The sequence below is a fragment of the Streptomyces sp. NPDC003379 genome, assembly GCF_053589195.1.
Window position 1 is genome coordinate 114,112 of the sequence record NZ_JBSFRK010000010.1, and the last position, 57,671, is coordinate 171,782.

Sequence of the window (57,671 nt, forward strand, 5' to 3'; positions counted from 1 at the left end):
GTCTCCGGGCAGGACGGCGCGGCGCTCGCCCAGCACGTGTGGGTCGGCGCGAAGGACGGGCCGGGCTGGATGGCGGGCGGCTCCTACCTGGTGGCGCGCCGCATCCGTATGAACGTCGAGACGTGGGACCGCACTTCGCTCGGCGAGCAGGAGGACGTGTTCGGGCGCGACAAGGGCGAGGGCGCCCCGGTCGGGAAGGCCAAGGAGCACGACGAGCCGTTCCTGAAGGCGATGAAGCCCGACGCGCACGTGCGGCTCGCGCACCCCGACGCCAACGGCGGGGCGACGATCCTGCGCCGCGGCTACTCCTTCACGGACGGCACCGACGGTCTCGGCCGCCTAGACGCCGGTCTCTTCTTCCTCGCCTACCAGCGGGACGTGCGCACCGGTTTCATCCCGGTCCAGCGAAGTCTGGCGCGCTCCGACGCGCTCAACGAATACATCCAGCATGTGGGTTCCGCGGTCTTCGCGGTCCCGCCGGGCGTCCGCGACAAGGACGACTGGTGGGGCAGGGGCCTGTTCACCGGGGAGGCGTAGCCGATGTTCGGCAACTATCTGATCGGCCTGCGCGAGGGCCTGGAGGCCAGCCTGGTCGTCTGCATCCTCATCGCGTACCTGGTGAAGACGGAGCGGCGGGACGCGCTGGCGCCCCTGTGGATCGGCATCGGCGTCGCGGTGGCGCTGGCGCTCGGCTTCGGCTGCGCGCTGACGTTCGGCTCGCAGGAGCTGACGTTCCAGGCACAGGAGGCGCTCGGCGGCTCGCTGTCGATCGTCGCCGTGGGCCTGGTGACGTGGATGGTCTTCTGGATGCGGCGCACCGCGCGGCACTTGAAGGCGGAGCTGCACGGCAAGCTGGACGCGGCCCTCCAGATGGGCACGGCCGCGCTCGTCGCCACCGCGTTCCTCGCGGTGGGGCGCGAGGGCCTGGAGACCGCGCTGTTCGTCTGGGCCTCGGTACGGGCGTCGAACGACGGCTCGCACGGTCCGCTGGCCGGCGTGGTCCTGGGACTGCTCACCGCGGTCGCCCTGGGCTGGCTGTTCTACAAGGGCGCGGTCCGCATCAACCTAGCGAGGTTCTTCACCTGGACCGGCGCGATGCTGGTCGTCGTGGCGGCGGGCGTCCTCGCGTACGGCGTGCACGACCTCCAGGAGGCGGAGTTCGTCGGCGGTCTGCGGGACAAGGCGTTCGACATCAGCGCGACGATCCCGCCGGACAGCTGGTACGGCACGCTCCTGAAGGGCGTCTTCAACTTCCAGCCGGACCCGACGGTCGTCCAGGTCGTCGTCTGGCTGCTGTACCTGGTCCCGACGCTGGTGTTCTTCTTCGCCCCGGCGAGGTCCGCGAAGGCCGCCGACGACGCCGTGAGAGGCCCCGGTAGGGTTCGGGCCCGGTAAGGGCGTAGGTGAAGGGACCCCATGAGTAAGGTGCGCAGGCTTCCCGGTCTCAGCCGTCCGGTCGCGGCGGCGGCAGCGGTGGCCGCCTTGTCGATGACGACGGCCGGTTGCGTGACGGTGCACGGCGAGCGGGAGGTCGTCCCCGCGGCGACGGAGGCCGAGGCGGCCAAGGCACTGAAGGACTTCCTGGCCGCGTACAACAAGGCGGAGAAGACGTACGACCCGGCCGCGGACGCCGCCCGGGTCACCGGCCCGCTCGGCGCCATCAACCAGGCGGGCCTGAGGTCACGGCAGATCCAGCACCCGGGCGGCAACCCGAGGGCGACGCCGCTGGAGCTCACGGACGTGACGTACGCGATACCCAGGAAGGCCGGCTGGCCGCGCTGGTTCGTCGCCGACACCAAGGCGAACCGGAAGGTCGGCGTCGACACGCGCTGGCTCTGGGTCTTCACCAAGGGCGGCCCCGACCAGTCGTGGGAGGCCTCCTATCTGAACCTGGTGGCGCCCGGCAAGGTGCCCGAGCTGAAGAAGGACAAGGACGGCTGGGCGGTGCCCGTCGAGGCCGGCGCGGCGGATCTGGCCGTGGCGCCCAAGGATCTGGGCAGGACGTACACGGCGTTCCTGAAGTCGGGCGGCGACGCGTTCGCGCCGGGTGACCACACCACGAAGTGGAAGGCGCTGCGCGACCGGAACACCAAGCGGCTCGGTGTGGGCGTGCAGTACCTGGACTATCCGCAGAACTCCGGCACGTTCGCGCCCGTGGGGCTGCGGACGCGGGACGGCGGGGCGATGGTCTTCTTCGCCACGCACCACTACGAGAAGCAGACGGCCGCCAAGGGGATCGACCTCAACCTCGACCCGGACGTGAAGGCACTCCTGAAGGGCGACACGAAGCAGTCGGTGACGCTGGAACGCGTCTCGAACCAGGTGGTCCTCGACCCGGCGAAGTCCGGCGGCGACAAGGTCGCCTTCCTGGGCCGCATCCAGGGGCTCACGGGAGCCAAGGGCGACGACTAGGGGTGCGCTAGCCCCGCGACGGCCAGGCGGCGATGTCGTGGTGGGGCTCCCCCGCGACCCGGGCGCATTCGTCGGTGAGGGTCTCCAGGAGTGTCAGCGGGTCCGGCAGCGGATGCTCGGGGCCGCGCACCCAGCGCACGTCCAGGTCACCGGGGAGCTTGGCGGGCGGCACCAGGACGTAGGAGCCGCGGCAGTGCCAGCGCAGGCCCGGGTGCTCGTCCATCGTCTCGGGGTGGCAGTCCAGCTCGCAGGGCCACCACTCGTCCTCGTCCTCGGGGGTGCCCCGGGTGGCGGTGTAGAAGAGCATCCGGTCGTCGCCGGACTCGGCGACGGGGCCGACGTCGATGCCGGCCGCGAGCAGCCGCCGCAGGGCCTCGCGCCCGGCGTCCATGGGCACGTCCAGGACGTCGTGGACCATGCCGGTCGCGGTGATGAAGTTCGCCTGCGGCTGGTGGCGGGCCCAGCGCTCGATCTGGCCACGGTCGGTCGTGGACTGCGTCTGCCAGGCGAAGGAGACGGGGTGGCGGGCGGGGGTGGGGCAGCCGATGCGGTCGCAGGAACATCGGTACCCCGAGGGATACGCGGCCGGGGCGAGCGGCAGCCCGGCGCCCGCGGCGGCGGTCAGCAGGTCCTCGCGGGCCCGGTCATCGGCCGCGGTGTCCTTGGGACGACGTCGAAGCCACTGGGAAATCCTGCCCTGCCCGCCGGACCGGCTGCCGAACTCCGCGCCCATCTAGCCCCTCACCTCGCCGTTGTGCCGAAACGCTTGACCCATGGTCCCACCATCCTGCGCCTCGGGGGGCCGGAGCCCACATCCGGGGTGGCCGGGGTGATGCCGACCACTGGGGGACATTGCTCCTCATTTCCCCCTAAGTGGTGGTCTGTCCCTTACCCCCCTACGGTGTCGCCATGGCCATTAGGACTGCGCTGACAGGCCTCACGGCGCTGACCCTCACGGCGCCGTACGGCTTTCTCGGCCCGATCGAGTGGGGCCGCGACCCCCTGACCCTGGACGCGCTGCCGCGCGTCGTCTACACCGCGCACCGCGGCGGCGCCCTGGAGGTGCCGGAGAACAGCATGGCGGGGCTCCTGGCGGCGTACGAGCGCGGCACCGCCCAGGTCATCGACTTCGATACGCGGATACTGCGCGACGGCACGCTGGTGGTCATGCACGACCGGACGCTGGACCGCACCACGTACGCGGCGGGCCCGGTGCGGCTGCTCGACCGGCACGAGTGGCACCGCGTCCTGCTGCGGCCCGACACCTCCGTGCCCGGCCGGTGGCGCCCGGAGCGGCCGCCGACGGTCGAGGAGGTCCTTGACCGGTTCGGCGGACGGATCATGCTGATACTGGAGGCCAAGGACCCATCGAGCGTCACGAAGCTCGCCGAGATGATCCGCGTCCGCCGTCTGACCCGCTCGGTCTTCGTGAACTCCAACCGGCCCGACATCGCGCGCCGCGCCCACGAGCTGGGCATGCTCACGCAGCTGTGGCGCTCCAAGGCGCAGATGCGCACCGACCGGCCCGAGCGCTGGGCCGCGTACGTGGACGTCCTGGACGTGGACTACAAGGCGCGCGACAGCGATCTGCTGCGCGCGGTGAACTCGGGCGTCCCGCGGGTGTGGGCGCACACGGTGACCACGCCGCGGCAGCGCGACCGGGTGCTGCGGCTCGGCTGCAACGGCGTCATCACGGACGCTCCGGGACTGCTGTCGCGTACGCCTAGGGGCGCGGGGTGATGCCGTGGAGCGCGTACTCGACGAGCTTGTCCACGTAGTCGTGGGTGAGGGGGCCCGAGCGCATCAGCCAGCGCTGGGCGAGCGGGCCGGCCCACAGCTCCAGGGCGACGCGGGGGTCGACGTCGGGGCGGACGTGCCCCGCGTCCTGGGCCTGGCGGACCCGCTTCACGAAGAGCTGGAGCTGCGGTTCGAGGAGCTTCTCCACGAACTCCGCGCCCAGGTCGGGGTTGAGCAGACCCTCGGCGGCGAGGGCGCGGTAGGGGGCGTCGTACTTGGGGTCGTTGAACTCGTCGACGGTGGCCCGCATCACGAACTTGAGGTCGGCCTCCAGGTCCCCCGAATTCGTGATCTCGGTCTGGGTAACACCCTCGCCCGCCTGTTCGTTCGCGGCCTCGGCCGCCTGCTCGCCGAGGTCGAGGAAGGCGTCGAGCAGCACGGCGCCCTTGGACGGCCACCAGCGGTAGATCGTCTGCTTGCCGACGCCGGCGCGGGCCGCGATGGCCTCGATCGTCAGCTTGGCGTAGCCGACCTCGCCGACGAGGGCGAGGGCGGCGTCGTAGATCGCGCGGCGCGAGCGTTCGCTGCGGCGCGTGGAGTCAGGGGCGGTCTTCTGGGCCATGCCGTCGAATGTAGCAGCGACCGAACCGAGACGTACCGTCTTGACGGCACGTGGCGTCTCGCTCAAAGTCGCCGAGTGCAGGCGGCTCCCGCGGCAACCTGCCCCACGGGGGACGGCGACTGCTCCACCATGGGCAGCAGCTGACCCACCCGGGGCAGCATCTGACCCTGCGGTACGTGAGGAGCCTTCGTTGTCCCGTTTTCCTCGCTCTCCTCGGCGCGCCACACCCCGGCGCTATCTGATGTGCCCACCGGCACACTTCAAGGTCACGTACTCCATCAACCCCTGGATGGATCCCGCCAAGCCCGTCGACGTCCCGCTCGCCGTCGCCCAGTGGGAAGACCTGCGTGACCGCTACCGCTCGCTCGGCCACACCGTCGAGGAGCTGACCCCCCGCCGCGAACTGCCCGACATGGTCTACGCGGCGAACGGCGCGACCGTCGTCGAGGGGCGGGTGCTCGGCGCGCGCTTCGCCTACCGCGAGCGCGAGGGCGAGGCGGCGGCCCACCTGGAGTGGTTCCGCGCGCACGGCTTCACCGAGATCCATGAACCCGCCCACATCAACGAGGGCGAGGGCGACTTCGCCGTCACCTCCTCCTACGTCCTGGCCGGGCGCGGCTTCCGGGCCAGCCCGCTCTCGCACGGCGAGGCGCAGGAGTTCTTCGGCCGCCCGGTGATCGGGCTCGACCTCATCGACCCCCGCTACTACCACCTGGACACCGCGCTCGCCGTCCTGGACGACGCGGCGGACGACGTCATGTACTACCCGCCCGCCTTCTCACCCGGCAGCCGGGCGGTCCTGCGCGGCCTGTTCCCCGACGCGGTGATCGCCGAGGAGCCCGACGCCGAGGCGCTCGGGCTCAACGCCGTCTCCGACGGGCTCCATGTGCTGCTCCCCCAGGCCGCGTTGGGCCTCTTCGAGCCGCTGAGGGCGCGCGGCTACGAGCCCATCGGGATGGACCTGAGCGAGCTGCTCAAGGGCGGCGGCAGCGTGAAGTGCTGCACGCAGGAGCTGCGGGGCTAGCCAGTTGGGCCGGCTAGTCCTTGTGGAGGTCCGCCGGGCAGAGCCGGCGCGGCGCGTCGTCGCCCTTGAGGCGGGCGTCGACGCAGCCGCCCGGCAGTCCCTCGTACGCCTTGTCCCCGAAGTTGGCCGTCACCTTCAGCGTGCCCTTGCCGAAGACCGTGCGCTGGACGGTGCGGTCCTTCGTCAACTGCCGGAAGGACGCGAGCTGTTCGGTGCCGGCCGCCTTGTGCAGGGGCGAGAAGTACTTCTGGAGCGCGGCGAGTTCGGCGCCGTGCTTCTTCAGCGAGGGGCCGTCGAGGACGTAGTTGAGGGGGGTGTTGTAGAGCATCGCGAGCAGGGCGCGGGTGGTCTTCTGCGCGGGCAGCTTCTCGTACGAGAGTTCCCAGCGTTCGGTGTTGACGAGGGAGCCGTGCAGCGCGGTCTCGTAGAGCGGGACGCGGTAGCGGGGGTCGTACATCGCCTTCGCCAGATCGGCGGGGAGGTCGACCGGCTTGAAGAAGACACCCGGGGCGTTCTCCGGGTAGTAGCCGCCCCACTTCTCGCGGTCCTTCTGGAGCTTCCACATGCCGTCGGCGACCGGTGTCGCCCCGCCGTGGTCGAAGGCGAGCACCTTGTTCGCCCACGCCTGCGCGGTCTCCGAGCCGAGGACGAGGCCCCGGTCCGCGATGCGCCGCATCCGCGCGAGGCGGTTCGCGCGGTCCTCGGCCTTGGTCATCCGGTGGCCCTTGCCGTGGTCGTGGAAGAGTTCGCCGGTGGCGTCGACGTCGAGGAAGTAGCTGTCGGCGCCGTTGGCGACCATCGCGCGGGTGCGGTCGGCGAGGTAGTGGTGCTTCTTCTCCGCCTGTTCGAAGGCCTGCGAGCTGAGGTAGCAGCCGCGCCCGCCGAAACCGGTCTCGGGGCCGCCCTTGGCGTCCCGTACGCAGAAGTCCGGGTAGACGGTGCCCGGCCAGACGGCGTTCGGGGCGTCGGCGGTCTTCGGGTCCTGGCCGTTGGCGAAGGAGTCGTAGGGGCCGACGAGGTACCCGGCCTTCTTCGCGGCGCCCACCGCCGCCTTGTCCGGGTACGGCTCCCCGTCGTAGCCGAGCCACATCCGGTCGACGCCGAGCTTGCGGAGCTGTTCGACGGCAGGGGCCTTGCGGGCGTCGCCCCAGGTGTAGGCGTGGAAGGCGCCGAGGAGGCGGCCGGTGGCGGGGTTCTTCGCGATCTTCCGCTTCAGGCTGCCGAGCCGGCCGCGCTCGGCGAGGTAGGAGCGGTAGTCGGCGGCGGGCGCGACCGGGTCGCCGTCGGTCAGGGCGAAGGTGACGGAGTAGTCGCGGGTGCCTTCGCCGCCGTCGAAGGCGTGCTCGGCGGTGGCGCGCAGCCGGCCTCCGGGCGCGGTGAAGCCGAGGGTGGTGCCGATGTCGGTGGGGGTGAGATAGCTGACGCCGGTGCGCCTGCCGAGGGAGTAGCCCCACAGCGGCAGGGTCAGATCGGCGCCGACGTCGACGGTGCTGCCCGCGAGCGCGCCCTTGCCGGTGGTCCAGAAGGCGTCCTTGACGGGGATGTCCACCCCTTCCCCACGCGGGAGTTGGAGGGACGAGGCGGTGGTGTCGGTGCCGGTGACGGGCCAGCTGACGGAGGTGTCGCGGTGCGCCTTCAGGCTCAGTGAGAGGCGGCCGTGGTCGGTGCGGGCGGTGACGTCGATGCCGCGCTCGGGGTAGCTCCAGCGGGCCCGCCCCTTGCCGGTGCGCGTGACCGGGCCCGGTCGGCCGAGGTCGGTGCCGGAGGCGTCGGAGAGGGTGACGTCGCGGCCGTCGCGGGTGTGGGCGCGTACGGCGAGCGAGGCGGTGTCTACGACGGCCGTGCCGCCGGTGACGGCCAGTTCGACCTGCTTGCCGTGCGGGGGCTCGGCCCCGGCGGTGAAGGCGTAGGTGGTGGCTCCGGCCGCGGCGAGGGCCAGGGCGACGGAGAGGGCGAGGAAACGGCTCTCCGACCGCCTGCGGGCGTGGCCGGGGGAGCTGATCTTGGTTGTCATAGGGATGTGAATAGTCACCTCACTTAAGAAGCTTGTAAGAAGCGCGTCAACTCTACTTACCGATGGTCCTCGTGGTACCAATACGGGCGCACGGGAACCACAGACGGCTCCCTTGCGTCGCACCACGACAACCGAACAGTGGGCCCACCCGGGCCCAGGGGGAAGAAGAGGTATCAGCGCAGTGAACCGCATGCGCACGTCCGTCGCAGTCCTGGCCACCGCAGGGGCACTCACCGCCGCTCAGCTCGGCACGGCGGGGGCCGCGTCCGCGTCGCCGAAGCCGACGCCGCGAGCCGCGTCGGCCGCTCCGAGCGCCGCTCCGCGGAGCTCCGGCTGCCCGATCGACATCGTCTACACCTCCCGTTTCCAGATCGACCGGAACGGCTGGGTGACCAACGGGGGCCTGTACTTCGGGCTGAAGAACAAGAGCACCAAGAGTTTCAAGAAGGTCAGCTTCACGGTGACCAACGTCAAGAACATCCGCTTCGGCAAGGCCACGCCGAAGGGCGGCAAGGTCACCCGCAAGACGTCGAAGACCGTCACCGTCTACGACAAGAGCCTCGCGGGCAAGGCCAAGCTCGGCGTCAAGGTGCGCACGCACCTGCTGAACACCAGGTCGTACAAGGTGAAGTTCAGCGTGCGCGGCAACGGCTGGAACTGCTCCGTCGACCAGGGCACCTGGGGCGCCTGAGTCACTCCCCGGACGCGGACCGGGGCGGCCACGCGTCGCCCCAGTCCGCGTCGCGCGCCGCGCGGTAGAGCGCGCCGTGGCGCTTGGTCACGGTCTGCCCGCGCAGCTGCTCCTCGGCCCCGCACAGGTCGAGGAGCACCTGGCCCTTGCGGATCTGGGGCCGGCGCACCACCCGGTCCCGCGGCAGGGCCGGCTCGAAGCGGGTCGCCGCGACATAGCTGAACTTCTCGTCCTCGTACGCCAGTGAGCCGCCCTTGACCTGGCGGTGCAGGGACGACCGGCTGACGCGCGCCGAGAAGTGGCACCAGTCCTTGCCGGGCTCGATGGGGCAGGCCGCGCTGTGCGGGCAGGGCGCGGCGATCCGGAAGCCCGCCGCGATCAGCTGGTCGCGTGCCTGAAGGACGCGGGTGTAGCCGTCGGGGGTGCCCGGCTCGACGATGACGACGGCCTGCGTGGCCGCGTCGGCCGCCGCGTCGACGACCGAGCGCCGGTCGGCCTCCGTCAGCTCCTTGAGGACGTACGAGACGGTGACGAGGTCGGCGGCGTCGACGGCGAGCGAGGCGCCGATACGTTCCCGCTGCCACCGCGTGGAGTTCAACTGCGGCGCGGCGGCCGCCAGTTCACGTCCCAGCGTGAGGGCGGGCTCCGCCCAGTCGAGGACCGTGACCGGGCGCTCGCCCTCCCAGGTCGCCGCGGCCGCCCAGACCGCCGCGCCGGTTCCGCCGCCCACGTCGACCTGGCTGCCCGGCGCCCACCCCTCGGGCGCCGCGTCCGCGAGCGCGCCCAGCGCGGAGCGGACCGCCTCGAAGGTCGCGGGCATGCGGTAGGCCGCGTATGCGGCGACGTCCGCGCGGTCCCGCAGGATCGGGGCGTCGGTCGGGGTCCGCCCCCGGTAGTTCTCGATCAGCCGCGCCACGGCCTGCGAGGCCTGCGTGGGCGGCATCCCGTCGAGCAGCCCGGCGAGGGCGCCGCGCAGGGTATCGGCCGGGGAGTTCAGGTCGTTCACCCAGCGATTCTACGGGGGCCGGGCCCCGTCAGGGGCGCGGGGAACTGCGCGAGCAACCACGACGCACCCGCGGTCGCCCCAGACCCGCGCCGCTACGGCGCGATCGCGTCTGCCTGCTGGCGGCCGTCCGGCGAGTGCGGGCCGCATTGGGCCGGTCGCGCAGTTCCCCGCGCCCCTGGAGGGGCGCATCACACCAGGCGCCTTACATCCGCGCCCCGCGAGCCAAGCGGGTGGCCGCCGCCGCACGAGGGGAGCTGTCCCCGGCCCGCCGCCGGGGATGCACCGTATTGGCGAGCAGCACCAGGAACGTATCCGTGGCGGGGTCGAGGACGAGGGACGTCCCCGTGAAGCCCGTGTGGCCCGCCGCGCCGCGCCCCGCCAGTTCGCCCATGAACCACGGCTGGTCGATGCCGAAGCCGAGGCCGTCGCCCATCAGCATCAGCTCGACGAAGTCGGGGCCGAGGATGCGGGCCCTGCCGTACGAGCCGCCGCACAGCAGCGTCCGGCAGAACACCGCGAGGTCACGCGCGGTGGAGAAGAGGCCCGCGTGCCCGGCCACGCCGCCCAGCGCCCAGGCGTTCTCGTCGTGCACGACACCCCGCAGCATCCCGCGGTCGGCCTTCGCCCACGGCTTGCGCTGGTCCTCCGTGGCGGCGGCGTCCGGGCGGGGCCCGAAGCCGGTGTCGGCCATGCCGAGGGGGCGGGTGATGCCCTCGCGTACGAGGACGTCGAGGGGCAGGCGGGTGACGCGCTCCAGGACGTGCTGGAGCAGCAGCATGTTCAGGTCGGAGTAGACGTACTCGCCGGGCTCGGTGGCCGGCGCCTCCGCGCGCAGGGCCGCGAGGCGCGAGGCGTCGTCCGGGCAGTCGTACAGCGGCAGCTCGGGCCGTAGCCCGGAGGTGTGCGTGAGCAGCCGGCGGACCGTGATGCCGTGCTCGGCGGCGGCCCGGAACTCGGGGGCGTACGCCCCGACGAGCGCGTCGATGCCGAGTGTGCCCCGCTCCAGCTGCTGCATGGCGGCGACGGTCGTGAAGAGCTTGGTGAGCGAGGCCAGGTCGAAGGGCGTGTCCGTGCGCGTCGGGACGCGCCATTCGCGGGGCAGCTCGACACCGGCGTCGCTCTCGGCGTCGTAGGAGGCGTACCGCACCGCCCAGCCCACGGCCTCCTCGGCGGCGATGACCGGCCCGCGGCCCGCGATCACCACGGCGCCCGCGCACCACGGGCGCGGCCCGCCCGTCAGGCCGCGCACCTCGGCGACCAGGCCGTCGATCTCGTCCGGGTCGAGGCCCGCGCGCTCGGGGGTGCCGGGGCGCAGAAGTCTGGGTGCGCTCAGTGGTCCGCCTCCTCCGTGGGCGTGTGCTGCCAGGGGCGGCACAGTCCCACGAAGCAGGCGATGGCCGCCAGCGCGCAGACCAGCTGGACGACGGCCATCGGGACGGCCGTGTCCTCGCCCGCGATGCCGACGAGCGGCGAGGCGATGGCGCCGATGAGGAAGGAGGACGTACCGAGGAGCGCGGAAGCGGAACCGGCGGCGTGCGGGGTGCGGGTGAGGGCGAGCGACTGGGTGTTGGGCATCGCCAGGCCCATCGCCGACATCAGGACGAAGAGCCCGGCGGCGACGGGGAACAGACCGGCGTCGCCGAAGACGCCGGCCGTCATGAGCAGCAGTGCCGTCGCGGCGACGGCGATGGTCGTCAGGCCGAACGCGAGCACCTTGTTCAGGCTGACGCGGCCGACGAGGATCTTGCCGTTGATCTGGCCGACGGCGATCAGGCCGATGGAGTTGACGCCGAAGAGGAGGCTGAAGGTCTGCGGGGACGCGCCGTAGATCTCCTGGATCACGAAGGGCGAGGCGGAGATGTACGCGAAGAGCGCGGCGAACGCGAAACCGCCCGCGATCATGTAGCCGGTGAAGACGCGGTCGGCGAGGAGCGTCCTCATGGTGTGCAGCGCCTCGACCGTGCCGCCGCTGTGCCGCTTCTCGGGGGCGAGGGTCTCGGGCAGGCACCGCCACACCAGGAGGGTCAGCGCGATGCCGACGCCGGTGAGGACGACGAAGATGCCGCGCCAGTCGGTGAAGCGCAGGACCTGGCCGCCGATGAGGGGCGCGACGACCGGGGCGACGCCGGAGATCAGCATCAGGGTGGAGAAGAAGCGGGCCATCTCCACGCCGTCGTACAGGTCGCGGACGACGGCGCGGGCGATGACGATGCCGGCCGCGCCCGCGAGGCCCTGGAGGAGGCGGAAGCCGATGAGGAGTTCGGCGGTGGGCGCGAAGGCGCAGATCGCGGTGGCGACGATGTAGACGAGCAGGCCGGTGAGGAGCGGGCGGCGCCGTCCCCACTTGTCGCTCATGGGGCCGACGACGAGCTGGCCGAGGGCCATGCCCATCAGGCAGGCGGTCAGGGTCAGCTGCACGGTCGCGGCGGGGGCGTGCAGGGCGTCGGTGACCTCCGGCAGGGCCGGGAGGTACATGTCCATGGAGAGCGGGGGGACGGCGGTGAGGCCGCCGAGCACGAGGGTGACCAGGGCCCCGGTGCGGCGGAGGGCGACGGAACGCTCGGGCTCCGCCGCCTTCGGTATCAGGTGCTGCTCTTCCGTGGTCTGCCCGCGCTCAGGCATAGCGCCCCTCCCGGTTGATCGGCTACGCCGTCCATGGTCGCAGCTCCGGGTGGGTGGCGAGCACCGACGTGTGTCCGGCCGCCGAGGCGCTCAGCGGCCGGACCGGCGGCTACGCGGGCCGCAGCCCCGGGTCGCCCGCCTCCGTCACGAAGGACGCCGCCGTCTTGAGGGGGGCGCCCGGCGTCGTGACCGCCGAGACCGTCTTGAAGTCCGCCCGTGCCGCGTCGGCGCCGAGCGCGACCGTCACGTATCCGCGTCGCCCGTTGTAGAACTTCAGGTGCGGGTTGGCCTTGGTGTACGTGTCCCAGTTGGCCGGCTTGTCCGCGCCGTCCTTGCCGCTCGCGATGGACGTCGCGACGATCTCCGTGCCGACGGTCCTGGACGACGGGTCGTCGAAGTCGGCCTTGATGTCGAAGGCGTAGCCGACGTGCACGTCACCGGTGAGGACCATGAGGTTCTCCAGGCCCGCGGCCTTCGCGCCCGCGAGGACCCGCCGCCGTGAGGCGCGGTAGCCGTCCCAGGCGTCCATGGAGAGCTTCGCGTTCGCGGTGAGGTCCAGCTTGCGCTGGGAGAAGGTGACCTGCTGCGGGACCACGTTCCACAGGGCGCGCGAGCGCCGCCAGCCGTCGATGAGCCAGCGCTCCTGCGTGGCGCCGGTGATGGTGCGCTTCGGGTCGTCCGTCTCGGGGCCCGGGGCGTGCGCCTTGTCGCCGTACGCCTGGTCGGAGCGGTACTGGCGGGTGTCGAGGATGTCGAACTGGGCGAGGCGGCCCCACGTCAGGCGCCGGTAGAGCTGCGCGTCGGGGCCCTTCGGCAGCTGCGGGCGGCGCAGCGGCAGGTTCTCCCAGTAGGCGCGGTAGGCGGCGGCGCGGCGCAGCAGGAACTCGGCGGGCGGGTTGCCGTTCTCGTCGATGTCGTCGGCGTAGTTGTTCTCGGCCTCGTGGTCGTCCCAGGTGACGACGAAGGGGTGCGCGGCGTGCGCGGCGCGCAGGTCGGGGTCGGACTTGTAGAGCGCGTACCGCAGGCGGTAGTCCTCCAGGGTCTGCGTCTCCTTGTTGTAGTGGGCGGGCAGCGTCCGGTCGGTGTAGCCGCGGGCGCCGCCGGCCGCGTTGACCGCGTACTCGTAGAGGTAGTCGCCGAGGTGGAAGACGACGTCGACGTCGTCCTGCGCCAGGTGCTTGTACGCGGTGAAGTAGCCGTCGTGGTACGCCTGGCAGGAGACGGCGGCGAGGGTGAGGGCGCCGGTGCGGCTGCCCGGCGCGGGCGCGGTGCGGGTGCGGCCCGTCCCGCTGACCCAGCGGCCCGTACGGAAGCGGAAGTAGTAGCCGCGGCCCGCCTCCAGGTGGTCGACCTCGACGTGCGCGGTGTGGTTGAACTCGGGGTGCGCGGTGGTCACGCCTCGTCTGGCGATCCGCCGGAAGCGGGCGTCGTGGGCGAGCTCCCAGTGGACGGGCACGCGCTTCTTGGGCAGGCCGCCGCCCGGCTCGTAGGGGGCGGGGGCGAGCCGGGTCCAGAGCAGGACCGAGGAGGGCAGCGGGTCGCCGGAGGCGACGCCGAGGGTGAAGGGGTCGTCCTTGATGCGGCGGGTGTCCAGCTCGGCGGCGCCTGCGACGCCCGCGGTGGGCAGTTCGGTGGCGAAGGCGAGCGCGGCGGCGGCGCCCGTGACGGTGAGGAAACGGCGGCGCCCCAAGTGGCGGGCGGCGGCCCTGAGCTCGGGCGAGTGCTGCTGGGCTGCGAGTGTCATGTGGCCCTCCCCTGACGATTGCTGTCAGGGGCATGTAAGTGGCGGGGGACGACGTCCGCCTGTCACGTACACAACAGCCGCATGGCGGTCGGATGATGTCCGCGTGGACGGCCCTCCCGTACGCTGCGGGGCCATGAACGCTGAGCGAACTGCCTCATCCGACGCGTCGGGAACCGTCGCGAAGACCGCCGTGATCACCGGAGCCGGCTCCGGGATCGGCCGCTCCGTCGCCGTCGAACTGCTGGCCGCGGGCTGGTCGGTGGCGCTCGCGGGCCGCCGCGTGGAGACCCTGGAGGAGACGGCCTCCCTCGCCTCCGCGAAGGACGGCGCCGTCCTGTGCGTACGGACCGACGTGTCGTGGCCGGACGACGTGGCCGCGCTCTTCACGGCCGTACGCGAGCGCTTCGGGCGCCTGGACCTGCTCTTCAACAACGCCGGTACGTTCGGTCCCGGCGGCGTCCCGGTCGAGGAGCTGCCCTACGACGCGTGGCGCCACGTCGTCGACACCAACCTCAACGGCGCGTTCCTGTGCGCGCAGGCGGCCTTCCGGCAGATGAAGGAGCAGGACCCGCAGGGCGGCCGGATCATCAACAACGGGTCGATCTCGGCCCACACCCCGCGCCCGAACTCGGTGGCGTACACGGCGACGAAGCACGCGCTGACCGGCCTGACGAAGTCCCTCTCCCTGGACGGACGCCCGTACCGGATCGCCGTCGGGCAGATCGACATCGGCAACGCCGCGACGGACATGACCGAGCGCATGCAGTCCGGGATCCTCCAGGCCGACGGCCGGCTGGCGAGCGAGCCGGTGATGGACGTCGCGGACGTGGCGCGCACGGTGCGGCACATGGCGGAGCTGCCGTTGGAGGCGAACGTCCAGTTCGCGACGGTGATGGCGACGAACATGCCGTATGTCGGGCGGGGCTGACGTCGGAGGGCGGGCGCGGTCGAGGGAGAGGTCGAGGGTGAGGGTGAAGTCAAGGGCGAGATCTCCCCAAGTGGAATAGGAAGTACCGCCTCAATCCAGGGCGGTGCGCGCCGTATGCTCAGCTCCTCTCCACGAGAATTTCACACTTGGAGCACTCCTTGCGCATACGCACCATGGCCCCCGCGATCCTCGCCGCCACCGCCCTGTCCGTGTCCCTGCTCGCCGCGTCGCCCGCCTCGGCGGCGACGGCGCGCCACCAGGGCGGGCTGCACCTCGGCTACATCCAGTACGACAGCCCCGGCCGGGACACCCGTTCCAACTCCTCGCTGAACGCGGAGTGGGTGAACATCCACAACAGCGGCCGGTCCGCGGTCCAGCTCAAGGGCTACAAGCTCAAGGACAACACCGGCTACACCTACACCTTCGGCAGCTACCGGATCGGCGCCGGCAAGACCGTCAAGGTCCGCACGGGCAAGGGCACCGACGCCTCCGGCGTGCGCTACTGGCGCCGCGGCAGCTACGTCTGGAACAACACCTCCGACAAGGCCCGCCTGGTCAGGCCGAGCGGCTCGCTCCAGGACTCCTGCTCCTGGACGCGGAGCGACCGCGGGACCAAGAACTGCCACTGACCACCGCCGAGGGGGGCAGGGTGACCGCTCCGCGGTGGACGGGCCCGCGGTTGGGGCCGCGGGAATGACCCGGGCCGCGGAACGGTTGCCCTGCGACATGACGACGAAGAGCCCAGCCGACGCCTCCCCCGACGGCCTCCCCGCCCCCACCCCCTCTCCCGAGGTGCTGCGCTACACGGCGTTCGCGACCGATCCCGCGGGCGGCAATCCGGCGGGGGTCGTCCTCGACGCGGCCGGGCTCGACGACGGGGCGATGCTGGCGATCGCGGCGGAGCTCGGGTACAGCGAGACGGCGTTCCTCACCAGGCCCGCCGACGCCCGCGCCGGACTCCCTTACACGGTCCGCTACTTCAGCCCCAGAGCCGAGGTCCCCTTCTGCGGGCACGCCACCGTCGCCGCCGCGGTGGCCCTCGCCGAGCGGGACGGGGCGGGTGACTTCGTCTTCGGGACGCGGGCGGGCGCGGTGCCCGTGACCGTCTCCGCCGAGGGCGGGACGGTGCGCGCGACGCTCACCAGTGTCGCGCCGTACGTCGAGGAGGCCGCGCCGGACGACGTGACCGAGGCGCTCGCCGCGCTCGGCTGGGGCGCCGGCGAACTGGACGCCGGGCTGCCGCCGCGCGTCGCGTTCGCGGGCGCCCGCCATCTGGTCCTCGCGGCGGCGACCCGCGCGCGGCTCGCCGACCTCGACTACGACTTCACCCGCCTGGAGACGCTGATGCGGTGCCTCGACCTCACGACCGTACAACTGGTGTGGCGGGCCTCGGAGCTGGTCTTCCACACACGGGACCCGTTCCCGGTGGGCGGCGTCGTGGAGGACCCGGCCACGGGCGCGGCAGCGGCGGCCTTCGGCGCGTACGCCCGTGAACTCGCCCTGGTCCCCACCGAATCGGTCCTCACCCTCCACCAGGGCGAGGACATGGGCCGCCCCGGCGTACTGACGGTGACGCTGCGGGACGGGGACGAGCGGATACGGGTGAGCGGGACGGCGACGCGGCTCCCACGGTAGGCGTCGCCTTCAGGGACCGCGGCCTGCTTGCTCAGTGGCCGGCGACAGCCACCCGGACTCCCCGACGGCCCGTAGCCGACGACCGGCTCCCTTCGCGGCCCTCGGCCGGACGCCGCCACGACTCACACCCGGCTCCCGCCACGGCCCGTGGCCGTCGCCCGGCTGCATCCCGGTCCACGGCGGGACACCGTCCCGCTCCGTCAGGCCTGGCCCGTTTCGAAGCGGGAGATTTTGCCTGCGTCGTCGACCGTGAAGTACCACTTCGTCCGCATCTCGCCCCATGTGTCGTTGCGGTAGCTGACAAGGAGGGTGCGGCCGGCGTCGGACTCCGATTCGACGTCCATGTGGCCGTTGGAGGAGAAGACCTCGCGGTCGGTCCACTCGGCGATGTTCCGGTCGGAACCGTCGTCGGACATGGTCGCGCCGGGGGCGAGCAGCGCCTCGAAGGCGTCCTTGTCGTGGGCGTTGACCGCGGCGACGAAGGCCCGGACCGTGGGGTCTCCGAGCCGGTTTACCTGAATGCTCATGGGCCCACGGTCACACCGGGCCGAACGCCCCGCCACCGGGAAAGCCAAGGGCACAGGGGCCCTCACCCGGACGGCCGCGCGGGCCGGGTGCCCGGCGCCGGTCCGGCGGACGGTGGGAGAGGACCGTACGGCGCGAGCCGACCCACCGACCCGGGAGCCCTGATGACCTGCTCATGCCTGGACCGACGCGACCTCGGGCTGCTGCTGCTGCGCGTGGGGACCGGAGGGGTGCTCGCCGCGCACGGCGCCCAGAAGCTGTTCGGCTGGTTCGGCGGCGGCGGCCTCCAGGGCACGGGCGCCTGGATGGAGTCCATCGGATACGTGCCCGGCAAGGTGAACGCCATGGTCGCGGGGGTCGCCGAAGCGGGCGGCGGCACGCTGCTCGCCCTCGGCCTCGCCACCCCCGCGGCCGGCTCCGCGGCGGCGGGCGCGATGGCGGGCGCCTCGGCCGTGCACACGCCGAACGGCTTCTTCAGCCAGGGCGGCGGCTACGAGTACCCGGCGTTCCTCGGCATGGTCTCCGCGGCCCTCGCCGTCACGGGCCCCGGCCGCTACTCCGCCGACCACGCCCTCGGCCACTCCCTCAACCGCGGCTGGATGGTCCCGGCCGCGCTCGCCGGTACGGCGGTGGGGGTGCTGGTGACGCTGGGCGCCAGGAACAAGAAGGTCCGCGAGCAGGGCGAGGGCGCCTCGTCCGGGGCCTAGAGCGGACACGGCCCGGTCGCCGTGGCAGGCTGCGGGCCATGAACGACTCCCCCCGAGCTGTGGGACACCATCGGCCGTCTGCACGGCTGGCTGGAGTCCCACAATGAACGCACGCCTCAAGAGGCGCTCCTGCTCCGCATGTTGAAGCTCTCCGAGGAGGTCGGCGAGGTCGCGCAGGCGGTCATCGGCGCGACCGGCCAGAACCCGCGCAAGGGCACCACCCACACCTGGGACGACGTCCAGGCCGAGCTCTGCGACGTCGTCGTGACGGCCATGGTCGCGCTGCGCACCCTCACCCCGGACGCGGAGGCCGTGTTCGCCGCGCATCTGCGCCGCGTCGCCGAGCGGTCGGAAATCGTTGTGCGGGAGGGCGGTTGAAGGGTTAGCGTCGCCCGCCATGACCACTGACTCCGGACTTCCGCCGCGGCTCACCCGTCTCTCCTTCCACGGCCCCCTCTCCGAAGCCCGCGCGCGGCGCATCGTGGAGCGGCTCGCGGCGACAGGGCCCCGTACGGTCCTCGACCTCGGCTGCGGCTGGGGCGAGCTGCTGCTCCGTGTCCTCGAAGCCGCGCCGGACGCCACCGGCGTCGGCGTGGACATCAAGGCCGACGACCTGGCACGCGGCCGCGCCGCCGCCAAGGAACGCGGCCTGGACCACAGGGCCGTCTTCGCCGAGGAGTCGGCGACGGACACCACGCGCGGCCCGGCCGACATCGTGCTCTGCCTCGGCGCGACCCAGGCGCTCAGCGCCGCCGCGCTGCCCCGCGTGGCGACGGTCGAGGCCCTGCGCGCGCTGCGCGGCCTGGTGAACCCCGGCGGCCGGGTGCTCCTCGGCGAGGGCTTCTGGCAGCGCACGCCCACCGAGGGCGAGCTCGCCGCGATGTGGCCGGACGCCCGCGCCGACGAGCATCTGCTCCTCGGCGATCTGGTGGACGCGGCGATCGAGGCGGGGTTCCGCCCGCTGTGGGTGGAGACGGCGAGCGAGGAGGAGTGGGAGGAGTTCGAGTCCGGCTACCGCTGCGACGCCGAGGAGTGGCTCGCCGCACACCCGGACCACCCGTCGGCGGCCGCGACGCGGACGAGCGTCGACGCACAGCGCTCCAGCTGGCTGCGCGGCTACCGCACCGTGCTCGGGATCACGTATCTGACCTTGGCCCCGGTCGGCTGAGGCGGGTTAGGGTCGCGCGGTAACGGCGGCACGGAACGTCACGGCAGTCATGGAGAGAAGAGGGCCACGCACGATGGGCGCGAGGGTCACGGCGGTCAGCAGCAACGCGACGTACTCGTTCAGCAAGCCGAACCGCGAGAGCGTCACACTGCTCGCCGGGCTCGGCGTCGAGGGAGACGTGCACGCCGGGGAGAAGGTCAAGCACCGCTTCCGTGTACGGCAGGACCCGGACCAGCCCAACCTGCGCCAGGTCCACCTCATCCACGAGGAGCTCTTCGACGAGCTGGCGGCGGACGGCTTCACCGTGGCGCCGGGCGAACTCGGCGAGAACATCACCACGCGCGGCGTCGACCTCCTCGCCCTGCCCACCGGCGCGCTGCTGCACATCGGCGGGTCCGCCGTCGTGGAGGTCACGGGGCTGCGCAACCCCTGCCGCCAGATCGACGACTTCCGGGCCGGACTGATGAAGAAGGTCGTCGGACGCGGCAAGGACGGCGCCGTCGCCCACAAGTCGGGCGTCATGAGCGTGGTCCGGCAGGGCGGTGAGATCCGCCCCGGCGACGCGGTCGAGGTCGTCCTCCCGGAGGGCCCGCACCGCCCCCTGAAGACTGTCTGAGGACTCCACCCGCTCACTGGAGCCCCGGCTCAGAGCCCCTGCCCGAACCACGTCTCGGCGAGCGCCTCCAGCGTCGGCTCGGGCGGATCGGGCAGTTCCCGCATGTACCAGGGCAGGTGGCTGTACACGTGGAGCAGCGTGTACGCGAGGAGTTGGCGTGGATCGTACGTCGTTCCGTACTCCTTCATGAAGCGCGGCAGGAGTCCCGGCTCGGCCCGGGTGACGAAGACTCCGACGCCCACGAAGTCGTACGCCGGGTCGCCGATCATCGCGGGCTCGAAGTCGAAGAGGCCGGTGAGCCGCCAGTGGTCGGCCCGGTCGACGACCAGGTGCTGGCGCATGAACTCGGTGTGCAGCAGGGAGCGCCCACCGCGGCCCCCACCGCGCCCGTCGGCGGGCAGCGGCACGGAGTCCAGGAAGTCGGGGATCTGCTCCAGCCAGCTCTCCGGCAGTGAGCGCTCGCGCTGGCGGTCCACCGCGCCGACACGCTGTCCGGCGAGGAAGGCGTCCCAGTCGCCGGGCCCGAGGACGTCGGTGAGCGGCTCGGGATCCAGCGCGTGCAGCGCCGCGAGGGCCTCCGCCGCCTCGGCGATGATCCGCTCCCGGTCGGCGCGCGGGATGTCCGGCCAGGCGGTGGCGAGGCCCTCGCCGGGCAGGCGGGACATCAGGACGTAGCGCCAGCCGTTCTCGTACGCGCCCACGTCGTGCATCTGCGGGGTGAGGACCGGCAGCCTGCCCTGGACGTGGGTCAGCACGCGGGCCTCAGTGGTGGCGTCCTCGGCGTCCACCGCGGGGAAGAGCTTCAGGACATGCCGGCCACCGACCGCGTAGACAGGAACGGAGCCCTCCGGGTAGCGCGTCAGGGGCTCGCCCGCCAGCCCCAGCCTCGCGCACAGGTCCTCGGCCCCGGGGCGCATGACCGCTTCATCAGGGATGACGCGGTCACATTCTTCGTCGGTGTTCACCTCGGGCAGCATGACCGGCACCGTAGTGTCCGGCGAAGCCCGCGGCGACCGGTTTTCGGCGGCGGTGGCGCGGGCGGCAACCTCAGGACCGCAGGACATCAAGGTCTTAAGAGACCTCAGAAGACGAACGGTCCCGGCGTCTGCGCCGACGTGGCGTTGCAGGTCACGGTGATGCCGAAGACGACGATCTTCAGGGTCTTCCCTTCGAGGCTGTCGCCCGCGGCGACGGTCCCGGTGAGCGGTCCGGTGGAGACGGGGCCGCCCGAGGGGATGGCGGGGTTGGAGTTGCCGGTGAAATCGGTGGTCCCGGCGCCGTTCTTGGTGAGGGTGAGGGTGGAGTTGACGGAGCCCGCGCCGAGGTCGATGGGGGCCGTGATCGCCGAGGTGGACACCTCGATGGTCGCGTCGGTGCCGTCCTGGGCGGCGGTGAGCGTCGCCGTTCCCGCGCCGTACGATCCGCAGTCGAACGAGACGGTGGCGGTCTGCGGCTCCACCGCCCCGGCCGCGGGTGCCATCGCGAGCGCGCCGACGGCGAGTGCGCCGGCGCACAGGACCGAGCCGATCCCTCTGCTGAATATGGACAGGGACAGGGATGGGAATAGGGACGGGGACGTGCCGTGTCGCATGGGGGGCCTGCCTTCGTTGGCCAGAGGGTGGGGGGACGATACCGGCCGCCCGGCGCCCGACTGACGGACAGTCAGGCAACCGGATCGTCGCCCATTGAGACACAGCCCACCAGAGGTCACAAGGCAGACCCCCATGATTCTTGACATGCCACGACCAAATTCGGCCGCTCAGCCCTCGCTCTCGCCCTCCCCCGCTTCCGCTTCCGCTTCCGCTTCCGCTTCCGCTTCCGCGACACCCTCGGCCAAGAGCTCGACGTACGCCGTGGTCCACCCCTCGGCCGTGGCCCGGTCCCACAGGTCGGTCGAGTACTCCAGGTAGCCGGAGAGGACGTCGCCCGTCGGGATCAGACCGAAGTTGAACTCGGAGCGCGCGCCGGGGACCGCGAGGTCCTCCACCGCCGTGGTCAGGCCCGGCAGTTCGATGTCCGTCTCCAGCGAGCTCTGGTACTGGAAGCCGAGCGGCAGCCGGTCGGGGACCTCGGTGCCCAGCGCTTCCCGCAGCTCCTCCGCCACCACCCGGATCGGCGTGGCGTGGTCGATGGCCTCGACCGCACTGCGCGCCACCTGGTCCACCAGCGCGCCGAACGAGTCGGCCTCGCCGCCGCGAATGCGCAGCGTGAAGGACGACACCGTGCAGGCCGCGAGCGCCTCGAACTCCCGCCGCTCGCGGTTGGCGAAGGAGATGGCGAGAACGACGTCCGGCTCGTCCGCCACCTTCGCGACCATGCGTGCCAGGGCCGCCGCCGTCACCACGAAGGGCGTCGTACGGTGCCGTCGCGCCACCGCCTCCACGCCCGCCCGCACGGACCGCTCCACCGTGAACAGCACCACGTCACCCGCCCCGCTCAGCTCCTTCGGGCGGGGCCGGTCCAGTGGCAGCGGCAGGGCGAAGGGGGCGCCCGCCAGCTGCCGGGCCCAGTAGTCGACCAGGCGGCTCTTGTCCTGGGTCCGGCCGCGCTCGCGCTGCCAGCGCGCGTACTCGCCGGGCTGCGGTACGCCGTCCGCCAGGCCGTGCGGCTCCCCGGTGGCCGCCGCCCGGTACAGCGCGGCCAGTTCGCGCAGCAGGATGCTGACCGACCAGCCGTCGCAGGCGGCGTGGTGCAGGACGAAGAGCAGCGCCCAGCGGTCGTGGTCGGTGCGCAACAGGCGGAACGCGGGGGCCAGTTCCGCCCGTATGTCGAACGGGGCCGCCGCCGTCTCCGCCGCCAGGCGCTCCGCCTCCGCCTCCGCCTCGCCCACCGAGCCGTGGCGCGCGAGCAGGTCCTCCTCCGGCAGCTCGACCGGCCGGGGGCGCAACGCCTCCTGCCGCCACTCCCCCGCGTCCTCGTCCTCCACGAGACGGGTGCGCAGACCTTCGTGGCGCGCGACCAGTTGGGTCAGCGCGGTGCGCAGGGCCGGTACGTCCAGCGCTCCCGTGAGGGTCAGGCGCATCGCCACGTTGTAGATCTGCGGGCGGGGGTGGGTCAGGTGCCGGGTGATGAAGGCGCTCTGCTGAGCGGTGACGGGAGCGGTGCCGATCACGTCGTCGCTCGGGCCTTCGCCCGCCGCCCCGCCCGAAAGGTACGCCGCCATCGCGCGCAGCGTGGGCTCCTCGTAGAAGCGGGCGACGGGGTACTCGACGCCGAACTCCTCCCGCACGCTGTTGGCGAGGCGGATGGCCGTGATGGAGTGGCCGCCCAGTTCGAAGAACGAGGCGTCGGGGCCGACCGCGCCCGCCTCGGTCTCGAACTCCTCGGCCCACAGCTGCCGCAGCCGCGCTTCGACGTCCTGCCGCCGGGCGGAACGCATGGGGGCGGCGGGTGAGGTCGTCGGGGGCGAGGTGGTCAGGGAGGGCGCGGGCAGCGCGGCGCGGTCCAGCTTGCCGTTCGCGGACAGCGGGAGCGCGGGCAGTACGGCCCAGGCGCGCGGCACCAGGTGGTCGGGCAGCCGTGCGGCCAGTTCCGCCGTGAGGCGGTCGGCCAGCTCCTGGGACCGTGCCGTCATCGCCACCGTCGCCCCCACCGGGACGACGTAGGCGACGAGCCGGGCGTCGCCCCGCCGGTCGCGGCGGGACAGGACGGCCGCTTCGGCGACCCCCGGCAGACCGTTGAGGGCCCGCGCGACCTCCTCGGGCTCGACGCGGAAGCCCCGTATCTTCACCTGGTCGTCGGAGCGGCCCCGGAACTCCAGGACACCCGCCTCGTCCCAGCGCACCAGGTCACCGGTGCGGTACATCGGCTCGGCGCCGCCAAGGGGATCGCGGACGAAGCGCTCGGCCGTCAGGTCGGGCCGGCCCAGATAGCCGGTGGCCACGCCGGGCCCGCCGACGTACAGCTCCCCCACCTCCCCGGCGGGCACCTCGCGGCCGCCTGCGTCGAGCACCCGCAGCGTGACGTTGTCCACGGGCCGGCCGATCGGGATCGGGGCCGGGGCCTCGGAGGTGCCGTGAGTACGGGAGGTGCCGCAGGGCTCCACCGTGTGGGCCGTGCAGAGCACCGTCGCCTCGGTGGGTCCGTACACGTTCACCGTCTCGTACGGAGCGCCGGGGCGCGGCCGGGTGCGCAGCACGTCGCCGCCGAGCAGCAGGTACCGCAGCGGCGGCTGCCGGTCGTCCGGCAGCGCGAGGACCGCCTCGCCGAGCGCGGTCGGCACGATGGAGAAGGTGATCCGGTGGTCCGCGTACCAGCGGGCCAGCGCGGCCGGGTCCTTGCGGACCGTCTCGTCGGCGACGACGACCGTGGCGCCCGCGGTCAGCGCGGGCCAGATCTCCAGCACGGCGGCGTCGAAGCCCTGGCCGCAGACGGCCGCGGCGCGGTCGTCCGCGGTGAACCCGAAGCGCTCGTGGTGCCACTGGCACAGGTCCACGACGGCCCGGTGCGGGATGGCCACGCCCTTGGGGGCGCCGGTGCTGCCGGAGGTGTAGATGGCGAGGCAGAGGGAGTCGGGGTCGGGGTCGGGGTCGTCCGCCGGGACCTCGGCGGAGGCGGGTGCCACGGCGTCGACGTCCACCACCGCGGTGCCCTCCGGCGGCGTCGGCCGCTCGTCCGCCCGCCCGTCACCGTTCACCACCAGGACCCGGGCGCCGCTCTCCGCGAGGATCGCCTCGGCGCGGGCCCGGCCCTGGCCGGGGTCCAACGGCACATAGCCACGGCCCGACTTGAGGGCGGCGAGCATGGCGACGATCAGGTCGATGCCGCGCGGCAGCCAGAGGGCGACCGGTGCTCCGCTCCCGGCCGACCCGCGCAGGACGGCCGCGAGCCGCTCGGCGCGCTCGTCCAACTCGCGGTACGTCAGCGTCTGTTCGCCGCCGACCACGGCGGTGCGGTCGGGCGCCACCTCGGCCCACCGCGACGCCAGGGAGTGCACGGTGGCGCGGGTCCGCTGCCGTACGGGCCCGCGCCGCCACGCGTCGGGCACCGCGCTTCCGCCGCCCACCGCCTCCGCGAGGACGTCACGGAACGTACCGAAGAGCGCGTCGACCGTCGCCTCGTCGAACAGGTCCGCGTTGTACTCCAGGTGGCAGCGGACGCCGTCCGGCTGGTCGGTGAAGTACACGCTGAGGTCGGTCAGCGCCTTGTCGGGGCCGGAGTCGAGCGGGGTCGCCCGCACCCCGGGCAGGTCGAAGCGGAAGGGGTCGCCGGTCTCGAACTCGGCGAGCGTCTGGAAGACGGGGGTCCGGTCGAGTGCCCGCGCGGGTGCCAGCTCCCGGACGACCGCCTCGAAGGGCACGTCGGCATGGTCGTACGCGTCCAGGGCGACCGCGCGCACCCGGTCGAGGAGCGTGCCGAAGTCCGGGTCCCCGGAGAGGTCGATCCGCAGCGCCAGGGTGTTCACGAAGAACCCGACGACGTCCTCGTACGGGGGCCTGCGGTCGGACATGGGGGTGCCGATGACGAGGTCGTCCTGGCCGGTGACGCGGCGCAGCGCGGCCGCGTATCCGGCGAGCAGTGTCATGAAGAGGGTGCTGCGCCGCTCACGGCTGTACTTCTTCACCCCTGCCGACAGTTCGGGGGTGAGCGTGCGGAACAGGGCTCGGCCGTTCGACGTCATCACGGCGGGCCTCGGCCGGTCGGTGGGCAGGTCGAGGACGGGCAGGTCGCCGTCGAGCGCCTTCTTCCAGTACGCGAGGTCCTCCGCCGCCTTCGTGTCGGCGAGGTCGGCGAGGGAGCCGAGCTGGCGGCGGGCGTGATCGGCGTACGTATGGGTGAGGTCGGGGAGGTCGGCGGCCGGGGCGCCCGTGAGCCGCGCGCGGTAGAGGGCGGAGACGTCGCGGGCGAGTACGGCGGCCGACGCCGCGTCCATCACGATGTGGTGCAGGGACAGGACCAGGACGTGCCGCTCGGCGCCCAGCCTGACGAGGCGGGTGACGAACAGGGGCCCCTCCGCCAGGTCGAAGCGGCGCTCGCTCTCCGCCTTGAGGGTGTCGGCGACCGCTCCGCCCCCGCCTGCCGTGCCGTCGACGACCGCGAAGTCCACCTCGCCCGGCGCCCGCGCGAACTGCCGCGCCTGGCCCGCCACTTCGCGGAAGACCGTACGCAGCTGCTCGTGCCGCGCGGTCAGCGCGCACAGGGAGGACCGCAGCGCGTCGACGTCGACCGGGCCTTCCAGCTCGATGGCCTTGACCTCGTTGTACGCGGTGCGGCCGGGGAGCATCCGCTCCAGGAACCAGATCCGCTGCTGGCCGGGCGACAGGGGCGCGCCGGGGTCGGGCGCCGGGGCCGGTGCGGGCGCGGCCTCCGTGCAGGAGCGGCGCAGCGCGTCGAGGTGGACGAGGCCCGCGTGCATCGCGGCCGGCTCCACACCGAAGTCGACCAGCGCGACGACCTCGTCGGCGCCCGCGCCACGCACCTCCTCCACGACCGGCCGCACGCTCTCGGGGCTGCCGATGAGGGCGCGCTGGTCGCAGTAGCGGTCGTAGGCGCGGCGGAATACGACGTCCAGGTCGTCCTCCGTCATCGCCGACAGGTCGACCTGCTGGCCCAGGCTGTTGGCGACGCCGCCGAACAGGGACAGGGACGCCCGCATGTACCGCGACAGCGGCTCGCGGGCCTCGGCGCGCGCCGCCGCGTGGTCCTCGGCGAGGTAGGTGTGCAGGAGCACGGCCACGTGCCCCGCGTCCGGGTCCAGGCCGTGCTCGGCGCGCGTACGGCGGTAGAGCGCGATGTTCTCCCGGAGCTGGTCGACGCCCTGCGTCATGAGGTTGGTGACGATGCCGAGGTCGTGGCGTGCGGCCAGCTCGTACGAGGCCGGGTTGCCGACGACGGCCGTGTACATGGGCGGGGCGTCCTGGACGGGGCGCGGGAACAGGCGCAGGTCGCTCTCCCCGTCGCCGGTGGTGCGGCGCACGGCGTCGCCGCGCCACAGCTTCCGCACCTCCGCGACCTGTTCGTACATCGTCTCCTTGTGGGAGCCGAAGCGTTCGGGGAAGAAGACGAAGTCGTTGGAGTGCCAGCCGCTGGCGCAGCCGATGCCGATCCGGCCTCCGGAGAGGTTGTCGACCATCGACCACTCCTCGGCCACGCGGATCGGGTCGTGCAGGGGGAGCACGACGGAGCCCGCGTTGATGCGGATGCGGTCGGTCTCGCGGGCGAGCGCGGCGGCGAGTACGACCGGGTTGGGGAAGAGGCCGCCGAAGGAGTGGAAGTGCCGCTCGGGGATCCACAGGGAGTGGAAGCCGTTGCGGTCGGCGAAACGGGCGGTCTCCAGGAGGTGGTCGTACTTGCCGTGCCCGGGGGCCGTCTTCTCGTCCTGCGGGTAGTCGCCGAAGAAGTAGACGCCGAAGTCGAGGGGGCGGGTGGGGGGTGGCGGGGCCTTCACCTCGGCTCGCGGGGCGGCGGCGGCCGCGGCGCCGTTCCAGGCCATGGCTTGAGGCTTGGGCTTCGCTGCTGTGGTGACTGGGGTCGCCTTCGCCTTCACCTTCGCCTTCGTCTTCGTACGGAAGAAGCCCGCGTCGCGCAGCTCCCGCAGCGAGCCCTTCACCGCGTCCACGATGAACTCGACGTCACCGTCGGAGTGTTCGGTGGAGAGGAAGAAGTTGCGCCACTCCCACACGTGGACGCCGCGCAGCATCAGATGGTGGTAGAGCAGCTCCATGTCCGCGCGGTGCTCGAACCGGAACATCGAGCCGAAGTGGCTCATGCTCAGGGCGAACTCCTCCGCCTCGAAGAAGGCGTTGAGCGTGCCCGCCAGCTCGTCGGTGCGGGCGTTCAGCCGCTCCTGGAGCCTCGGGCTGTGCTCCTTGAGGTGGGCGAGCACGGCGCGCGTGGCGACCATCGACACGGGGTGCTGGATGTACGTACCGCCGAAGAACGTCGTGTCGGCCGCCGGATAGCTGTCGTCCCCGTAGCTCCAGTGGCCGCCGTCGATGCCGTCCATGATGTCGGCCCGACCGGCGATGGCCCCGATGGGGAAGCCGCCGCCGAGCAGTTTGCCGTAGGTGGCGAGGTCGGGGGTGACGCCGTAGAGCTCCTGGGCGCCGCGCGGCGCGGGGCGGAAGCCGGTCAGCATCTCGTCGAAGAGCAGCACGATGCCGTGCCGCCGGGTGATCTCCCGCAGCCGCCGTACGAACGCGGCGGGCCGCAGCGAGGGGTGGCGGCTCTGCACCGGCTCGACGACGACCGCCGCGATGTCGCCCGCCTGCCGCTCGATGACGGCGAGGCTCTCCTCGCTGCCGTACGGCAGGACGAGCAGGTCGGCGACGGCGTTGTGCGGGACGCCCGCGGACATCGGGACGGTGGTGAGGCCCTCGCCGCCGGTGCGCGGGGAGCGGCCGAGGACGTTGTCGTTGTGGCCGTGGTAGGAGCCCTCGAAGGTGATGATGCGGGAGCGGCCGGTGGCGGCGCGGGCGAGGCGGATGGCGGCGGAGTTCGCCTCCGTACCGGAGTTGGCGAAGGCGACGCGCTCCATGCCGGTCAGCTCGGCGAGCAGTTCGGCGGCCTCCCCGGTCTCGACGTTGCGGGGGCCGAGCTGGATGCCGCGCGAGAGGTGCTCGCGTACCGCTTCGGAGACGAAGGCGGGCTCGTGGCCGAAGAGCAGCACGCCGAAGCCCATGGTGATGTCGACGTAGCGGTTGCCGTCGATGTCCTCCAGCCACGAGCCGTGCGCACGCCGGCCCGCGATGGGGTACAGCATCTCCTTCGTGCTGCTGCGGAACCCGACCGCCGCCCGGCTGTCGGCGAGCACCCGCCGGTAGCGCTGGGCGATCCGCTTCGACGTCGGCGTCTTGGTGGTGTAGCGGCGCACGAGGTCGTCGAGGTGGGCCCGCTGGGTGTCGGGCGAGCCGCCGCGGACCATGCCGGAGGCGCGGGGCACCTCCAGGCGGGGCCCGTGCTGGGCGGGCCGGGCCGCGGGCCGCTCCTCCTCGGGTGCCGCCGGGGCCCCCATCTGGCGGGCGATGCGCTGCGAGAGCTCGGCCATCGCGGCGAGGTCCTGGTCGACCGCCGCGGAGACGGAACTCCGGGCGCCGCCGCTCATCGGTCGGTCCGGGTGGTCTCGGTGGCCTGAGCCGTCTGGGCCGCCAGCAGTTGAGAGAGCTGGCCCATCAGTTGGAGCTGCATCTGGGAGAGCTGGTGGACCTGGCGTACGAGGTCCTCGACTTCGCGGCGAGTGGCGTACTCGACGGGGGCGGGGCCAGTGACCGGGGCGGGGGCGGCCACAGCGGGCGCAAGCGGCTCACGCACGGAGGGCGTCGGGACGACCGGCACCGGCATGGACGGCGCAGGCACCGGCGGCACAGGCGCGGCCGGGGCCGGGGCCGGGGCCGATGGCGCGCTCTGCGCGGCCACCGCCACCGTCGCACTCGACCCCGCACCCACACCCACACCCACACCCACACCCCCCATCTTCCGTACGATGATCAGTGCGAGCCCCTTCGCCGAGCCCGCCTCCTCGAAGAGCTCCCGCATCGACACCTTGACCCGGTGCTCCTCCTCCAACTCGCGCAGCACGCCGATCATTTGCAGCGAGTCCGCGCCGAGGTCGAAGAAGGACGCGTCCTCGGCTATCTCGCTCGTGTCGTAGCTGAGGTGCTTCGCGGTGACCTTGATGATGTGCTGGAGCACGCGCTCGACCGCTGCCCCTGCCTCGTCCTGTGCCACTTCGGCCCCATCCCTTGCCGGTTGTGCGGACCGGAGAAGATGGTTCTCCGTCCCTGTCCAGTAGTCCTTGTGCTGGAATCGGTAGCCGGGCAGGGGAATTCTGCGGCCCGCCCCGCCCATGAAAGTCCGCCAGTCGACCGGCGCCCCGCCCCGGTAGAGGCCGGCGGCCGCGTCCCAGAGCGGTCCGAGTCCGGCGCCGCGCCGCAGCGTCGGATACGCGGCCCGATCCGGCAGCTCGCGCCGCGCGAGCCCGCTGAGCGTGGTGTGCGGGCCCAGCTCAAGCAGCGTGCCCACGCCCGCGTGCGACGCGCCGATCTCTCGCAGGGCGTCGGCGAACCGCACCGGCTCACGTGCCTGTCGTACGAGGTAGTCGGCGTCCGGGAGCCAGCCGGGTGGCCGGGTGCGCCCGTCGAGGCCGCTCACGAACGGCACCTCGCACGGCCTGAACCCCACCTCGGCGCACAGCTCGCGCAGCCCGTCGAGCACGGGGTCCATCAGGGCGGTGTGGAACGCGTGCCGCACCGGCAGCTCCCGCGCCGGGATCCCGCGCCCGTCCAGCAGGGCCATGAGGGTCTCCACGGCCGCGACCGGGCCCGCGAGCACCTGGCTGCGGACGCCGTTGGTGACGGCGATCTCGATGCCGGGCACCTCGGCGGCCAGTTCCCCCGCCACGCGCTCTTCGACCGGCACCGCGACCATCGCGCCGGGCGCGCAGTGGCGGCGCATCAGCGTGCCGCGCCCGGCGGTCAGGCGGAGCCCGTCCTCCATGGAGAGCGCTCCGGCCGCGTACAGCGCCGCGTACTCCCCCACGCTGTGCCCCGCCACCACGTGCGGCGCGATCCCGGCCGCTTCCCACAGGCGCACGAGCGCGCACTGCAGGGCGAAGAGCGCGGGCTGCGCCACCTCGGTGGGCCAGACGGGCTCGGCCCCGGGTCCGGTTCCAGGACCGGGCCCCGCCCCGAGCAGCGGGGCCAGCAGGCTGTCGCCACCGGTGAGTGCGGCGTACTGGCGTTCACAGGCGTCCAGGACCTCTCGTACGACGGTGAAACGCCCGTGGAGGAGGCGTGCCGTGCCGCGGTGGAGGCTGCCCTGCCCCGTGAAGAGGAACCCGGTGTCGACCGCGTCCGTGCCGCTCGCACCCGGCCGCGGGTCCGCGAGCCAGGCGTCGAGGGCGCCGGTGAGCGCGGCGACGGTGTCGCCCCGTACCGCGAGGCGGTGCCTGCGGTGGGCGCGGCCGAGCGCCAGCGTCGTCACGAGGTCGGCGGGGTGCGTGCCGGGGTGCGCGCGCAGGTGGTCGCGGACGGCGAGGGCGTTGTCGGCGAGCGCGGCCTCGGTGTGGCCCGCGACGACCAGGATGCCCGGGGGCGGTGGGGTGTCGCCGACGGGGCGGGGCGCGGGCTCGGGGGCCTCTTCCAGGACGACGTGGACGTTGGTGCCGCCGACGCCGAACGAGCTGACGCAGGCCCGGCGCGGACCGTCGCCGCGCGGCCAGGGCCGTGCGGAGTCGGGGATGTAGAAGGGGCTGGCCGCGAGGTCGAGGGCGGGGTTGGGGCGGCGGAAGTTGGCCATCGGCGGGATGACGCCGTGCCGCAGCACGAGCAGCGCCTTGATCAGGCTCGCCAGCCCCGAGCACACGTCCAGGTGCCCGATGTTGGCCTTGACCGAGCCGAGCGCGCAGTAGCCGGTGCGGTCGGTGTCGGCGCGGAACGCGGCGGTGGCGCCCTCGAACTCGATCGGGTCGCCCTTGAACGTGCCGGTCCCGTGCGTCTCCAGGTAGCCGACGGTGCCCGCGTCGACGCCCGCCCGCTCCAGGGCGCGCCGGATGGCGCCCCGCTGGCCGTCGGCGCTGGGGGCGGTGAACGCCCGCTTGTCCGCGCCGTCGTTGTTGACGCCCCAGCCCCGGATGACGCCGTGGATGTGGTCGCCGTCGGCGACGGCCCGGTCGAGGCGCTTGAGTACGACGGCCGCCACGCCGGTGCCGCCGACGGTGCCGTCCGCGTCGGCGTCGAAGGGCCGCAGGGAACCGCTCTTGGAGAGAATGGAACCCTTGACGTACTGGTAGCCGAGGACCTGCGGCACATGGATGGCGGTGGCGCCCGCCACCGCGATGTCGCACTCGCCATAGGCCACGGACTGCGCGGCGAGGTACACGGCCGCCAGCGAACTGGAGCACGCCGTCTGGACGTTGACGGCCGGGCCGGTCAGACCCAGGCGGTAGGCGACGCGGTTGGCGGTGAAGTCGGTGAAGTTGCCGACGGTGATCTGGAGCCCGGCGACCCAGTCCGCGACGCCCTCCGGCAGGACGTTGTTCTGGAGGTAGGTCTGGAGGGAGTAGAGGTGGTAGCCGGTGCTGGCATAGACGCCTACCTCGCGGCCACCGCTACCGGCCCCATTGCCGCCCTGTCCGCCCGCGTACCCGGCGTTCTCCAGGGCGTGGTGCACGCACTCCAGGAACAGCCGGTGCTGGGGGTCGGTGATGCGGGCCTCGTGCGCGCTCATCCCGAAGAAGCCCGCGTCGAAACCGGCGATGCCCTCCAGTACGCCGCTCGCCCCGACGAAGTCGTCGGCGCGGTACTGCTCCTCGGGCACGCCCGCGGCGGCGAGTTCGGCCTCGGTGAAACGGCGGACGCGGTCGGCGCCGTCGTGGATGGTGCGCCAGTACTCCTCGGGGGTGTCCGCGCCGGGCAGCCGGAAGGACATCCCGACGACGGCGACGGCATCACGGGCGGCGGTGCTCATCGGGCCTCACTCTCGACGGACGGCACATCACGGTCCGCCGGGTCGGGTGCGGTGGGCGCGGTGGACGTGTCGGGCGCGGTGGGCGCGGGCGAGCCCCTGTCCCTTCGGCGGCCGTACCGCACCAGGACGACGAACATCCCGAGGCACAGCGCGATCGCAAGACCGTGCAGCAGACCCACCACCTGAAGCGGGCTGAACCGGTCGAGAAGCGCGCCGCTGACCAGCATCCCGAGGCCGAAGCCGGTGTTCTCGACGGAGGCCGACAGGCCGAAGAGCCGGCCGCGCTGCTCGTCCGGGGCCGCCTGGAGCCGGCTGACGTAGGCGATCTCGGTGAGCCCGTCCGCCATGCCCGCCACCAGGGCGGCCACGACGGCCACGCCCGTCGGCAGCCCGGCGAAGACCACGATGAACGCGGCCGACATCACACAGGCCCCGATCGCGAAGGCCCGCTCCCCCGGCCCCTGCCGCCCGCCACGCCCCGCCCAGCGCCCGCACACCTGCTGCATGACGATGTTGCCTATGGCCCACGTGGCCCAGAACTGGCTGACGAACGTGGCGGGATGGGACGGATCGAGGGCGCTGGAGTAGACGGGCAGGGCCACGTTGTGCGACGACGACCCGAGGCCGTCGGCGGCCCGGACCGCGATCATGACGGCGAGGACGGGAGCGGCACGCAACAACACCAACGCCCCGACACCACGCGTCCCACGCCCGGCCTTCTCGCCCGCGCCCGCTGCCCCTCCGGAGACCTCGCCGGATGCCTCCCCGGACGTCTGCTTCTTCGTACGGATCGGCAGCGCGAGCAGCACGCTCGCCGACACCGCGAAGGAGGCGGCGTCGAGGGAGATGGCGGCGACGTACCCGAGCTCCGCGACGATGACACCCGCCGAGGCGAACCCGGCGATCATCGCCAGCGAACGCCCGGTCGCGAGCAGCGAGTTGGCACGGACCCGCAGCTCACCGCCGACGATCTCCGGGATGCTGCTGCGCAGGGCGACGCCCGAGAGGGTCGAGCAGAACCCGGTGACGACGGCGAGGACGTACAGAAGCCCGGCCCGTCCGCCCGCAGGAGCGATCAGCAGCGCTACCATGGCGAGGCACTGTGTGAGATCGGCGCCGACCATCAACCTCTTGCGGTCGTACGCCGAGACCAGCCGTCCGCTCACAAAGCCGGATATGACGCTGGTCAGCAACCGCACGGCCATGAAGAGCCCGGCGGCCAGGGCGCTGTCGGTCACCTCGTAGATGAAGACGTTCAGGGCGACCATGTTCAGGTAGCTGCCGTACGCCGAGACGCCGTTACCCACGACGAGCAGGCGAAAGTGCCTCACGTTCCCCCCGGTCCGCCTCTGTGCTGATCTGTGCTGATCTGTGTTGATCTGTGCTGTCACTCACCGGCCATGCACGGCTGTGCTCAGCCGAGACGGCTTCACACTCACGCGCTCCGAAGCGCGCCTAAAGTCACCCGAGTTGGTGACTTGACAACGCCATGCGCTTTCTGTTTCCGCATGGCCATGGTTAGATCAAGTCGGCTCACAGCCTCGTAAAGTCGCCAGTCCCTCCCGGAGGGAACATGCCAGCAACCAGCCGCCCGCAGACCCCACCGGCGTTGTCCCACAGAGAACGTCAAGTGCTGGCGCACATCGCGGAGGGCCTCTCCCACAAGCAGGTGGCGAGGCGGTTGGGCATCAGCGTGCACACGGTGAGCACGTACCTGCGCCGTATCCGCACCAAGCGCACGGCGCCGACGGTGGCCCATCTGATCCACCTGAGCCTCGCGGAGAACGCGGCCCCCACGCCGGGCCCCCGGCCGGTGGCCTGAGACAGCTCGGGACCTTCAGGCCAGGCGGTCCAGGAAAAGACTTCTTGCTTGACTAAATGTCAGTACCACCTTCATAGTTTCTTCACTTTGAACACGAAGATGTCACGCACCAAGAGACTCACCGAACGTCTGCTGCCCGCCCGTGTCCGCGAAGAACGGGCCCGACAGAGCGAGGAACTGGCCCGAGAGAACAAGGCGGCACAGGCCGCGGCAGCGGAACAGAAGCGGCAGGAGAAGATCGCGGCCCGACGGCTCGCCCTTCTTCAGTCGGACCCGGACGTCCGAGAAGTCCGCTTCGAGGGACGTACGTACTACGGGCGCACCGTCGACCACTTCACGGCCGCCGGCGCCTCCGCCCGCAACCTCGGCCTGGTGGCCGACGCCCTGGAGCGCGCGGGCGTCGACTACTTCCTGGCCCCGGGCCGCTCGCACACCCGCCATGTCGTCGCCATCCGCTTCGCCGACCGCAAGAGGCTGCTGGACGAGCTGCGCGCGATGTACGGGGCCACCGCGCTGTACGCCATGAAACCAGGCACCGTCCCGCTGCCTTCCGACGCGGTGCTGTACGCGGACGGCTCCCTCCCCACCGCGCTGAAGCGCCAGGACGTCATCCGCTTCGGGGAGATCCTGCTCGGCCCGTCCGGCCGGATACTCGCCGACCTGTCCTACGGGTGCGACGTCGAGTTCTGGCGCGACGGAGGCCGCCTGCTCGACGACGAGCGGGAGACCGAGCGCGTCGACGCCCTGCGTACGCAGGCACCGCCCGCCGTGCTCACCGACGCTCTCGTCGCCCCCCGCCCCAACGCCGTGACGGACACACTCCCGCTCCAGGCCCGTGTCCCCTCCCGCCGCACCGTCGGGAGCCGCGACTACCCGACCTACGAGGCGTTCTCCCTCCCCCGCATCGACGCCGTCGACTTCCCCATCGACCTCGTCTACACATGGGTGGACGGCGCGGACCCCGAACTGCGGGCCCGCCGCGAGTCCTGCCGCGACGACTCGCACACGGCCCGCATCCACGCACGCGAGACCGGAGCCTCCCGCTACACCAGCCGCGACGAGCTGAAGTACTCCTTGCGTTCGGTCGAGATGTACGCGCCGTTCGTACGGAACGTCTACCTCGTGACCGACGGGCAGACCCCCGCCTGGCTGAACACGAGCGCCCCGGGCATCCAGGTCGTGGACCACAAGGACATCTTCACCGACCCCTCGGCGCTTCCCGTCTTCAACTCCCACGCCATCGAGACCCAGCTGCACCACATACCCGGGCTTTCGGAGCACTACCTCTACCTCAACGACGACTTCTTCTTCGCCGGACCGGTCACCGCCGGGCACTTCTTCCACGGCAACGGCATCGCCAAGCTGCCCTTCTCCTCCTTCCAGCTCGGCCTGGGCGAACCGCACCCCGACGAGCCGGCGCCCAACTCGGCAGGCAAGAACGCGCGGAGGCTCTTCCTGGACACCCGCGGCCGTCTCGCGGTGAGCAAGTTCAAGCACGCCCCGCAGCCCCAGCTCCGTTCCGTGCTGGCCGAGTTGGAGCGGTTGTTCGCGGAGGACGTGACGCGCACGAGCCGCTCCCGTTTCCGCTCCGTCGCGGACATCGCGATGACGACCGCCCTGCACCACCACCACGCGTACCTCACCGGCCGGGCCGTGCCCGGCAAGTACAGGCAGCGTTACGTGGACATCGGGAAGGCGGGCACGCGGGAAGCTCTCGCGGAGTTCGGTCCCGGGCACAAGTACGACTTCCTCTGCCTGAACGACGTCGACACCCCGGCGGCCGACCAGGAACGGGTCGCGGCCGAACTCCAGACGTTCTTCGACTCCTTCTTTCCCTTCGCCAGCCGGTGGGAACGTGCCGGGCCGGAGAGTTGAGTCTCCCGCGGGTGGAGAGCCGATAGTGAACGGCATGGATGAATCCGAAGCCGTCACCGCCCTTCCCCTCACCCTGCGCCCCTGGTGCGAGGACGACGTCAGCGCGCTCGTCGAGGCGCACCGCGGCGCCCCGGCAGAGGTCCCGTCGGCGGCCACCGCCGTGGAGAACGAGAGCGACGGCCTGCGGTGGATCCACGAGCAGCAGCAGGCATGGGCCATCGGCACCCGCTACGCCTTCGCCGTGCTCGGAACGCGGCCCGGCGGCGGCGAGGGCCCCCTGTTGGGCCATGTGGTCCTCAAGGACGCCGTGCCCGGCAGGACGTCGGCCGAGGTGGGCTACTGGACGGCGGTCCACGCCCGCGGCCGAGGCATCGCGTCCCGCGCCCTGGAGTCCTTGACCACCTGGTCCTTCGCCACCTTCGGCCCGGCGGGCCTGACCCGCCTGGAACTCCTCCACCAGGTGACCAACCCCGCCTCGTGCCGCGTCGCCGAGAAGACGCGCTACGCGTTCACGGAAACCCTCCCGCCGTGGCCGCCCCTGTACCCGGCCGACGGCCACCGGCACGTGCGCCGCGCCGGCGACTGAGCAGCCCGGATCGGCCTCCCGCCCGGCTTCCCGCAGGCCCTCAGAAGACCGGTCCGGATCCCTGCCGGGCCGCGACCGGCGCGCCCTCCAGGCGGCGCGTGCGGTAGCTGTCGGCGTCGAGGGTGATGACCTCCGCGTGGTGGGCCAGGCGGTCCACCGTCGCGGAGGCCGTGGCGCTGTCGCCGAACACCTCGTCCCAGCGGCTCAGCGGCCGGTTGCCGGTGACGATCAGCGAGGCCCGCTCGTAGCGGTGCGAGACGAGCTGGAAGAGGAGGTGGGCGACCTCTGAGTCGAAGGGCACGTAGCCGACCTCGTCCACGACGAGCACCGGGTACGCGTCGAGGCGGGCCAGCTCCTTGCGCAGCCGCCCCGCGGCCTTGGCGTCCGCGAGCCGGGTTCCCCACTCGGCGGCGGTCGCGAACAGCACCTGGTGGCCGGCCTGACAGGCCCGTACGCCGAGAGCGACCGCCAGATGCGTCTTGCCGGTGCCGGGGCCGCCGAGCAACACCACGTTCGCCTTGCGGGTGACGAAGTCGACCTTCCCCAGCCGGGTGATCACATGCGGCTCGGGCGCCCGCAGATGCCCCTCGTCGAACATCTCAAGGACCTTCCTGGCCGGGAACCCGGCGGCCTCGATACGCTCCTCGGCCTCGCCTCCCGGCTCCACCGCGTCGATGCGCTCCTCGGCCGCCCTGCCGTCCCGCTGGGCGGGAATGACCATGGCGGGCTGCGGGTCCTCCTTCACGGTGCGCGCTCGGACCTCGTGCGCCGCCATGGGCCCGGACATGTAGGCGAGGATGGCCGCGGAGGCGATGAACGCCATGTGGATGACCGTCCCCCACAGCAGGTCGTGCCGGGGCGTGTGGTGGACGTCGACGAACATCTGGAGCAGATGCACCGACGAGATCCCCACGATGGCGGTGGCCAGCTTGACCTTCAGCACGTTGGAATTGACGTGCGACAGCCACTCGGGCTGGTCCCGGTGGCCCTGCAGACCGATCCGCGAGACGAACGTCTCGTACCCCCCGACGATCACCATGATCAGCAGATTGGCGATCATCACCACGTCGACGAGCTTCAGGACGGCGAGCATGACGTGCGTCTCGTCCGCGTGCCCGCTGATGACGTGGTGGACGAGGTGCCACAACTCGTTGAAGAACTTGTAGACGTACACGCCCTGCGCGGCCACCAGCCCGAAATACAGGGGTGCTTGGAGCCAACGGGTCGCGAAGAGGGCACACCCCAGGGTTGTCATGTTCGGCGGGGACGAGGCGGAGCGGGACACGAGACCTCCAATGGCCGTGAGGTTCGTCATTCTTGTGGGCCGCCGCCGACAATCTGAATTCGAGCCACTCGTTGGGGTTAATAGAAATCCAGTCGGACAGGTCTTCCCACTCGATCGCCACACCCCACGCCCCAACGTTGACCGGCAAGGTTGACCGGCAAGGGGGCCGCCGGTGATCGGACGGCACTCCATGAAAAGGAGCGCCCCGCTCACCACTGGCCGATGGCCGGGGCGTCGGGTCCGTGCTGCCGCCACTCCCCGGTGAGGCGGGAGAGCCGTTCCGCGGCGGCGAAGCCGTGCAGCGCCGCCACCTTGCCGTCGCTGATCTCGAACGCCACGGCGCCCATGATCCGGTCCTCCAGCACGGCGAGCACGGCGGGCCAGCCGTTGACCTGCCCGATGTGGAAGGCGGGCGAGCCGCCGGCCAGGCGCCGCTTCGCGGGAGTGGGTTTGAAGGCGGTCCGCATCATGGCGGCGACGCGCTCGGGCGTCTCGTAGCGCCACAGCGTCCTGGCGAGCCCCGCGCCGTCGGAGACCGCGGTCGCGTCGTCGGTGAGGAGCGCCACCAGACGTTCCGTACGACCCGAGGACGCGGCGGCGAGGAACTCCTCCAGGACCTTGCGCGCGGACGCCGGGTCGACCTCACCGCCGCCGCGGCGCGCGGCCGCGACCCGGTGCCGGGCCCGGTGCACGTGCTGCTGGCTCGCGGACTCCGAGATGTCGAGGATCCCGGCGATCTCGGAGTGGGGATAGGAGAACACCTCGCGCAGGACGTAGACGGCCCGTTCGACCGGTGAGAGCCGCTCCATCAGGGTCAGGACGGCGAGCGACACCGATTCGCGCTGCTCGAAGGTGTCGGCCGGGCCGAGCATCGGGTCGCCGTCGAGAAGCGGCTCGGGCATCCAGACGCCGGACGCGCGTTCGCGGCGTACCGGTGCCGAGCGGAGCCGGTCCAGGCACAGGTTGGTGACGACCTTGGTCAGCCACGCCTCCGGCACCTCGATCCGCTCCCGGTCGGCGGCGTGCCAGCGCAGGTACGCGTCCTGCACGGCGTCCTCGGCGTCGGCTGCCGAGCCGAGCAGACGGTACGCGAGCGAGGCCAGCCGTGCCCGGCCGGCCTCGAAGCGATCAGCGGCGGTGCTCTCCATGCGGACGACCTTAAGCGGCGGCCTTGTCGGGCACGGTGGCAGTCGCCCTGGCGCCGACGGCCCTCGTGGCAGTGGCCAGGTGGCGCCTGCGCCTCGGCATGCCGAAGGTCGGGTGCGAGACGCTCCACAGGCTGATCCTGAGGATGCCCGCCTTGAGCCGCATGGCCTTCCGGCCGCCCAGGAACCAGGACTTGGCCCGTACGTCGCCGTCGACCATCTGGAAGATCGCGTCGTGACGCCCGAGGCTGATGTGGTTGCCGACGTAGTTCTTCTTGACGCTCGGGACCCGGCGTCCGGTCAGCCGTCCCACGATCGCGTCCGTCGCCTGCATGTTGGTAAGCCCTGCCGAGGCACAGGACATCGGCAGCGGCCGGCCGTTCACGCCGATCGCGTACGCGCTGTCGCCGGCGGCGTAGACGTCCGGGTGCGAGGCCGAGCGCATGGTGTCGTCGACGACGATCCGGCCGCCCTCGGTGACCGCGAGACCGGCGGCGGCCGCGATGGGGTCGACGGCGAACCCGGCGGTCCACACGGTCACGTCGGCCGGGAAGGAGGTGCCGTCGGCGCCGACCGCGTACGTGGCCCCGACCGCTTCGATGCCGGTGTGCTCGTGGACGGTGATGCCCAGCCGGTCGAAGGCCCCGCGCAGGTGGAGCCGTGCCCCCGGGGAGAGCCAGGCTCCCAGCTCGCCACGGGCGGCGAGGGCCACGGAGAGACCGGGACGCGCCTCGGCGATCTCGGTGGCGGTCTCGATGCCGGTCAGGCCCTCGCCGACGACCAGTACGGTGCCGGCTCCGCCCAGAGCGTCCAGGCGCGCGCGCAGCCGCAGCGCCGACGGCCGTCCCGCGACGTCGAAGGCGTGCTCGGCCACACCGGGGACACCGTGGTCGGCGGCCCGGCTGCCGAGCGTGTACAGCAGCGTGTCGTAGCCGAGTTCGCCGTCACCGTCCTCGCCGGTCACGGCGACGGTCCTGCGCTCGGGGTCGATCGCGGTGACCCGCGCCACGCGCAGCCGTACCCCGGTGCCCGCGAACACGTCGGCGAGCCGCCGGGTCGCGAGTTCCCGGCCCGCCGCGAGCTGGTGCATGCGCATCCGCTCGACGAAGACCGGCTCGGCGTTGACGACGGTGATCTCGGTGTCGGCGGGCGAGAGGCGGCGGGCCAGGCTCCCGGCGGCGAAGGCCCCGGCGTAACCGGCACCGAGGACGAGGATGCGGTGCTTCATGGTGGGGCTCCTGTCTGAATCGCTTGCCCCTTGAGCGGGACAGCGCGGCGATTCCTGACAGCGGCCGGGTGTGAGCCGGGTCACCGAGGCGCCACCTCAGAGAACCGGGGTGTTGTACTGCTCGCTCAAGGGGACGGTGACGCGGTACTCCGCGCTGTCGTCGGCGAGAGCTCGGATTTCCGCGGGGACCGGGAAGACGGCGGTACGGGACTGTGGGATCAAGACCGTGCCGATCGTGCGCACGAGCACCGCTGTCTCGCCTCCCGGCCGGGTTCGGTAGAGCCCCACCGGCACCCGGCTGCCCGGCTCGAAGCCGAAGACGAGCAGCCGCCGGGTGTCGCTGTCCAGCCACCCGCGGTCGGGCACCGACGGGAGTTCGATCGCTTGGTCACGGGTCGCCGATGCCCCGCCCGATCGTGCGCTGACGGTCAGCTCTCCGGCGTCGGCCAGCCGCTCCCGGGCCGCGCCGGGAGGGACGAAGGACCACATCTCGCTCTGCTGGACGCCCTTTCCCACGTCGTACAGCCGGAGTCGGCCGCCTCGGAAGAGGGTGCTGGACGGCTCAAGGCGCTGGAAGGTGACGCTTCCCTCGGCGGGCACCGCGGTCGTGGCGTACGCGTGGCCGTTCACGGAGACCGTGATGTCGACGTCGCCAGGGCCGCCACGAGAGAAGCCGGCGAGGCAGAGCGAGACATGCTGCGGGATGCCTGGGCTCTTGGGGCCGTCGATGCTGCTGCTCACCCAGGCCGCGGGGCTGTCGGCCCGGTGGTCGGGCAGTTCCTCGATGTCTTCGGCGCAATCCGCTGTCGCTCCGTTTCCCGCGGCCAGCAGGTCGATCTGCCGCGAGAGCAGCAGATCGGTGCCGGACGAGGACGAGCCGCTCCGACCAGGGCCCGCGGTCTTGGGACGCGCGGTGCCGCCGGGCTGGGCCGTGGAGGCCGACCGGGAGTGCTCCTTGCCCGGTGAGGACGCGGTTGTTCTGGGCCCCGACGCGTCCTTGCCGGTGCCGTTCTGCGAGGTGCATCCGGCTGTGATCGCGCAGAGCAGAGCCGCGGGCACGACCACCGCCGCGGTCGCTCCGGTCATGGCCACTCTCATCGCTGCCCCCCGTCTTCTTTGGGCTGTAGGTGTTACTGGTTACTGATGGATCTTCCGAAGGGCTCAGGCGCACCCCTTGCGAGCGGCGGACACCTCTTGTTCGAAAGCGAGTCGGTACTTGTCGGGCAGCTCGGGGTCCGCCTGCTCGGCGCGTACGGCTTCGCGGAGCTGGCGCAGCGAGTCCTTCTGAGCCGCCCGTGCCGCCGCCATATCGCAGCGGGCCAGCTCCCAGGAGGCCAACAGCCCTTTCCACACGCCGCGTTGGAGGAAGCGGGGCTGAAGAGCGAGGGCCTCCTCGATGAGATCGGACGCCTGCTCCAGATCGCCCTGCCCCGCCGCGTGTACGGCGGCGATGGATGTGGCCAGCGACCGCAGCTCCCTGACCGGCCCTTCCCCTTCGGTCGCGCGTACGGACGCCACGAGCCGCTCGACCGTGCCGTCGTCGGTGAGGAGCCCTGCCGTGACGCGGCACTGCTCCAGCTGTGCCAGGTTGACCTTGGCCTTCAGCCGGCCGAGATCGGTGAACGCCTCGTTGCCGGCCAGGCGGCGCAGCGTGCCCGAGGCCCGCGCGAGCGCCGTCGCCCGGACGGTGCCGGGGCGGCAGCTCGGTTTGCTGCCCAGTGCCAGCCGGTAGCCGTTGCCCGCCAGACTCAGCTCCGCCCGCAGGCCGACCGGGGAGCCGGAGGAGACGGCCCGGTAGTCGGCCCGGGCGGCCTTCAGAAGTCTCTGCCGGGCAGGGCCCGATGCGGCGGCTGCCCGTTGCTCCAGTGCGTGGCCACGGAAGAGCCGGACGATGTCGGAGGTGACGAACCCGTTGTCGGGCGCGCCCGGGTCGCCCCGCTGCTTCTTCTGGCTCGGTCGGTCGTTCCCGGTGTTCCCGGTGTTCCCGGTGTTCCCGGCGTTCCCGGCGTTCCCAGGAAGCAGCTCTCCCAAGATCTGACTTGAGTCCGTGGCTCTGCCCGTGCGCCAGGCGTCCAGGGCGTCGATGAACGCGGCCAGGTGCTGTGAACGTCGTACGAGTTCGGTGACGACCTGCTCGCGGCTGCGCGCCGACTGCCACCCCTGTTCCATGGTGATCGGCTCGCTGAGATACCAGCCGACGAGTTCCGGCGCGTCAGGGACCTGGTCGGCCCGTACGTACACGGCGGGCCGGACGTCGGTCTGCCCGCCGGGCGCCGCGGCGACGGTGCCGCCGACGAGGATCTCCGCGCCTGTCCGGTCGACGAACTGCCGGGTCTGCTCGTCGAGGTCGTCATGGCCGGGGTGCCTCAGCGTGTCCAGGGGCAGTGTGGTCTCGGTCGCGTAGCTGCGTACCCCGGCGGTGTCGGGCAGCGCCTTCCGGAGCGAGGTGGCGAAGGCGCGGGACACGTCGTCGAGCACCTGTTCGCCCTCGGCGTCGGCCGGCCCGGTGAAGCCGACGACCGCCACATCGCGGGCGCCCTTCATGCGGGCGAGCGGCGCTTCCGGTTCACGGAACACGTACAGCACGACCACCCCGGCGACGAAGATCCCGCACGACAGCAGGCCGAAGAGCACCCTCGTACGGCGTGAGCTGTCCGGGAAGCTCTCCTGAAGAGTCATCCGAACCGTCAGAGCGAGAGCCAGCACCAACCCCACGAGCACGAAGACCGTCGATACGCTCCCCAGCCGCGTGCCTATCTCGTCCACCGCCAGCAGCGCGGACGGCAGCGCGGCGGTGAGCACCGCCACCACCGCCCAGATCCACCGTGACGCACCGCTTTCGGACGGGCCGGCGGCGGCCGGCGCGTCGGAGGACTGTGGCTGGTCGGGCATGCGGCTCCTCATGCCCGTACGGCTGGGGCACGGTTCTACCAACTGGCGATACGACCGTGATACACCCAAGCCGACCGGAACCGCAGCTGAAGCCGGAGCTCGGCTGTCACGTGGCCACGCGGCCACTCGGCTGTCACGTGGCCACGCGGCCACCGGTCATACGTGGGTGAGGCGGCCCCGGAAGTGCCGCGGTACCGGGGCGAAGCGGCAGGCCATGGTGACGGTGTCGATGTCCGGGACGGTGAGGCGGTAGCGGGTGCACATCAGGTAGCACAGCGCCATCAGTTGGGTGGTGCCGATGTCTGCGCCGATGCACTTCTTCGGTGCCCAGCCGAACGGCACGTAGCACGTCCGGTCGGCCGGCCCGTGTGCTGCGCCCGGCAGAAAACGGTCGGGATCGAAGATGTCGGCCCGCTGCCAGAACCGGGGATCGCGGTGGATCATGTGTGGGCTGACGAGGTAACTCTGTCCCTTTTCCAGCCGGGTGGCACCGAGGTCCAGCGACACCTGTGCCTGCCGCACGAGCAGGAGCGGCGGGCTCCACATGCGCAGTACCTCCTTGACGAACCGGTGGGTGACCGGCGCCGCCTTGACCGGTGCGGCGCAGAACTCCACCACGTCCAGGTTCCGCAGTTCCCGGGCGAGCCGCTCGGTCCACCGGGGGTTGCGGGCAAGTTCGTACAGCACGCTCGCGGCCGCGGAGCCGGGCGGGCCGCCGATCGCGGTGAGCACGGTGGTGACGACGTCGAGGGCGCGGTCCATGCCGAGTTCGGGGAGCAGGTCGACGATCGGGTCGGTGAGGTCCGGTTCACGGGCGCGGCGGCCGGAGGCGCGGTCGCGCAGCACCCTTCGTACGACCAGACCGGCCCGGATCTGAACCGCGGCGAACCGCGCGTGATGGCGCAGCCCGCGGCCGGGGTGTCGGTCGATCAGGCGCAGCAGTTTCTGCCGCAAGTCCTCACCGATATGGGCCGCTTCGCGCGCGGTGAGGCCCGACAGCGCGACCGGCAGGACGGACTGCACGGCGATGTCCTGGGCGAGCAGGACGAGGTCGATGTCGTCACCGAGCCGGGCATCGGCGGTCCGTTCCATCCGGGTGATCATTTCGGCGGTGCGCTCGCCGGTGGCGAGCGTGTGCAGTTGGGTGAGCCAGACGGCGCGTACGCGGGCCCAGGGAACCGGCGTGCTCCGGCGGCGCCGAACCATGTCGACGAGTCGGTCGGTCATGACCAGGCCGTTCCAGTTCGCACGGCTCACCAGACGTGCGGCGGCCGGTTCGAAGACGGCGAGCTGACCGTCGCTCAGCCAGAAGACGCCGCCCTCGGCGGCGCTGCGCAGCCGCAGATCGTGCAGGAAGTCGTCGCCGTGGTGCGGTGTGGTCATGGCACTGCCTCTCACGGCCGGTGCGGGCAGCCGCCGGTCGGCCGCCACCCACACCGATTCCGGTCAGATGTGGTGGTAGACGTACCAGAAGTGGTGGTGCCCGCCGTAGCCGAACCGGATGTTGAGGACCGATTTGGCTGTGCGCATGAGCTTCCTCATGTCATTCACCTCCTCTCTCGGGCGACGGCCCGGTGAAGCAGCTCCGCCGTGAAACGCGGCGGAGCCAGCGCGGGACCCCACTGGGGCCCTGGGCCGCTCGCGGTGATCGACAGACGCCAGTCGCGGGTGACGACGCGGACCAGGTCCTCCAGGAGCGTCATCGTCACGGTGGCCCCTGCGCAGGTGTGCGGGCCGAATCCGAACGGCATGAACGCCGGATCGTGCGGCGGGGTCTCCCAGCGGCGCGGTACGAACTCGTCCGGTCGCTCCCAGTGCTGAGGGTGGCGGTGCACGAGGTACAGGCACACGTCCACCTCGTCGTGCGGGCCGACCGGAACATGGCCCAGTTCATGTGCGCGGCTCGGCGTACGGGCGAACAGCCAGGCCACCGGCCACAGTCGCAGCGCCTCCCGGACGATCCACGCCGGCTCGTCGCCGATGGTGGCCGGGTGCGTACCGGCGAGATGGACCGACCAGCCGAGAGCGAAGCCGATCGAGCCGACCGTGGCGAACAAGAACGACAAATACACCTCGGCCACCTGGCCGGGATCCGCCGCCAGCCCGGCCCCGATCACGGCGACGTCCAACAGGTCGCGTGGCTCTGTGAGTCCGGTTCCGCGGCGCGCCCCGACCTCCCGGATCAGCAGGCCCATCACCCTGCGGCGGAACCGGAGCCGGGACAGGGGCGCGTGCCGCTCTCGTGCGCCGGCCAGAACCGCGCGGGCGATGATGCCGTCGACCGCTCCGTGGAGTTCCGCGGAAGCGTCCGGGCACAGAAGTACGTCTCGCAGATGCTCGTGGATCAGCAGATTGCCCGCGTCCGGCCACGTACTGACGGGCGCGAGCCGCGCGCCGACCAGGCGGGGCAGGTCCGAGCGGCGTGCGTCGAGGTGGCGGCGTACCAGGTCGCGCGCCGCACGTCCGATGGCGACTTGCGCCGCTCTGGGACCGAAGACCCCAGTCCGGGTATGGAAGAAGTCGGAGGTCTCCGTAAAGGTGCCCCGCCGGTTGCCCAGTACCTCGCGGGCCGCCTGCGGACCTGCCACGCAGAGGCGACCCGACGCCGAGCGCCACACGTCCCGGGTCCCCGCGAACTCCGCCGCGAGAAACCCCAGCGGATCGCGCCGGTAGGAGGCCGCGCCACGGTGCCGCGGAGCCGCTCCGCCGTCGGCCGACCTGGCCATGGCATCCCCCTCGACCGAGCAGGCGGCCAACACCGCAGACACGGTCGGCCGAGCCCGGCCGCCAGGTCATAGGACCTTTCGATGACGACGCGGGACTGCTCAAGGGACAGCATCCTCCGCGGGGGGCGGCCTGGGAAGTCGTCTGCGACGTGGTCCTTGCCCGGCCGGAATGGCCGACGAGCCGGGCTGTACGCCGTAAACGCGGGCCTGACACGGGGCTGTCGGCAACCGCGGGTTTCCGTTCGGCACACGGCATCAGGGCGACATCCGGCAAGCTGGCCGGTGCCGTGATGCCGTACAGCTCCTCGAAGAAAGCGGGAGCATTCTCCTGGTCGACCTCCCGGACCAGATAACCGTAGATGTCCACCGTCTCGGCGATCCGGGCGTGCCTCATCCGGGCCTGCACCTGCGGAGGTCAGGACCGGACACCACCAGCACGGCGTCGGCGAAGTGCGCGCAGGTCCTGGAACTTCGCGTTCCCGGGACCATAACTCCCCGCGCTCGGGCCCGCTACTTGCCCGCCGTGGCCACTTCGGACACAAACGAGCCCACGGACCCAGTCGCTGATACCGACCCTGCTCGCGGCGTGGCAGCCGACTTGGAGAAGAGTTCGACGTGGCCGACGCCTACGCACCGCACGCGGTTTCGGCCATGGCGACCCTGACCGGCGCCCCTCCTCGCCACCGGCCGCCGACTGCACTCTCCGTGACAGCGCCTCGTCACTGGTACGTGTGCGGTGGCACAGCACCTCTACCAGCGCAATCGTGGTCATCGAACATCGCATTTCCCGAGCCGGCAGGTCCCCGCATGGCGCACACCATGGCCCAGATCACGCCATCTCACCCCCAACTGCGTTGCGCCTGCAACGTCCATGGGACAGGATGATCGTTACACTACGGGGTGCGAGTGACGCGTGCGTGTGCCGTCACGGCAGACCCACCCACAGCGCGCCGCGCAATCGGGGATACACGGGGGTGGGCTCATGAAGTTCGACATGGGAGACACGACTCTCGCGGTGCTGGGGAAAAACACCGTGGGGTCCAGCGACGATCTCGGAACGCTGATCAGCCTGCTGGTCCAGGCGGCCGAGCCGCTGGAGGGCAAGTTCAACGGAGCTGGCAAGGCGGCCTTCGACTCGTTCAAGTTGCGCGCGGACGACATCACTTCGGACCTGAACGGGGCGCTGTCCTCGATCCTTGGTGGCCAGGCGGGCATGGACACCGCGTTCGGCTCCGGTGACCAGGAGCAGTCCGACAACGCCCACCAGAACATGGGCGCGGCCAACTTCGACGGCGCCCGCTTCTCCGCCTGACCAGGCCGCTCGACCTACATACCAGACTGTTCGCACGCAGGGGGAACTTCGCCATGGCTGGAAACCAGGACCGCCGCTCCTACGACACCGGCGCATCGTCCGACGTACAGGGCGGCCTGCAGATCATCATCGGGCAGCTGGAGCGCGTACTCGGCGACCGCGACCGCGCGGTAAAGGCCGCAATGGCCGACTACCAGGCCGATGGGGTGTCAGACGACTACCACGGCAAGGAAGTCCGCTGGAACAAGGCAGCCAACGAGGTACGGGAAATCATCCGCCTCGTGCGCACCACGCTGGAGCAGAACGACGGCACCGCGCAGTCGACACTCGCGCGGGCACGCGCCGCGGTCGACAACATCGGCTGACCCACCAGGCCGCTGCGGGCAGGCTGGTGTGGATATGGGGTCATGGGGCTGAAGTGGGGGGTTGGCATGCCAAAATGGGATATTGAGCCGGGCGGGGTGAGTCACGTCCTGTCGCGGGTGAACGATGTACTGGGCGCCCTTGAGCAGCACGTCGGCGGGTACGGCGAGGACTTGGGGGGCGCCGCGAAGTGGTCCGGCGCCCTGGTATCGGGGGACGTCGGCGGGGGCCAGGGCCCGGTCGGAGGTTTGGTCGCCTCGGCGCTCGTGGAGTTCGCCGAGGGCACCGCCGAAGAAGTGCAGTTCATCGGTGCGCGGGCCGGGCAGTCGGTCAGCGGCGCGATGTTGGCCACCGCTGCCTACGAGGCGGGCGACCTGGAGATCGCGGCCGAGGTGCAGCGCTCCGCAGCCAGTGTCGTCGACCCGGTCCTGGAGTGGCCCACACCCCCCACGCGGGGCTCCCTGTGATCTCTGCGAAAGATGTCCCCCACTTCACCGGTGATCTGGAGCGGTTGGAGCAACACGCCTCCGGACTGCGGACCCACGCCGGAGCCCTGCGCCAGGCGGGCAGCGTGGCGCACAGCAGGTTTCAGGGGCTGGGGGCGTTCTACCGGGCACCCGAGGCGGAAAGGCTGTTCGCCTCCACTGCACCGGTGCGGGATCGGGCGGACCTGTTCGCCTCGAAGGTCGAGACGGTCGCCCAGGCGCTGGACGACTACGCCGGCACGGTCAGGCCCATCATCGCCCGCCTGGACCGGCTGCGGACCCGGGTGGCCGACTTCACGGCGAGCCTGAGGACTGACAGCGGCGAGATCGACGACGAGTGGACCCAGGACCAGGGCAAGATCGACCAGCACAAGGCCCTGTGGGGCGAGATCGGCCAGGCCCAGGCCGACTTCACCGCCGCCGAAACCGCCGCCAACAACAAGATCACGGCTCTGGTGGACGGCACCCAGTACGTACCGCAGGGCTACGAGGGCACCTTGGTCCCACTCGGTGCGCAGATCTACGGCTACACCGCTAACGCACTCAAGCACGCCGACAAACTGCCCTGGGGCACCCCCGAGGCCCGCACCTACGACACGTTCGACCTCTCCCACCACGTGGAGGAAGCCGGCGTCAGCATCAAGGACAACATCGTCGGCACCGTCACCGGGATCGTGGACCTCGTCAGCCCCGGAGCGGACGGCGACGCGGCCCGCAAAGGGCTGGGCATGGCGGTCCTCGGCCTGGAGTCCTACATCTTCGACCCGCTCAACAAGCAAGACTCGCCCTGGAAGGAACAAGTCGCCGAGGGCCGCCCGTATACCAAGGCCTTCGCCAAGGGCCTGGTCGGCTGGGACGACTGGCAAGACCACCCGGGCAAGGCCACGGGCACCGTCTTCTTCAACGGCCTGACCCTCGCCTCGGGACCGATGGCCGCCGTCTCGAAAATGGCCAAGGGCGGCGCCGTCGCCAAAACCGCCGGCACCCTGGCCAAAGCCGGCGAAGCCATCGACCCCCTCAGCGCCACAGCCCAGACCGTCGGGGCCGCCACCCGATCCGTACCCAAGATCGCAGACGTCGCCGCCCGCCTCCGCTCCGGATTCGGCCACGCCCCAGGTACCGGATCCACCAGCAGCGTGTGGAAGGTCTCAAGCAACACTGAACTCCACCTTGACGACGGCAAGTTCGCCGTCCACAAGGACGGTGTCCCCGACACGACCCCGGCCCCGGTCGAACGCCCCACCCACGAACGAGTCCCCTCCGTCACGGCGCCGCGCGAGCACCAGCTCGTCGGTGCGGGCACGCGGGCGCCGGAAGCTGGCGCTCACGCGGGCGAAAAGCTGCCACCCCAGGTGAACCACAACTCTGGCGGCGGAGAAACCCACGGGCCGGGCAGCGGCGATGACGGTGGAAGGCCGCATTTGATGCGCCAAGACGACAACTTCGGTGCTGAACACAATCACAAGGGTCAACGCAAGTCTCATCTCAACGCTGACGGCGATCTCGTACCGGCCAATCCCGACGGTGATGCCACTGTCGTGGACCACATCGTCGGCCGCGACCCGGCCAAGTCGGACAGCCCCTTCACATCGCTCAGCCGAGATGGAGCCGACGCCAAGGCGTTCGGTGCTGGAAAGATCAGAATAGATCTGCCCAAACTGGAACGGGACATCGCGGATGGCCGGGTTGCAGGGGTAGAGGTCTACTCACCCGACGACGTTCAAGCTGCATTGCAGGAGAGCGCCAACCAGATCGCCGGTCGGCACGTGGACCTCACCTTGCCACCGGGGTCAAGCCGTGCCGATGCCCAGGAGATTGCGCAGTCACTGGGGCTGAGCAAGGGCAAGGCGAAGCGGATTGCCCAGCGGATGGTAGACATGATGAACACGACCCGCGACGAAGAGTGGTTGATCAAGGGCGTCGTTCCGAACGAGTACATAATCGGGCCCTTTGGTGGTTGATCATGGAAAGGAATCACCGGTGAGTGAGTTCATCCGACTGCTTGGCACCGATTTCGACGGCCAAGCAACTTCGGATCCAGAAGACGTTATTTACGCGGGCCTCGACGATCCGCGACATAACGATCGCGTACCGGGGCTCATCGAGTTGATGGGGGATCCGACAGCAACCGAGAGAGATCGTTTTCTCTCCTGTTTGGCGCTCACGACATGGGGCGAGTCAGCTGGCTATAGCGCAGTAATGAGCGTCGCCGAATCACCCAAGCTCGCACCTTGGTACGAAGCCCTCATCGACCGAAAATTCTCAGTCGACAGCACATTCGCTCAGCTCGCAGTGGCCGTGAGCGATAGTGACGAGATGGCGGAAACCAAGGGGACAACTACGCAGCGACTCGAATCTTTCCGCTCTCTGATTCGAATTTCCGACAGTGAATATTTCGAGGATAAGCTCGGAGAGCTGCTCGATCACGCCACTGCGGGTTATGTTCTTGGCGAAATCTCGGAGGCAGTACAGAGAGGGGTCGCGGGGCTGGCTGGAGGCGAGCGCCAGAGATTCGATGTCGCCACTCAGCTTGTCGATCTGGCAAGTGCATCCGCACTGGTTGATGGAAGGGTAGCCGCCAAACTCGTCATGGATGTACTGAAGGTTGCACCCTCTCATCGGACGCTGATGCACGCCATCACGGTCCTCCACCGATCGAATTCACCGGAGGTAAAGCAGCTCGGTGAGTACATCAGTTTGATTGGTGATGAACAAGTGAGCCAGATGGCAAAGGCTGCTACCGAAAGTTAACAGCAGCCACCTAGTCGGGGCGACGCACCCAGTAAGGTCAGGGATTGTGCCAATTCCCATTCCTTCACGCAATAGCATCTCGCTCCTCGGTGTAAGGTCTACTCCGACTGCAGCCCGAGGGGCGCTGTGATGACAGCACAGGATTACGACAGTCAATTGTTGGAGTCGGTGTCCGTTCGGCGTCGACGCCTGCGGGATGCCCTGCTGTTCGGCGCCCAGCGGCAGCGGCGGACCATCGACGAGCGGTTGGGGAAGGTGTTTGCCGGGGTGGTGATCGGGGCGGTGTTGTGCGCCGGATGTGTGGGGTGGTCGTTCATCTCACACCGGCTGATCGGGAAGAGCCCTTACAGCTCCTCCGTGCCTTCTTCCACGCCGTCCGCTCCCTCCCCTTCATCCTCCGTCACCCCTTCCTCTCGATGATAGGTTCGAACGCGTGATTTCTGCGGGGCCGTTGAGCCGCACGAGCGGTACGAGTCGAACGGCCTTGAGCCGGGTCACCCTGGTGGGAGAGCAGCGGCGGGTGGACCTCGTCCTTCCCTCCCAGGAGCCGATCGGGCTGTTGCTTCCGGAAGTGTTGCGGCTGCTCGATGATCGGGCTGCTGCCCGACCCATGTTGCGGCACCTCGTCACCGCGGATGGTTCCGCGCTGGCGCACGACAGCACCCTGGAGTCGGCCGGTGTCGTCGACGGTGCCGTGCTGCGGCTAGTGCGTGCCGAGGACGCGCCGTCCGCGCCCGTGGTGCATGACGTCACCGATGAAGCCGCCGATGATCTGGATGTGCGGGCTTGGCGGTGGCGACCCGCGGCTCGGCGGGTTGCGGCGGGGCTGGCCACCGTTTCCTGGGTGGTGGTGGCGGGTGTGTTGGCTGCCGGCGAGTTCGAGTTGGCGGCTGCGGGCAAGGCTTTGATGGCCGTCGCCGTGTTGCTTGGCCTTGCCGGGGTACTGCTCGGGTGGCGTAAGCAGCCCGGGCTTGCCACCACGTTGCTCGTGTCCGCCGGTGCCTTGGGCTTGCTCGGCGCGTGGACGTTGGGCGATGCGTACGCCTGGGGTAATCCGGTGCTGCTGGCAGGCGTCGTCCTCAACGCCGTACTCGTGCTGTTGCTTCTGGGGTGGTTCTCGCCATTGGGGCGAGGGGCGTTGATCGGCGCCGCGACCGCTCTGGGCTGCCTGGTCCTGTGGGAAGCCGCCTTCGCGCTGCAGGACGGCGCCCGGACCGCAACCGAGCAGGCTCGGATGGGAGCCTTGCTCGCTGTCGTATCAGTGGTGGTTCTTGGTGTGCTGCCTCGGCTTGCCTTGATGGCGTCCGGGTTGTCGGGGCTCGACGACCGGCGTACCGGAGGGGCTTCGGTGAGCCGGTATCAGGTGGGTACCGCGTTGAGTGCCACACACCGTGGACTTGCCCTGGCCACCGTCGTGCTGGCTGTCTCTGCCGCAGCGTCCGGAGTGATGGTGTTGCGTGCGCCCTCGACCTGGACCGTGCTGGTGGCTGCGGTCACCGTCGTGGTCCTCGGGTTGCGTGCGCGTGCCTATCCGCTCGTCGCGGAGGTGGTGGGCTTGTTCGTCGCCTCGGCCGTCGTCGTGGTGGAGCTGGTGAGGGTGTGGATGGACCGGTCGGCCGCCGCGGGGCCACTGGTTCTGCTCGTCGTGCTGGCCCTGGTTCCTCTGGTGATGCTTGCGGTTGAGCCCGCCGAGCATGTGCGGGTGCGGCTTCGCCGTGTCGGCGACGTACTGGAGACGGTGAGTGTCATTGCCCTGCTGCCGTTAGCCATAGGGGTGTTCGGTGTGTACGGGCGACTGCTCGACACCTTCGCGTAGGGGTGCGGCATGGCTCAGGAAAGTGATTGGCAGCGTGACGTGCTACGGGAGTTGGGTGCCGCTTCCGTAGAGTCCGGTGCTTCCGTGTTGCACCCGGCAAGCTCGGAGCCACAGTCCACCGATGCGGCGCCCCGTCCCCAGGCAGCCGCCCAGCCCACACCACACGGCCCTCGCCTCCCCCTGCCCACCCCGGAGTCCGTGCCCACGGTCGATCCGCGCCTCGCCCGCGCCCTGGGCGGCCCGCGGCACGGAGACTCCGCCGGGCAGCGCACCGCACGTTCGCTGCGCAAGCTGACCGCTTCGGCCGGTCAGGAGGTTGCCGAGCAGACACGTCTCGCCCGTGAGGTGCAGCAGCCGGTGACGACCGGGCGGGTCATCGCGGTGACCTCCATCCGCGGCGGCGTCGGCAAGTCCACCGTCTCCGCTCTCCTGGCCCGTACGTTCAATCACTACCGGCACGATCCGGTCCTCGCCCTGGAGGCCGATGCCGCGCTCGGCACCCTGCCGGTGCGGCTCGGCGCGGAGTCGGTGCGTTGGGCCTGCGCGGATCTGGCCCAGATCCTCAGCCCGGCCATGCAACTCACCGACGTCACCGGCTACCTGGTGCCGGTAGCCGACGGCGGGTGGCTCCTGCCCGCGAGCCAAGGACGGGTCGGCGCCCCGCTCGACGTGCCCACCTACCGCACCGTCACCCTCGCGCTGCGCCGCTACTTCGCCGTGTCGGTGGTCGACTGCGAGACGCTGCCCGGCGAGGTAGCGCGGACCGCGATGGACACCGCCCACGCCCGCGTCGTGGTCGCCCCAATGACCGCCGAGGGCGTGAACGGCACCCGCCTGGTCCTTGACTGGCTGGCCCAGCTGCCGCACTCGGCGCTAGCCACCACCGTGGTCGCGCTGTCCGCCAACTCCCCCGATGCGACGCTCGACTTGAAGACGGCCGCCGCGCACCTGCGCGAGACGGGAGCTGCCGTAGTACCACTCCCCTACGACCGTCATCTGGCCCAAGGAGGCCCCATCCACACCGGCATGCTCAGCCAGAGCTCCCGCGAGGCCGCCGTCCAACTGGCCGCAGAGGCGATGCAGCGGGCGGTGCGGGTGCGATGACCCAACACCTCATACACCGCCCCGCCCGTTCGACGCCGCCACCGTCCGCTGCCCCGGAACGCACCATCGAGCCGCCCCCGAACCTGCCCGAGGGCAAGATGGGCAACGCGGCCACCGCGCTGCTTCCGATGGCCGGCGTCATGGGCTCGGTCGTGATGATGACCGTCATCCGAAACAGCCAGTTCGCCGCCATCGGCGCGATCGTCCTCGTCTTCGCCCTACTGGGTGCGGTCGCCCTGTTCCTGTCCCAGCGCGGCAAGGCCCAGCGCACCCGGCGTACCCAGCGCGAGCGCTATCTCGAGTACGTGGAGGAGCGGCGCGAGGAGTTCGGCGCTACCGAGAGGGAACTACGGCGGCAGGCACGGGTTCTCAACCCGCCCCCGGCGGCGTTGTACGACCTCGTGCGTGATCCGGCGCGGTTGTGGGAGCGGCGCCGTCTGGACGCGGATTTCCTGCGGGTGCGGCTCGGTACCGGCGACGTGCCCGTGCAGGGGCTTGCGATCGGCCGGAACCAGGGCAGCGGGGTGCTGACCCCGCCTGATCCGTTCATGCTGAATGAGGCACGTGCGCTGCAGCACCGGTTCACCACCGCGAGCGACTTCCCGCTGATGGCGCCGCTCGACCGGGCCGGCAACGTCAGCATCATTGGCCACCGGGACGGTGTGCTGCGCGTCGCCCGCGCCTTGCTGATCCAGACCGCGGTGACGCACGCGCCCGACGACGTCGCCATCGCTCTCGGCGTGCCCGGCGATCGCCTGGAAGAGTGGGAGTGGGTGAAGTGGCTGCCCCACGTCCTTGATGCGCAGCAGGACGACGGGCCGGTGGCCGCCCGGCGCATCGCACCGAGCCTCGATCAGCTCGCCCGGCAGTGCGCCCCCGATCTGCGCCGCCGCTCCTCCTACGCCGCCGAAGTACGCCGCGGCCTGTCCGACCGCAACGCGCTGCGGATGAACGACCGGCTGCTGGTCGTCAGCGACTGCCACGGGAACACGGCCACCGAACTCCCCCGCCCTGATACGGCCGTTGACCTCACCGGTATGGGCGTGACCGTGCTGCACCTGCTTGAGCAGCAGGTGCACGAGCCGGACCAGGTGAGCGTCCGCATCACTGTCGACGGCGACCAGGTGAGTGTCGAAGACCTGCGTGCCCCTGACGCGCTGCCGGGGCACGGCACCGCGGACGAGGTGAGCATCGCAGGGGCCGAGGGCCTTGCCCGCATGCTCGCCCCGCTGCGGCTGTCGGCCGAATCCGCCGCCGAAGGCACCCCGATCTCCGGTCCCGTCGACTTCCCCGCCCTGCTCAGCATCGACGATCCAGCCGCCCTCAACCTCGACAGGCTCTGGGCGCCGCGCGGCGAACGCGACTTCCTGCGCGTGCCCATCGGCCTCAACGACCGCCACGAACCCGTCCTGTTGGACCTCAAGGAGTCCTCCGAGCTGGGCATGGGCCCGCACGGCCTGTGCGTGGGCGCGACCGGCTCCGGCAAGAGCGAACTGCTGCGCACCCTCGTCCTGGCTTTGGTCGCCACCCACTCCCCCGAAGACCTGGCGCTCGTCCTGGTCGACTACAAGGGTGGTGCCACCTTCGCCCCCTTCACCGGACTCCCGCACGTCGCCGGTGTCATCACCAACCTGGAGAACCAGGCCGGGCTCGTCGAGCGCGTCCACACCAGTCTGGCCGGTGAGGTCAAGCGCCGCCAGCAGGTCCTCAAGGACGCCGGCAACGTGGCCGACATCGGCCACTACGCCGCCCTGCGCGAAAAGCAGCCCGGCCTGGAGGCCCTCCCCCACCTCTTCGTCGTCATCGATGAATTCGGCGAACTCCTCACCGCCAAGCCCGACTTCATCGACCTCTTCCTCTCTATCGGCCGCATCGGCCGCTCGATCGGCGTGCATCTGCTGCTGTCCAGCCAACGCATCGAATCCGGCAAGCTCAAGGGTCTGGATACCTATCTCTCCTACCGCCTTGGCCTGCGCACCTTCTCCGCCGACGAGTCACGCACCGTCCTGGACACGGTGGACGCCTTCCAGCTGCCGCCGCTGCCGGGCTTCGGCTACCTCAAGGTCGACACATCGACGTACGAACGTTTCAAGGCGGGCTACGTCTCCGGCGCCCACCGCGGGCCTGCCCTGCGCGAGCAGTCGGACGCGGAGCCGCTCGCCTGGCTCTACCCCGCCTTCAACACGGGTCAGAACCCCACCACCGGCGCGCCGGAAGAACCCGCGATGCGGGAGCGGGAGACCGGCCCGACCGTCCTGACGGCCATGGTCGGCCAGCTGTGCAATGCCGCCCCTCCGGTCCGCCGCATCTGGCTGCCGCCGCTGCCCGCCGCGATCTCGCTCGATGCCGCCGCCGGACCCGTGCAGGCCTCGGAGCGCGGCCTGCACCTCGCCACTGGTGCGGGCGCCATGCAGATACCCCTGGGCATCCTTGACGACCCGGCCAAGCAGGGGCAGAAGCCCTGGATCCTGGACCTGACCGTCGCCGGTGGCCACGCCGCCGTCATCGGCGGCCCGCAGTCCGGCAAGACCACTCTGCTGCGCACCCTCGCGCTCTCCCTCGCCCTGACCCACACCCCGCACCAGGTCGCCGTCTACGGCCTGGACCTGGTCGGCGGCGGTCTGAGCGCGCTGGCCGGGTTGCCGCACGTGGGCGGCATCGCAGGCCGCGCCGACCACGAACGCGCGGCACGTACCGTCGCCGAGGTCCGCGCCCAGCTCGCCATACGCGAAGAGCTCTTCCGCGAGCATGGCATCGACTCCGTCGGCCAACTGCGCCACCTGCGCGCCCGGGGCCGCCTGACCGAGCTCGGCTCCACCGACGTCGTGCTGCTCATCGACGGCTTCGGCGCCCTGCGCGACGAGTTCGCCGAGCTGGACGACACCGTCGCCGACCTCCTCAAGCGTGGCAGCGGCTACGGCATCCACGTCGTGGCGGGCATGCTGCGCTGGAACGACGTACGCATCGCCACCCAGTCCATGTTCGGCACGCGCGTCGAGCTGCGCCTGAACGACCCCTCCGACTCAAGCGTCGACCGCAAGCTGTCCGAGACACTCAGCGCCGACACCCCCGGCCGGGTCCTGACCGACGCCAAACTCTTCGCCCACACCGCCCTGCCCCGCATCGACGGCCAACCCTCCACCGACGACCTCGGACCCGCCCTGGAACGCGCCGCGCGCACGGTGCGTGCCGGCTGGCACGGCGCACTAGCCACCCCCGTACGGGTCCTGCCCACGGCCCTGCCCGCCGCCAAGCTGCCCTCGCTCACCGCCGAACCCTCGCGCATCCCGCTCGGCGTCGATCAGGACAACCTGGCTCCCGCCCTCCTGGACCTGACCGGGCAGGACCAGCACCTGCTGATCCTCGGCGACAACGAATGCGGCAAGACCAACCTGCTCAAGCTCATCACCGGCCAGCTCATCGACCGCCACAGCGACGAGGAACTGGTCTTCGGCGTCTTCGACCCGCGCCGCGGCCTGCGCGGCACCGTCCCCGAGCCCTACCGCGGCGGCTACGCCCACAACGCCAAGCTCGCCGCCGCTCTGGCCACGGGCATCGCCGGCGAACTGGACAAACGCCTGCCGGAGACCGCCGACCCGGACGCGATCACCGAGGGCCCGGCCTTCACCGGCCCCCGCATCGTCATCCTCGTCGACGACTACGACATCCTCACCACCGCGGGCCAACAACCCCTGGCCCCCTTCCTGCCCTACATCTCCTCCGCCCAGGACATCGGCCTGCACTTCATCGTGAGTCGCCGCGTCGCCGGCTCCTCCCGCGCCCTGTACGAACCCTTCCTCACCACGCTGCGCGAAACCGGCGCCACCGCCCTTCTCATGACCGGCGACCGCACCGAGGGCCAGCTCTTCCCCGGCCTCTACGCCTCCGCCCAGCCCCCCGGCCGCGGCACCCTCATCCGCCGGGGCCGCCGCCACCAGCTCATCCAAACCGCCCTCGCCCCGCAACCGGAAGAGACCCCGTCCTCGTGACCAAGGACGTCATCGCCCTCACCCCCAAGATGCCCGACATCAACACCCTGCTCGCAGGGCTCTTCGCCGGTGGTCCCGACCTGGGCGTCAACTCCCTGGCCGAGGGCGCCGTCGTCCAGCTCTGCGCCCCGGGCGGCCGCCCCCTGGTCTCCGTAGAAGCACCCCTGCTCATCCAGGTCCCCGGCGAGGCACAGCGCCTGCTCGGGGCCGAACTCATCTCCCCCGACATGCCCTTCTGGTGGACCGAAGCGCGCGCCTCCACCGCAGTCGAGGAGGGCGAACGGCTGGCCGGTTCGTTCGCCGGACGCCTGGCCGCCGTGCTGGGCGGAACGGTCTGGCCGCCGGAAGCCGCCCACACCGACGTCGTCCCGCTCACCCCCGAGACCGCTACCGCCACACCGGCGTCCTCAGCGACACCACCGGCCCTCGACGTCCT

General features: G+C 71.3%; 46 protein-coding genes (2 of these 46 only partly in view). 26 read left to right on the top strand and 20 right to left on the bottom strand.

The genetic code is table 11. The features are described 5' to 3' along the window. The 3 genes in view from efeB to ACWDVB_RS11995 are tightly spaced (at most 21 nt apart) and all read left to right on the top strand, a layout consistent with a single transcriptional unit that may run on beyond the window. A protein-coding gene (efeB, locus tag ACWDVB_RS11985; protein ID WP_451514532.1) for an iron uptake transporter deferrochelatase/peroxidase subunit crosses the window boundary here: on the top strand, window positions 1-537 show its end. The gene continues 714 nt to the left of window position 1, outside the view; only the last 537 of its 1,251 coding nucleotides appear in the window; its start codon lies off the left edge, out of view; its stop codon occupies window positions 535-537. 3 nt (window positions 538-540) lie between these two features. Then, a complete protein-coding gene (gene efeU / locus ACWDVB_RS11990; RefSeq protein ID WP_451514533.1) occupies window positions 541-1,395 on the top strand; it encodes an iron uptake transporter permease EfeU in 855 nt (284 codons plus the stop codon). Between the two features lie 21 nt (window positions 1,396-1,416). Beyond that, a complete protein-coding gene (locus tag ACWDVB_RS11995; RefSeq protein WP_451514534.1) occupies window positions 1,417-2,412 on the top strand; it encodes a hypothetical protein in 996 nt (331 codons plus the stop codon). A 7-nt stretch (window positions 2,413-2,419) separates the two neighbouring features. Here ACWDVB_RS11995 and ACWDVB_RS12000 read toward each other — a convergent pair whose 3' ends face one another. Continuing rightward, window positions 2,420-3,145, bottom strand: a complete 726-nt coding sequence (locus tag ACWDVB_RS12000; RefSeq protein WP_451514535.1) for a bifunctional DNA primase/polymerase — start codon at window positions 3,143-3,145, stop codon at window positions 2,420-2,422. Window positions 3,146-3,321: 176 nt separating this feature from the next. Here ACWDVB_RS12000 and ACWDVB_RS12005 point away from each other — a divergent pair, with 176 nt between their 5' ends. Continuing rightward, window positions 3,322-4,152 (top strand): glycerophosphodiester phosphodiesterase, encoded by an 831-nt coding sequence (locus tag ACWDVB_RS12005; RefSeq protein WP_451514536.1) that lies wholly within the window; start codon window positions 3,322-3,324, stop codon window positions 4,150-4,152. Here ACWDVB_RS12005 and ACWDVB_RS12010 read toward each other — a convergent pair. Beyond that, entirely contained in the window at window positions 4,136-4,771 is a 636-nt protein-coding gene (locus ACWDVB_RS12010) for a TetR/AcrR family transcriptional regulator (protein WP_451514537.1), read from the bottom strand. The genes ACWDVB_RS12005 and ACWDVB_RS12010 overlap by 17 nt on opposite strands. Window positions 4,772-4,961: 190 nt before the next feature. Here ACWDVB_RS12010 and ddaH point away from each other — a divergent pair, with 190 nt between their 5' ends. Next, on the top strand, window positions 4,962-5,795 hold the full coding sequence (gene ddaH / locus ACWDVB_RS12015; protein ID WP_451514538.1) for a dimethylargininase: 834 nt from the start codon (window positions 4,962-4,964) through the stop codon (window positions 5,793-5,795). 13 nt (window positions 5,796-5,808) lie between these two features. On the opposite strand, the gene ACWDVB_RS12020 is transcribed toward ddaH, so the two are convergent. Then, the gene (locus ACWDVB_RS12020) at window positions 5,809-7,809 is read right to left on the bottom strand and encodes a glycoside hydrolase (protein WP_451514539.1); all 2,001 of its coding nucleotides are present in this window, start codon (window positions 7,807-7,809) and stop codon (window positions 5,809-5,811) included. A gap of 190 nt (window positions 7,810-7,999) precedes the next feature. Here ACWDVB_RS12020 and ACWDVB_RS12025 point away from each other — a divergent pair, with 190 nt between their 5' ends. After that, on the top strand, window positions 8,000-8,500 hold the full coding sequence (locus ACWDVB_RS12025) for a hypothetical protein (protein ID WP_451514540.1): 501 nt from the start codon (window positions 8,000-8,002) through the stop codon (window positions 8,498-8,500). Window position 8,501: 1 nt separating this feature from the next. Here the strand turns inward: ACWDVB_RS12025 and ACWDVB_RS12030 are convergent, their stop codons facing one another. The 4 genes from ACWDVB_RS12030 to ACWDVB_RS12045 form a co-directional block, all read right to left on the bottom strand. After that, entirely contained in the window at window positions 8,502-9,443 is a 942-nt protein-coding gene (locus ACWDVB_RS12030) for a small ribosomal subunit Rsm22 family protein (RefSeq protein WP_451514624.1), read from the bottom strand. A 265-nt stretch (window positions 9,444-9,708) separates the two neighbouring features. Continuing rightward, window positions 9,709-10,881, bottom strand: a complete 1,173-nt coding sequence (locus ACWDVB_RS12035; protein ID WP_451514541.1) for a serine hydrolase domain-containing protein — start codon at window positions 10,879-10,881, stop codon at window positions 9,709-9,711. After that, the gene (locus tag ACWDVB_RS12040; RefSeq protein ID WP_451514542.1) at window positions 10,836-12,128 is read right to left on the bottom strand and encodes a multidrug effflux MFS transporter; all 1,293 of its coding nucleotides are present in this window, start codon (window positions 12,126-12,128) and stop codon (window positions 10,836-10,838) included. The genes ACWDVB_RS12035 and ACWDVB_RS12040 overlap by 46 nt, the downstream gene beginning before the upstream one ends. A gap of 109 nt (window positions 12,129-12,237) precedes the next feature. Then, window positions 12,238-13,872, bottom strand: coding sequence for an alkaline phosphatase D family protein (locus ACWDVB_RS12045; RefSeq protein ID WP_451514543.1), 1,635 nt, complete (start codon window positions 13,870-13,872; stop codon window positions 12,238-12,240). Between the two features lie 133 nt (window positions 13,873-14,005). Here ACWDVB_RS12045 and ACWDVB_RS12050 point away from each other — a divergent pair, with 133 nt between their 5' ends. From ACWDVB_RS12050 to ACWDVB_RS12060, 3 genes are all read left to right on the top strand, one after another. Next, window positions 14,006-14,800 carry an SDR family oxidoreductase gene (locus ACWDVB_RS12050; RefSeq protein WP_451514544.1) on the top strand — a complete coding sequence of 265 codons (795 nt, stop codon included), beginning with the start codon at window positions 14,006-14,008 and terminating at the stop codon, window positions 14,798-14,800. Window positions 14,801-14,958: 158 nt separating this feature from the next. Beyond that, window positions 14,959-15,429 (top strand): lamin tail domain-containing protein, encoded by a 471-nt coding sequence (locus ACWDVB_RS12055; protein WP_451514545.1) that lies wholly within the window; start codon window positions 14,959-14,961, stop codon window positions 15,427-15,429. Window positions 15,430-15,526: 97 nt separating this feature from the next. Beyond that, the gene (locus ACWDVB_RS12060; protein WP_451514546.1) at window positions 15,527-16,435 is read left to right on the top strand and encodes a PhzF family phenazine biosynthesis protein; all 909 of its coding nucleotides are present in this window, start codon (window positions 15,527-15,529) and stop codon (window positions 16,433-16,435) included. A 200-nt stretch (window positions 16,436-16,635) separates the two neighbouring features. Here ACWDVB_RS12060 and ACWDVB_RS12065 read toward each other — a convergent pair whose 3' ends face one another. Further along, window positions 16,636-16,962, bottom strand: coding sequence for a nuclear transport factor 2 family protein (locus ACWDVB_RS12065; RefSeq protein ID WP_451514547.1), 327 nt, complete (start codon window positions 16,960-16,962; stop codon window positions 16,636-16,638). Window positions 16,963-17,124: 162 nt separating this feature from the next. On the opposite strand from ACWDVB_RS12065, the gene ACWDVB_RS12070 reads away from it, so the two are divergent. From ACWDVB_RS12070 to ACWDVB_RS12085, 4 genes are all read left to right on the top strand, one after another. Next, the gene (locus ACWDVB_RS12070; protein WP_451514548.1) at window positions 17,125-17,667 is read left to right on the top strand and encodes a DoxX family protein; all 543 of its coding nucleotides are present in this window, start codon (window positions 17,125-17,127) and stop codon (window positions 17,665-17,667) included. Window positions 17,668-17,724: 57 nt separating this feature from the next. Then, the gene (locus tag ACWDVB_RS12075) at window positions 17,725-18,045 is read left to right on the top strand and encodes a MazG-like family protein (protein WP_451514625.1); all 321 of its coding nucleotides are present in this window, start codon (window positions 17,725-17,727) and stop codon (window positions 18,043-18,045) included. 19 nt (window positions 18,046-18,064) lie between these two features. After that, entirely contained in the window at window positions 18,065-18,835 is a 771-nt protein-coding gene (locus ACWDVB_RS12080) for an SAM-dependent methyltransferase (protein ID WP_451514549.1), read from the top strand. A 73-nt stretch (window positions 18,836-18,908) separates the two neighbouring features. Next, window positions 18,909-19,451 carry an MOSC domain-containing protein gene (locus ACWDVB_RS12085; protein WP_451514550.1) on the top strand — a complete coding sequence of 181 codons (543 nt, stop codon included), beginning with the start codon at window positions 18,909-18,911 and terminating at the stop codon, window positions 19,449-19,451. A 29-nt stretch (window positions 19,452-19,480) separates the two neighbouring features. On the opposite strand, the gene ACWDVB_RS12090 is transcribed toward ACWDVB_RS12085, so the two are convergent. The 5 genes from ACWDVB_RS12090 to ACWDVB_RS12110 form a co-directional block, all read right to left on the bottom strand. After that, window positions 19,481-20,428, bottom strand: a complete 948-nt coding sequence (locus ACWDVB_RS12090; RefSeq protein ID WP_451514551.1) for an aminoglycoside phosphotransferase family protein — start codon at window positions 20,426-20,428, stop codon at window positions 19,481-19,483. 104 nt (window positions 20,429-20,532) lie between these two features. Beyond that, window positions 20,533-20,931, bottom strand: coding sequence for a hypothetical protein (locus tag ACWDVB_RS12095; RefSeq protein WP_451514626.1), 399 nt, complete (start codon window positions 20,929-20,931; stop codon window positions 20,533-20,535). 279 nt (window positions 20,932-21,210) lie between these two features. Further along, window positions 21,211-28,494: a MupA/Atu3671 family FMN-dependent luciferase-like monooxygenase gene (locus tag ACWDVB_RS12100; RefSeq protein WP_451514552.1), complete on the bottom strand. Its 7,284-nt coding sequence runs from the start codon at window positions 28,492-28,494 to the stop codon at window positions 21,211-21,213. Then, on the bottom strand, window positions 28,491-31,856 hold the full coding sequence (locus tag ACWDVB_RS12105) for a type I polyketide synthase (protein WP_451514553.1): 3,366 nt from the start codon (window positions 31,854-31,856) through the stop codon (window positions 28,491-28,493). The genes ACWDVB_RS12100 and ACWDVB_RS12105 overlap by 4 nt, the downstream gene beginning before the upstream one ends. Next, complete coding sequence (locus ACWDVB_RS12110; RefSeq protein ID WP_451514554.1) at window positions 31,853-33,187, bottom strand: MFS transporter; 1,335 nt, start codon at window positions 33,185-33,187, stop codon at window positions 31,853-31,855. The genes ACWDVB_RS12105 and ACWDVB_RS12110 overlap by 4 nt, the downstream gene beginning before the upstream one ends. A gap of 242 nt (window positions 33,188-33,429) precedes the next feature. On the opposite strand from ACWDVB_RS12110, the gene ACWDVB_RS12115 reads away from it, so the two are divergent. The 3 genes from ACWDVB_RS12115 (at window position 33,430) to ACWDVB_RS12125 (ending at window position 36,139) form a co-directional block, all read left to right on the top strand. Further along, window positions 33,430-33,678, top strand: coding sequence for a response regulator transcription factor (locus ACWDVB_RS12115; RefSeq protein ID WP_451514555.1), 249 nt, complete (start codon window positions 33,430-33,432; stop codon window positions 33,676-33,678). Between the two features lie 99 nt (window positions 33,679-33,777). Continuing rightward, complete coding sequence (locus ACWDVB_RS12120) at window positions 33,778-35,553, top strand: stealth family protein (protein ID WP_451514627.1); 1,776 nt, start codon at window positions 33,778-33,780, stop codon at window positions 35,551-35,553. Between the two features lie 34 nt (window positions 35,554-35,587). Beyond that, window positions 35,588-36,139, top strand: coding sequence for a GNAT family N-acetyltransferase (locus ACWDVB_RS12125; protein ID WP_451514556.1), 552 nt, complete (start codon window positions 35,588-35,590; stop codon window positions 36,137-36,139). A gap of 40 nt (window positions 36,140-36,179) precedes the next feature. Here ACWDVB_RS12125 and istB read toward each other — a convergent pair whose 3' ends face one another. The 7 genes from istB to ACWDVB_RS12160 form a co-directional block, all read right to left on the bottom strand. Continuing rightward, on the bottom strand, window positions 36,180-37,394 hold the full coding sequence (gene istB / locus ACWDVB_RS12130; RefSeq protein WP_451514628.1) for an IS21-like element helper ATPase IstB: 1,215 nt from the start codon (window positions 37,392-37,394) through the stop codon (window positions 36,180-36,182). 239 nt (window positions 37,395-37,633) lie between these two features. Beyond that, on the bottom strand, window positions 37,634-38,572 hold the full coding sequence (locus ACWDVB_RS12135) for a sigma-70 family RNA polymerase sigma factor (RefSeq protein ID WP_451514557.1): 939 nt from the start codon (window positions 38,570-38,572) through the stop codon (window positions 37,634-37,636). A gap of 10 nt (window positions 38,573-38,582) precedes the next feature. Then, window positions 38,583-39,797, bottom strand: coding sequence for an NAD(P)/FAD-dependent oxidoreductase (locus tag ACWDVB_RS12140; RefSeq protein WP_451514558.1), 1,215 nt, complete (start codon window positions 39,795-39,797; stop codon window positions 38,583-38,585). Between the two features lie 96 nt (window positions 39,798-39,893). Next, a complete protein-coding gene (locus ACWDVB_RS12145) occupies window positions 39,894-40,883 on the bottom strand; it encodes a hypothetical protein (protein WP_451514559.1) in 990 nt (329 codons plus the stop codon). A gap of 75 nt (window positions 40,884-40,958) precedes the next feature. Then, window positions 40,959-42,689: a hypothetical protein gene (locus ACWDVB_RS12150; RefSeq protein ID WP_451514560.1), complete on the bottom strand. Its 1,731-nt coding sequence runs from the start codon at window positions 42,687-42,689 to the stop codon at window positions 40,959-40,961. Window positions 42,690-42,845: 156 nt separating this feature from the next. After that, complete coding sequence (locus ACWDVB_RS12155; RefSeq protein WP_451514561.1) at window positions 42,846-44,072, bottom strand: cytochrome P450; 1,227 nt, start codon at window positions 44,070-44,072, stop codon at window positions 42,846-42,848. Between the two features lie 164 nt (window positions 44,073-44,236). After that, window positions 44,237-45,415 (bottom strand): cytochrome P450, encoded by a 1,179-nt coding sequence (locus tag ACWDVB_RS12160; RefSeq protein WP_451514562.1) that lies wholly within the window; start codon window positions 45,413-45,415, stop codon window positions 44,237-44,239. A gap of 982 nt (window positions 45,416-46,397) precedes the next feature. On the opposite strand from ACWDVB_RS12160, the gene ACWDVB_RS12165 reads away from it, so the two are divergent. From ACWDVB_RS12165 to ACWDVB_RS12210, 10 genes are all read left to right on the top strand, one after another. Then, the gene (locus tag ACWDVB_RS12165; RefSeq protein WP_451514563.1) at window positions 46,398-46,727 is read left to right on the top strand and encodes a hypothetical protein; all 330 of its coding nucleotides are present in this window, start codon (window positions 46,398-46,400) and stop codon (window positions 46,725-46,727) included. 53 nt (window positions 46,728-46,780) lie between these two features. Continuing rightward, window positions 46,781-47,092: a pore-forming ESAT-6 family protein gene (locus ACWDVB_RS12170; protein ID WP_351161619.1), complete on the top strand. Its 312-nt coding sequence runs from the start codon at window positions 46,781-46,783 to the stop codon at window positions 47,090-47,092. Between the two features lie 66 nt (window positions 47,093-47,158). Next, window positions 47,159-47,557: a DUF6507 family protein gene (locus tag ACWDVB_RS12175; protein WP_451514564.1), complete on the top strand. Its 399-nt coding sequence runs from the start codon at window positions 47,159-47,161 to the stop codon at window positions 47,555-47,557. Further along, window positions 47,554-49,536 carry a hypothetical protein gene (locus ACWDVB_RS12180; protein WP_451514565.1) on the top strand — a complete coding sequence of 661 codons (1,983 nt, stop codon included), beginning with the start codon at window positions 47,554-47,556 and terminating at the stop codon, window positions 49,534-49,536. Before ACWDVB_RS12175 ends, ACWDVB_RS12180 begins: the two co-directional genes overlap by 4 nt. Window positions 49,537-49,555: 19 nt before the next feature. After that, window positions 49,556-50,326, top strand: coding sequence for a hypothetical protein (locus ACWDVB_RS12185; RefSeq protein WP_451514566.1), 771 nt, complete (start codon window positions 49,556-49,558; stop codon window positions 50,324-50,326). A 129-nt stretch (window positions 50,327-50,455) separates the two neighbouring features. Beyond that, on the top strand, window positions 50,456-50,746 hold the full coding sequence (locus ACWDVB_RS12190) for a hypothetical protein (RefSeq protein WP_451514567.1): 291 nt from the start codon (window positions 50,456-50,458) through the stop codon (window positions 50,744-50,746). Window positions 50,747-50,810: 64 nt separating this feature from the next. Next, a complete protein-coding gene (gene eccD, locus ACWDVB_RS12195; RefSeq protein WP_451514568.1) occupies window positions 50,811-52,142 on the top strand; it encodes a type VII secretion integral membrane protein EccD in 1,332 nt (443 codons plus the stop codon). Window positions 52,143-52,151: 9 nt separating this feature from the next. Next, a complete protein-coding gene (locus ACWDVB_RS12200; RefSeq protein ID WP_451514569.1) occupies window positions 52,152-53,246 on the top strand; it encodes a type VII secretion protein in 1,095 nt (364 codons plus the stop codon). Beyond that, entirely contained in the window at window positions 53,243-57,235 is a 3,993-nt protein-coding gene (gene eccCa / locus ACWDVB_RS12205; RefSeq protein ID WP_451514570.1) for a type VII secretion protein EccCa, read from the top strand. The genes ACWDVB_RS12200 and eccCa overlap by 4 nt, the downstream gene beginning before the upstream one ends. After that, on the top strand, window positions 57,232-57,671 hold the start of the coding sequence (locus ACWDVB_RS12210; RefSeq protein WP_451514571.1) for a DUF6177 family protein. It continues 1,009 nt past the right edge of the window; the window shows 440 of its 1,449 coding nt (coding positions 1-440); its start codon is at window positions 57,232-57,234; its stop codon lies beyond the right edge, outside the window. Before eccCa ends, ACWDVB_RS12210 begins: the two co-directional genes overlap by 4 nt.

Excerpts from the sequence above, each read along its gene's own strand:
- ACWDVB_RS12070 (WP_451514548.1), top strand. The coding sequence starts at position 17,125 with ATGACCTGCTCATGCCTGGACCGACGCGACCTCGGGCTGCTGCTGCTG.
- ACWDVB_RS12025 (WP_451514540.1), top strand. The coding sequence starts at position 8,000 with ATGCGCACGTCCGTCGCAGTCCTGGCCACCGCAGGGGCACTCACCGCC.
- ACWDVB_RS12020 (WP_451514539.1), bottom strand. The coding sequence starts at position 7,809 with ATGACAACCAAGATCAGCTCCCCCGGCCACGCCCGCAGGCGGTCGGAG.
- ACWDVB_RS12050 (WP_451514544.1), top strand. The coding sequence starts at position 14,006 with ATGAACGCTGAGCGAACTGCCTCATCCGACGCGTCGGGAACCGTCGCG.
- ACWDVB_RS12140 (WP_451514558.1), bottom strand. The coding sequence starts at position 39,797 with ATGAAGCACCGCATCCTCGTCCTCGGTGCCGGTTACGCCGGGGCCTTC.
- ACWDVB_RS12190 (WP_451514567.1), top strand. The coding sequence starts at position 50,456 with ATGACAGCACAGGATTACGACAGTCAATTGTTGGAGTCGGTGTCCGTT.
- ACWDVB_RS12125 (WP_451514556.1), top strand. The coding sequence starts at position 35,588 with ATGGATGAATCCGAAGCCGTCACCGCCCTTCCCCTCACCCTGCGCCCC.
- ACWDVB_RS12100 (WP_451514552.1), bottom strand. The coding sequence starts at position 28,494 with ATGAGCGGCGGCGCCCGGAGTTCCGTCTCCGCGGCGGTCGACCAGGAC.
- ACWDVB_RS12135 (WP_451514557.1), bottom strand. The coding sequence starts at position 38,572 with ATGGAGAGCACCGCCGCTGATCGCTTCGAGGCCGGCCGGGCACGGCTG.
- ACWDVB_RS11995 (WP_451514534.1), top strand. The coding sequence starts at position 1,417 with ATGAGTAAGGTGCGCAGGCTTCCCGGTCTCAGCCGTCCGGTCGCGGCG.
- ACWDVB_RS12115 (WP_451514555.1), top strand. The coding sequence starts at position 33,430 with ATGCCAGCAACCAGCCGCCCGCAGACCCCACCGGCGTTGTCCCACAGA.
- ACWDVB_RS12030 (WP_451514624.1), bottom strand. The coding sequence starts at position 9,443 with ATGCCGCCCACGCAGGCCTCGCAGGCCGTGGCGCGGCTGATCGAGAAC.
- ACWDVB_RS12085 (WP_451514550.1), top strand. The coding sequence starts at position 18,909 with ATGGGCGCGAGGGTCACGGCGGTCAGCAGCAACGCGACGTACTCGTTC.
- ACWDVB_RS12010 (WP_451514537.1), bottom strand. The coding sequence starts at position 4,771 with ATGGCCCAGAAGACCGCCCCTGACTCCACGCGCCGCAGCGAACGCTCG.
- ACWDVB_RS12080 (WP_451514549.1), top strand. The coding sequence starts at position 18,065 with ATGACCACTGACTCCGGACTTCCGCCGCGGCTCACCCGTCTCTCCTTC.
- ACWDVB_RS12005 (WP_451514536.1), top strand. The coding sequence starts at position 3,322 with ATGGCCATTAGGACTGCGCTGACAGGCCTCACGGCGCTGACCCTCACG.
- ACWDVB_RS12150 (WP_451514560.1), bottom strand. The coding sequence starts at position 42,689 with ATGCCCGACCAGCCACAGTCCTCCGACGCGCCGGCCGCCGCCGGCCCG.
- ACWDVB_RS12145 (WP_451514559.1), bottom strand. The coding sequence starts at position 40,883 with ATGACCGGAGCGACCGCGGCGGTGGTCGTGCCCGCGGCTCTGCTCTGC.
- ACWDVB_RS12175 (WP_451514564.1), top strand. The coding sequence starts at position 47,159 with ATGCCAAAATGGGATATTGAGCCGGGCGGGGTGAGTCACGTCCTGTCG.
- istB (WP_451514628.1), bottom strand. The coding sequence starts at position 37,394 with ATGACAACCCTGGGGTGTGCCCTCTTCGCGACCCGTTGGCTCCAAGCA.
- ACWDVB_RS12065 (WP_451514547.1), bottom strand. The coding sequence starts at position 16,962 with ATGAGCATTCAGGTAAACCGGCTCGGAGACCCCACGGTCCGGGCCTTC.
- ACWDVB_RS12155 (WP_451514561.1), bottom strand. The coding sequence starts at position 44,072 with ATGACCACACCGCACCACGGCGACGACTTCCTGCACGATCTGCGGCTG.
- ACWDVB_RS12000 (WP_451514535.1), bottom strand. The coding sequence starts at position 3,145 with ATGGGCGCGGAGTTCGGCAGCCGGTCCGGCGGGCAGGGCAGGATTTCC.
- ACWDVB_RS12120 (WP_451514627.1), top strand. The coding sequence starts at position 33,778 with ATGTCACGCACCAAGAGACTCACCGAACGTCTGCTGCCCGCCCGTGTC.
- efeU (WP_451514533.1), top strand. The coding sequence starts at position 541 with ATGTTCGGCAACTATCTGATCGGCCTGCGCGAGGGCCTGGAGGCCAGC.
- ACWDVB_RS12045 (WP_451514543.1), bottom strand. The coding sequence starts at position 13,872 with ATGACACTCGCAGCCCAGCAGCACTCGCCCGAGCTCAGGGCCGCCGCC.
- ACWDVB_RS12060 (WP_451514546.1), top strand. The coding sequence starts at position 15,527 with ATGACGACGAAGAGCCCAGCCGACGCCTCCCCCGACGGCCTCCCCGCC.
- ACWDVB_RS12200 (WP_451514569.1), top strand. The coding sequence starts at position 52,152 with ATGGCTCAGGAAAGTGATTGGCAGCGTGACGTGCTACGGGAGTTGGGT.
- ACWDVB_RS12105 (WP_451514553.1), bottom strand. The coding sequence starts at position 31,856 with ATGAGCACCGCCGCCCGTGATGCCGTCGCCGTCGTCGGGATGTCCTTC.
- ACWDVB_RS12165 (WP_451514563.1), top strand. The coding sequence starts at position 46,398 with ATGAAGTTCGACATGGGAGACACGACTCTCGCGGTGCTGGGGAAAAAC.
- ACWDVB_RS12040 (WP_451514542.1), bottom strand. The coding sequence starts at position 12,128 with ATGCCTGAGCGCGGGCAGACCACGGAAGAGCAGCACCTGATACCGAAG.
- ACWDVB_RS12095 (WP_451514626.1), bottom strand. The coding sequence starts at position 20,931 with ATGGCACCCGCGGCCGGGGCGGTGGAGCCGCAGACCGCCACCGTCTCG.
- eccCa (WP_451514570.1), top strand. The coding sequence starts at position 53,243 with ATGACCCAACACCTCATACACCGCCCCGCCCGTTCGACGCCGCCACCG.
- ACWDVB_RS12160 (WP_451514562.1), bottom strand. The coding sequence starts at position 45,415 with ATGGCCAGGTCGGCCGACGGCGGAGCGGCTCCGCGGCACCGTGGCGCG.
- ACWDVB_RS12090 (WP_451514551.1), bottom strand. The coding sequence starts at position 20,428 with ATGCTGCCCGAGGTGAACACCGACGAAGAATGTGACCGCGTCATCCCT.
- ACWDVB_RS12170 (WP_351161619.1), top strand. The coding sequence starts at position 46,781 with ATGGCTGGAAACCAGGACCGCCGCTCCTACGACACCGGCGCATCGTCC.